The 57,671-nt window shown below is 63.5% G+C and carries 43 protein-coding genes (1 of these 43 cut by a window edge); 24 read left to right on the top strand and 19 right to left on the bottom strand.

What is annotated here, in order from left to right:
* Nucleotides 1-794, top strand: the 3' portion of a protein-coding gene (locus tag Q7V31_RS04295; RefSeq protein ID WP_304732605.1) for a transglutaminase family protein. Its footprint begins 25 nt before the window's first position; only the last 794 of its 819 coding nucleotides appear in the window; the start codon falls outside the window, past its left edge; it ends in the stop codon at nucleotides 792-794.
* Nucleotides 795-848: 54 nt separating this feature from the next.
* Complete coding sequence (locus Q7V31_RS04290) at nucleotides 849-1,592, top strand: peptidase (RefSeq protein WP_304732604.1); 744 nt, start codon at nucleotides 849-851, stop codon at nucleotides 1,590-1,592.
* Here Q7V31_RS04290 and Q7V31_RS04285 read toward each other — a convergent pair.
* From Q7V31_RS04285 to Q7V31_RS04275, 3 genes are read right to left on the bottom strand one after another with little or no spacing between them, the layout of a single operon-like run.
* A complete protein-coding gene (locus Q7V31_RS04285; protein ID WP_304732603.1) occupies nucleotides 1,589-2,290 on the bottom strand; it encodes a glutathione S-transferase N-terminal domain-containing protein in 702 nt (233 codons plus the stop codon). The two genes, Q7V31_RS04290 and Q7V31_RS04285, sit on opposite strands and share 4 nt — an antisense overlap.
* Before the next feature lie 14 nt (nucleotides 2,291-2,304).
* Nucleotides 2,305-2,673 carry a limonene-1,2-epoxide hydrolase family protein gene (locus tag Q7V31_RS04280; protein WP_304732602.1) on the bottom strand — a complete coding sequence of 123 codons (369 nt, stop codon included), beginning with the start codon at nucleotides 2,671-2,673 and terminating at the stop codon, nucleotides 2,305-2,307.
* A gap of 59 nt (nucleotides 2,674-2,732) precedes the next feature.
* The gene (locus tag Q7V31_RS04275; protein ID WP_370690628.1) at nucleotides 2,733-4,802 is read right to left on the bottom strand and encodes a 3-hydroxyacyl-CoA dehydrogenase NAD-binding domain-containing protein; all 2,070 of its coding nucleotides are present in this window, start codon (nucleotides 4,800-4,802) and stop codon (nucleotides 2,733-2,735) included.
* A gap of 203 nt (nucleotides 4,803-5,005) precedes the next feature.
* On the opposite strand from Q7V31_RS04275, the gene Q7V31_RS04270 reads away from it, so the two are divergent.
* Nucleotides 5,006-5,704, top strand: coding sequence for a TetR/AcrR family transcriptional regulator (locus tag Q7V31_RS04270; protein WP_304732600.1), 699 nt, complete (start codon nucleotides 5,006-5,008; stop codon nucleotides 5,702-5,704).
* Between the two features lie 128 nt (nucleotides 5,705-5,832).
* A complete protein-coding gene (locus Q7V31_RS04265) occupies nucleotides 5,833-7,095 on the top strand; it encodes a cytochrome P450 (protein ID WP_304732639.1) in 1,263 nt (420 codons plus the stop codon).
* Here Q7V31_RS04265 and Q7V31_RS04260 read toward each other — a convergent pair.
* From Q7V31_RS04260 to Q7V31_RS04250, 3 genes are read right to left on the bottom strand one after another with little or no spacing between them, the layout of a single operon-like run.
* On the bottom strand, nucleotides 7,064-12,346 hold the full coding sequence (locus Q7V31_RS04260; protein ID WP_304732599.1) for a hypothetical protein: 5,283 nt from the start codon (nucleotides 12,344-12,346) through the stop codon (nucleotides 7,064-7,066). The genes Q7V31_RS04265 and Q7V31_RS04260 overlap by 32 nt on opposite strands.
* Nucleotides 12,343-13,857: a hypothetical protein gene (locus Q7V31_RS04255; RefSeq protein ID WP_304732598.1), complete on the bottom strand. Its 1,515-nt coding sequence runs from the start codon at nucleotides 13,855-13,857 to the stop codon at nucleotides 12,343-12,345. The genes Q7V31_RS04260 and Q7V31_RS04255 overlap by 4 nt, the downstream gene beginning before the upstream one ends.
* Before the next feature lie 21 nt (nucleotides 13,858-13,878).
* Nucleotides 13,879-14,934, bottom strand: coding sequence for an OmpA family protein (locus Q7V31_RS04250; RefSeq protein WP_304732597.1), 1,056 nt, complete (start codon nucleotides 14,932-14,934; stop codon nucleotides 13,879-13,881).
* 140 nt (nucleotides 14,935-15,074) lie between these two features.
* On the opposite strand from Q7V31_RS04250, the gene Q7V31_RS04245 reads away from it, so the two are divergent.
* The 7 genes from Q7V31_RS04245 to Q7V31_RS04215 all read left to right on the top strand — a co-directional run bounded on the left by Q7V31_RS04245 (nucleotide 15,075) and on the right by Q7V31_RS04215 (nucleotide 23,773).
* Nucleotides 15,075-16,649 (top strand): alpha/beta hydrolase fold domain-containing protein, encoded by a 1,575-nt coding sequence (locus tag Q7V31_RS04245; RefSeq protein ID WP_304732596.1) that lies wholly within the window; start codon nucleotides 15,075-15,077, stop codon nucleotides 16,647-16,649.
* 158 nt (nucleotides 16,650-16,807) lie between these two features.
* Nucleotides 16,808-17,752, top strand: a complete 945-nt coding sequence (locus Q7V31_RS04240; protein ID WP_304732595.1) for a MoxR family ATPase — start codon at nucleotides 16,808-16,810, stop codon at nucleotides 17,750-17,752.
* Nucleotides 17,753-17,761: 9 nt separating this feature from the next.
* Nucleotides 17,762-19,210, top strand: coding sequence for a VWA domain-containing protein (locus tag Q7V31_RS04235; protein ID WP_304732594.1), 1,449 nt, complete (start codon nucleotides 17,762-17,764; stop codon nucleotides 19,208-19,210).
* 329 nt (nucleotides 19,211-19,539) lie between these two features.
* A complete protein-coding gene (locus Q7V31_RS04230) occupies nucleotides 19,540-20,544 on the top strand; it encodes a DUF459 domain-containing protein (RefSeq protein ID WP_304732593.1) in 1,005 nt (334 codons plus the stop codon).
* A 100-nt stretch (nucleotides 20,545-20,644) separates the two neighbouring features.
* A complete protein-coding gene (locus tag Q7V31_RS04225) occupies nucleotides 20,645-21,784 on the top strand; it encodes a hypothetical protein (RefSeq protein ID WP_304732592.1) in 1,140 nt (379 codons plus the stop codon).
* Nucleotides 21,785-21,904: 120 nt separating this feature from the next.
* Nucleotides 21,905-23,356, top strand: a complete 1,452-nt coding sequence (locus Q7V31_RS04220; protein WP_304732591.1) for an MBOAT family protein — start codon at nucleotides 21,905-21,907, stop codon at nucleotides 23,354-23,356.
* A gap of 9 nt (nucleotides 23,357-23,365) precedes the next feature.
* Nucleotides 23,366-23,773 (top strand): hypothetical protein, encoded by a 408-nt coding sequence (locus tag Q7V31_RS04215; protein ID WP_304732590.1) that lies wholly within the window; start codon nucleotides 23,366-23,368, stop codon nucleotides 23,771-23,773.
* Here the strand turns inward: Q7V31_RS04215 and Q7V31_RS04210 are convergent.
* The 4 genes from Q7V31_RS04210 to gltB form a co-directional block, all read right to left on the bottom strand.
* Nucleotides 23,770-24,096 carry an AzlD domain-containing protein gene (locus Q7V31_RS04210; RefSeq protein ID WP_304732589.1) on the bottom strand — a complete coding sequence of 109 codons (327 nt, stop codon included), beginning with the start codon at nucleotides 24,094-24,096 and terminating at the stop codon, nucleotides 23,770-23,772. The two genes, Q7V31_RS04215 and Q7V31_RS04210, sit on opposite strands and share 4 nt — an antisense overlap.
* A complete protein-coding gene (locus tag Q7V31_RS04205) occupies nucleotides 24,093-24,803 on the bottom strand; it encodes an AzlC family ABC transporter permease (protein WP_304732588.1) in 711 nt (236 codons plus the stop codon). The genes Q7V31_RS04210 and Q7V31_RS04205 overlap by 4 nt, the downstream gene beginning before the upstream one ends.
* Before the next feature lie 89 nt (nucleotides 24,804-24,892).
* Entirely contained in the window at nucleotides 24,893-26,311 is a 1,419-nt protein-coding gene (locus Q7V31_RS04200; protein WP_304732587.1) for a glutamate synthase subunit beta, read from the bottom strand.
* A 5-nt stretch (nucleotides 26,312-26,316) separates the two neighbouring features.
* Nucleotides 26,317-31,011: a glutamate synthase large subunit gene (gene gltB, locus Q7V31_RS04195; protein ID WP_304732586.1), complete on the bottom strand. Its 4,695-nt coding sequence runs from the start codon at nucleotides 31,009-31,011 to the stop codon at nucleotides 26,317-26,319.
* Nucleotides 31,012-31,611: 600 nt separating this feature from the next.
* Between gltB and Q7V31_RS04190 the strand changes: the two genes are divergently transcribed.
* Nucleotides 31,612-32,649 carry a low specificity L-threonine aldolase gene (locus Q7V31_RS04190; RefSeq protein ID WP_304732585.1) on the top strand — a complete coding sequence of 346 codons (1,038 nt, stop codon included), beginning with the start codon at nucleotides 31,612-31,614 and terminating at the stop codon, nucleotides 32,647-32,649.
* Between the two features lie 86 nt (nucleotides 32,650-32,735).
* Nucleotides 32,736-33,170 (top strand): Hpt domain-containing protein, encoded by a 435-nt coding sequence (locus Q7V31_RS04185; RefSeq protein WP_304732584.1) that lies wholly within the window; start codon nucleotides 32,736-32,738, stop codon nucleotides 33,168-33,170.
* Here Q7V31_RS04185 and Q7V31_RS04180 read toward each other — a convergent pair.
* Entirely contained in the window at nucleotides 33,167-35,707 is a 2,541-nt protein-coding gene (locus Q7V31_RS04180; RefSeq protein WP_304732583.1) for an ATP-binding protein, read from the bottom strand. The two genes, Q7V31_RS04185 and Q7V31_RS04180, sit on opposite strands and share 4 nt — an antisense overlap.
* Before the next feature lie 204 nt (nucleotides 35,708-35,911).
* Complete coding sequence (locus tag Q7V31_RS04175) at nucleotides 35,912-36,841, bottom strand: alpha/beta hydrolase (protein WP_304732582.1); 930 nt, start codon at nucleotides 36,839-36,841, stop codon at nucleotides 35,912-35,914.
* A gap of 131 nt (nucleotides 36,842-36,972) precedes the next feature.
* Here Q7V31_RS04175 and Q7V31_RS04170 point away from each other — a divergent pair, with 131 nt between their 5' ends.
* Nucleotides 36,973-39,657 (top strand): bifunctional acetate--CoA ligase family protein/GNAT family N-acetyltransferase, encoded by a 2,685-nt coding sequence (locus Q7V31_RS04170; protein ID WP_304732581.1) that lies wholly within the window; start codon nucleotides 36,973-36,975, stop codon nucleotides 39,655-39,657.
* A 56-nt stretch (nucleotides 39,658-39,713) separates the two neighbouring features.
* Here Q7V31_RS04170 and Q7V31_RS04165 read toward each other — a convergent pair whose 3' ends face one another.
* On the bottom strand, nucleotides 39,714-40,181 hold the full coding sequence (locus Q7V31_RS04165) for an Hsp20 family protein (RefSeq protein WP_304732580.1): 468 nt from the start codon (nucleotides 40,179-40,181) through the stop codon (nucleotides 39,714-39,716).
* A 192-nt stretch (nucleotides 40,182-40,373) separates the two neighbouring features.
* Between Q7V31_RS04165 and Q7V31_RS04160 the strand changes: the two genes are divergently transcribed.
* The 6 genes from Q7V31_RS04160 (at nucleotide 40,374) to Q7V31_RS04135 (ending at nucleotide 45,647) form a co-directional block, all read left to right on the top strand.
* Complete coding sequence (locus Q7V31_RS04160; protein WP_304732579.1) at nucleotides 40,374-41,585, top strand: amino acid ABC transporter substrate-binding protein; 1,212 nt, start codon at nucleotides 40,374-40,376, stop codon at nucleotides 41,583-41,585.
* 16 nt (nucleotides 41,586-41,601) lie between these two features.
* Nucleotides 41,602-42,504, top strand: coding sequence for a branched-chain amino acid ABC transporter permease (locus Q7V31_RS04155; protein ID WP_304732578.1), 903 nt, complete (start codon nucleotides 41,602-41,604; stop codon nucleotides 42,502-42,504).
* Nucleotides 42,501-43,457, top strand: coding sequence for a branched-chain amino acid ABC transporter permease (locus tag Q7V31_RS04150; RefSeq protein ID WP_304732577.1), 957 nt, complete (start codon nucleotides 42,501-42,503; stop codon nucleotides 43,455-43,457). The genes Q7V31_RS04155 and Q7V31_RS04150 overlap by 4 nt, the downstream gene beginning before the upstream one ends.
* Nucleotides 43,454-44,197, top strand: coding sequence for an ABC transporter ATP-binding protein (locus tag Q7V31_RS04145; RefSeq protein WP_304732576.1), 744 nt, complete (start codon nucleotides 43,454-43,456; stop codon nucleotides 44,195-44,197). Before Q7V31_RS04150 ends, Q7V31_RS04145 begins: the two co-directional genes overlap by 4 nt.
* The gene (locus Q7V31_RS04140; protein WP_304732575.1) at nucleotides 44,197-45,057 is read left to right on the top strand and encodes an ABC transporter ATP-binding protein; all 861 of its coding nucleotides are present in this window, start codon (nucleotides 44,197-44,199) and stop codon (nucleotides 45,055-45,057) included. Before Q7V31_RS04145 ends, Q7V31_RS04140 begins: the two co-directional genes overlap by 1 nt.
* Before the next feature lie 143 nt (nucleotides 45,058-45,200).
* Nucleotides 45,201-45,647 (top strand): hypothetical protein, encoded by a 447-nt coding sequence (locus tag Q7V31_RS04135; RefSeq protein WP_304732574.1) that lies wholly within the window; start codon nucleotides 45,201-45,203, stop codon nucleotides 45,645-45,647.
* Between the two features lie 49 nt (nucleotides 45,648-45,696).
* On the opposite strand, the gene Q7V31_RS04130 is transcribed toward Q7V31_RS04135, so the two are convergent.
* Nucleotides 45,697-47,253 (bottom strand): acyl-CoA carboxylase subunit beta, encoded by a 1,557-nt coding sequence (locus Q7V31_RS04130; RefSeq protein ID WP_304732573.1) that lies wholly within the window; start codon nucleotides 47,251-47,253, stop codon nucleotides 45,697-45,699.
* Between the two features lie 138 nt (nucleotides 47,254-47,391).
* On the opposite strand from Q7V31_RS04130, the gene Q7V31_RS04125 reads away from it, so the two are divergent.
* On the top strand, nucleotides 47,392-47,766 hold the full coding sequence (locus Q7V31_RS04125) for an SCP2 sterol-binding domain-containing protein (protein ID WP_304732572.1): 375 nt from the start codon (nucleotides 47,392-47,394) through the stop codon (nucleotides 47,764-47,766).
* Complete coding sequence (locus Q7V31_RS04120; RefSeq protein WP_304732571.1) at nucleotides 47,763-48,710, top strand: alpha/beta fold hydrolase; 948 nt, start codon at nucleotides 47,763-47,765, stop codon at nucleotides 48,708-48,710. Before Q7V31_RS04125 ends, Q7V31_RS04120 begins: the two co-directional genes overlap by 4 nt.
* Here Q7V31_RS04120 and hisN read toward each other — a convergent pair.
* From hisN to typA, 3 genes are all read right to left on the bottom strand, one after another.
* Nucleotides 48,707-49,516 (bottom strand): histidinol-phosphatase, encoded by an 810-nt coding sequence (gene hisN / locus Q7V31_RS04115; protein WP_304732570.1) that lies wholly within the window; start codon nucleotides 49,514-49,516, stop codon nucleotides 48,707-48,709. The genes Q7V31_RS04120 and hisN overlap by 4 nt on opposite strands.
* Before the next feature lie 47 nt (nucleotides 49,517-49,563).
* Nucleotides 49,564-50,568, bottom strand: coding sequence for an amidohydrolase (locus Q7V31_RS04110; protein ID WP_304732569.1), 1,005 nt, complete (start codon nucleotides 50,566-50,568; stop codon nucleotides 49,564-49,566).
* A gap of 151 nt (nucleotides 50,569-50,719) precedes the next feature.
* The gene (gene typA / locus Q7V31_RS04105; RefSeq protein ID WP_304732568.1) at nucleotides 50,720-52,576 is read right to left on the bottom strand and encodes a translational GTPase TypA; all 1,857 of its coding nucleotides are present in this window, start codon (nucleotides 52,574-52,576) and stop codon (nucleotides 50,720-50,722) included.
* Between the two features lie 239 nt (nucleotides 52,577-52,815).
* Between typA and Q7V31_RS04100 the strand changes: the two genes are divergently transcribed.
* Together Q7V31_RS04100 and Q7V31_RS04095 are read left to right on the top strand one after the other, a co-directional pair.
* The gene (locus Q7V31_RS04100; protein WP_304732567.1) at nucleotides 52,816-54,072 is read left to right on the top strand and encodes an MFS transporter; all 1,257 of its coding nucleotides are present in this window, start codon (nucleotides 52,816-52,818) and stop codon (nucleotides 54,070-54,072) included.
* A gap of 13 nt (nucleotides 54,073-54,085) precedes the next feature.
* Nucleotides 54,086-54,634: a pyridoxamine 5'-phosphate oxidase family protein gene (locus tag Q7V31_RS04095; protein ID WP_304732566.1), complete on the top strand. Its 549-nt coding sequence runs from the start codon at nucleotides 54,086-54,088 to the stop codon at nucleotides 54,632-54,634.
* A 9-nt stretch (nucleotides 54,635-54,643) separates the two neighbouring features.
* Here Q7V31_RS04095 and Q7V31_RS04090 read toward each other — a convergent pair whose 3' ends face one another.
* Both Q7V31_RS04090 and Q7V31_RS04085 read right to left on the bottom strand, forming a co-directional pair.
* On the bottom strand, nucleotides 54,644-55,555 hold the full coding sequence (locus Q7V31_RS04090) for a hypothetical protein (protein ID WP_304732565.1): 912 nt from the start codon (nucleotides 55,553-55,555) through the stop codon (nucleotides 54,644-54,646).
* A 1,502-nt stretch (nucleotides 55,556-57,057) separates the two neighbouring features.
* Nucleotides 57,058-57,594, bottom strand: a complete 537-nt coding sequence (locus Q7V31_RS04085; RefSeq protein ID WP_304732564.1) for a hypothetical protein — start codon at nucleotides 57,592-57,594, stop codon at nucleotides 57,058-57,060.
* Nucleotides 57,595-57,671: the final 77 nt, after the last annotated feature.

The raw sequence follows: 57,671 nt of genomic DNA, 5'->3' as shown, positions 1-57,671 counted from the left end.
CCACCTATCGCTACGAGGGCCCTGCCAATTATTCGGTGCAGGCGCTTCGGCTCGTGCCGCTCGGCCATGCCGGACAGAAGGTCCTGTCCTGGCGCGTCGTTGCCATGCCCGCCGGCCGGGTCCGTGAAAGCCGCGATGCCTATGGCAACGTTCTGCAGATGCTCTATCTCGACGGCCTGCACGAGGCGCTGACGATCAGCGTCGCCGGCGAGGTCGAGACGTCGGATACAGGCGGCATCATTGCCGACACGGCCGAGCCGCTGCCGCCGCTCTTTTTTTTGCGCCAGACCGAGCTGACGGCGCCCGATGCCGCGATCCGCGCGCTGGCGGCCGCCGCGCGGGCTGCCTCGGACGGCACACCCATCGACCTCGCTCACCGGCTGATGGATACGGTGCGCGATGCGGTCGACTACCGGATTGGCGAAACCCACGCGGCGACGACGGCGGCGGAAGCGCTGGCGCATGGCTATGGCGTCTGCCAGGACCATACCCATGTCTTCCTCTCGGCGGCGCGCGATCTCGGCCTGCCGGCGCGCTATGTCAGCGGCTATCTCTGGTTCGAGGGCGACAGCCAATATGAGGCTAGCCATGCCTGGGTCGAGGCCTATATTGAGCATCTCGGCTGGGTGGGATTCGATGTTGCCAACCGCATCTGTCCGACCTCGGCGCATGTCCGGGTCGCTTGCGGGCTCGACTATCTGGAGGCGTCGCCCGTCCGGGGGCGCCGGCGCGGCGGCGGCGAGGAAACGCTCGAAGTCCGCCTCAAGGTGGAAAGCGGCGCGGCGCAGCAGTAGCGACAAAAATCAACAGGGGGTCCGGCCGTTGCCGGACGAGACCGGGAGACTTCGATGACCTATTGCGTCGCGCTTCGGCTTGAAGGCGGCCTTGTGATGCTGGCGGACACCCGCACCAATGCGGGCGTCGACAATATCTCCACCTTTCGCAAACTGACCGTCATCGAGCATCCGGGCGATCGGGTGATCGGGCTGATGACGGCCGGCAATCTTGCGGTCAGCCAGGCCGCCATCAACCGGGCGGTCGAGCAGGGCGTGCGGCTCGGCGACAGCGAGGAACTTGAAACGCTGCACACGGTACCGACCATGGTGCGTGCCGCGCAGCTGATGGGGCAGGCGGTGCGCGATGTCTACCGCAACGATGGGCCCTCGCTCGAGGCACAGGCCGGCGACTTCAACGTCTCGATCCTGCTCGGCGGGCAGGTCGGCAATGGCGAGCTGCGGCTCTTCCAGATTTATTCGGCCGGCAATTACATCGAGGCGACCGAGGACACGCCCTATCTGCAGATCGGCGAGCACAAATACGGCAAGCCGATTATCGACCGGGCGCTCAACTACGACACCGATCTCGGCGACGGGCTGAAGCTCGCGCTGATCTCGATGGATTCGACCATGCGCTCGAACCTTTCGGTCGGCATGCCGATCGACCTGATGGTCTATCGCCGCAAGGCGCTGAAGGTCGCGCTGCAGCGGCGCATCAAGGACGACGACGCCTATTTCGCCGGGCTCAGGCGTTCATGGTCGGATGCGCTGACGCAGGCCTACCGGGCCATTCCAGGCCCCGGCTGGGATTTCTAGGCGGCCAGCGGGTCGGTCTTGGCGCTGCGGCCGAGGCCGCCATAAAGGTCGAAGCCGCGGGCGAGCCAGTCATGCAGCATGTCGTCTTTTTCGAGTGGCGGCAGGGTCGCCACCGATGCCGCCCAGAGGAAGCCGCCCAGCGCGATATAGTCCATATAGTTTGGCGTCGCGCCGCCAAGCCAGGGCTGCTTCGCCAGCACCATGCGCATCGGCCGCAAGGCGTCGCGGGTTTCCGGCAGCAGGGCCTCGCGGTTGGCAACGAAATCCTCGAGCTTGGTGCCGCCCAACCGTTTTTCGCGGCTTTCGCGCACATAGGGCTGGTCTTCGGGCCGGGCGCGGTTGTGGATGTCGAGCACATACATGCGAAACAGGCGCAGCATGATTTCCGGGCCGAACCAGTTGTCGAAAAATACCGCGCCCGCGCGCTCGCCGGGCGAGGCAAACAGCATCGGCCGCTCGGGATAGGTCCGGTCGAGATAATCGGCGATATCCCAGCTTTCGTTCATCGCCGTCGCCCCGTCTTCGATGATCGGAACGGTCTTGAACTTGCCGCCGCAGATGTTCGGGATTTCGCCGAAGCCCACCGGCACCGCCTCGAACTCGAGCCCCTTATGCGCCAGCGCATATTTGGTGCGCCAGCAGAAGGGGCTCAGGCGCCGGTCTTCGGTCGCGGCGAGATCGTAGAGGCGGATGGTCATGGGGCGCTCCGGTGTCAGCTGGCGGCCTTCGAGAAGGTCGCGAGATCGAAATAGTCGCGCCAGACCTTGATCTTGCCGCCTTCCATTTCGAAGACGCCGCAGCAGGGCAGGGCCACCGGCTTGCCGCCGGCCTTGGTGCGGTCGACGCGCTCGGCGATCACAATGTCGCCCTTCGAGAGAATGTTCAGGAGTTCCCACTCCGTGTCCGACCAGTTGGCAATGAAGGCGCCGATAAAGCCCTTCAGCGCCGCGCGGCCCTTCACCGGGTCGAGCATCATGTTGTGATAGACGCCGTCCTCGGCGAAGTAGCCCACGATCTCGTCCGCATCGAGGCGCGACCAGGCCTTCACGAAGTCGCGGATGATTTTTTCATTGTCGCTCATAGGCGTGTTCCTCCCGAAAACATGTCGGGGCGGCGTTGGCCGCCGCCCCTTTTTCCTTCTCAGAAATCCGAGAACTTCTTGCCCTCGGCGACGATCTTTTCCAGCAGCTTGGCGGGCTTGAAGTCGTCGCCCATCGTCGCCTGGAATTCCTTCATCTTGGCCAGCACCTTGGCGGCGCCCACCGTGTCGCCATAGAACATCGGGCCGCCGCGATAGACCGGGAAGCCGTAGCCGTTGATCCATACGATGTCGATGTCGGACGAACGGATGGCCTTGCCCTCCTCGAGGATTTTCGCGCCCTCGTTGATCATCGGATAGATGCAGCGCTCCAGAATCTCGTCGTCCGAAATCTTGCGGCGGTTGATGCCCTTCTTCTGGGCGAAGTCGAGGATGATCTTTTCGACGACCGGCGAGGGCTTCGCGTTGCGGTTCTCGTCGTAGTCGTAGAAGCCGGCGCCCGTCTTCTGGCCGCGGCGGTCCATCTCGCACAGCACGTCGCGGATGGTGGCGCCCTGCGACTTCTCCTTCGACCAGCCGATATCGAGGCCGGCGAGATCGGACATGGCGAAGGGGCCCATCGGCAGGCCGAAATCGTAGAGCACGCGATCGACATCCCAGGGCATCGCGCCTTCGAGGATCAGCTTCTGCGCCTCGCGCTGGCGCTGGGCCAGAATGCGGTTGCCGACGAAGCCGGGGCAGACGCCGACCAGCGCGGCGATCTTGCCGATCTTCTTGGCAAGCTGCATCGAGGTGGCGATGACGGGCTTCGAGGTCTTGTCGGCGCGCACCACTTCAAGGAGCCGCATCACATTGGCCGGCGAGAAGAAGTGCAGGCCGATCACCGCTTCCGGCCGCTTCACGGCGGTGGCGATCTCGTCGATGTTCAAGGCCGAGGTATTTGTTGCCAGGATCGCGCCCGGCTTGACGATGGCGTCGAGCTTCGTGAACACCTGTTTCTTGACATCCATGTTCTCGAACACGGCCTCGATCACGAGGTCGCTGTCGGCGAGATCGTTCATGTCGAGCGAGCCCTTGAGCAGGCCCATGCGCTTTTCGACTTCTTCCATGGAGAAGCGGCCCTTCTTGGCCGAGTTCTCGTAGTTCTTGCGGATGACGCCGAGGCCGCGGTCGAGCGCGTCCTGCTTGGTTTCGACGATCGTCACCGGCAAACCGACATTGAGGAAGTTCATGGCGATGCCGCCGCCCATGGTGCCGGCGCCGATGATGCCGACCTTGTTGACCGGGATCGTCGGCGTATCGGCCGGCACGTCCGGCAGCTTCCAGACCTGGCGTTCGGCGAAGAAGACATGGCGCTGCGCGGCCGACTGCGTGCCGGTTACCAGTTCGCGGAAGAGCTTCTGCTCGACCTTGATGCCTTCGTCGAAGGGCAGGTTCACCGCCGCCTCGATGCACTGGATGTTGTATTCGGGCGCCAGGAAGCCGCGGAACTTGCGCGCATTGGCCTTGCGGAATTCGGCGAAGATTTCCGGCTTGCCGCGGGCGGCTTCGACCTTGTCGTTGAGGTCGCGCACTTTCTTCAGCGGCCGCTTCTCGGCGACGATCTTTTTCGCGAAGGCCACCGCGCCCTCGCGCAGCTTGCCTTCCTCGGCCAGCTCGTCGACGAGGCCCATTTCGAGGCACTTCTTCGCGCCCACATGTTGCCCGCTCGTCACCATTTCGAGCGCCTTTTCAGGGCCGACGATGCGCGGCAGGCGCTGCGTGCCACCGGCGCCCGGCAGCAGGCCGAGATTGACTTCCGGCAGCCCGCATTTGGCCGACGGCACCGCCACGCGGTAATGGCAGGTCAGCGCCACTTCGAGGCCGCCGCCCAGTGCCGTGCCGTGGATCGCGGCGACAACCGGCTTCGGCCCGTGTTCGATCATGGCCAGCGCATCGAACAGGCTCGGGCCCGACGGCGCCTTGCCGAATTCGGTGATGTCGGCGCCGGCGATGAAGGTGCGGCCCTCGCAGATCAACACGATGGCCTTCACATCCGCGTCGTCGATCGCCTGTTTGATGCCGTTATTGATGCCCTCGCGCACCGGCCCGGACAGCGCGTTCACCGGCGGCGAATTCAGCGTCAGGACGGCGATCTCGCCGTCTTTTTCCAGCGTGGCGACATCGTTGATCTTGGTCATGGAGGGGCCTCCCTTGCGGCTTTTATGGCTATTGGTTGCGCGGGATTATAGCGACGGGGGCCGCCCGCGCCAGCGCCGGGGCAAGCGCACCCTGTGCAGGGTTGATGGAGGCCGGTCAGGTGCTGAACAGGCGCTGCCGCCTGTGCTATCTTGCGCCCCGCTTCGGCAGGCGGAAACCGACATGGAAATCGACGGTGGCAAAAAGCGATGACAAATCCGGGCCTGCGTCGCGGGGCCGCGCCGTCGGGCGTCCGCGTGCCAGCGCCGCGCCCGCTTCCGCCGATGCCCGCGCCGACATCATTGCGGCCGCCGCGAAGCTTTTCCGCCTGCATGGCATTGCCGGCGCCTCGGTGCGCGAAATCGCCGCCGATGCGGGGCTGAAAAAGGCCTCGCTCTACTATTACTTCACGTCCAAGGACGAGATCGTCTATGCGATGATCGAGGACGTGCTCGGTCCGGCGCTGGCGACACAGAAGAAGCTCGGCATGGCGCCGCTTTCGGAAGCGGCGCGGCTCTTTCTCTATCTGCGCGCCGACATCGAGCTGCTCTGCGCGGCGTCCTACGACTGCACCTGGCTTCTCAATCACGGCGATCTCGGCGATGCGCGGATGAAAGCCTATGCGCGGCAGCGCAAGAAGCTCGTGTCCTGGCTCGTGGCGCGGCTGAAAGAGGGCATGGCAAAGGGCGAGTTCGCGCCTTGCGACGCCACCACCGCCGCGCAGGCGCTGCTGGCCGCCACCGAATATTCGGTCACTTGGGCCGAACGCCACGACCGCGGCCGTATTGCCGCGACTGCCGCAGAAGTCGCAACCCTGCTCACGCGCGGCGTTCTGGCGGGTGGACGCAGCGTCGAGGCCGTGAAAGCGGAAGTGGCGGCTTTCCCCCGATCCTGACGTCGGGGCTCGATTCCCCTTTTCCGCGCACTAGATGTAAAAGAAAGGCGGAAAATTCAGGGAGAGAGCCCATGAGCGAAGCGGATGCAGGAACCACCGGCCGGGACTACACGCGCAAGAACGCCGACATGGCGGCCAAATGGAAGATCGATGTCGAACGCGATCCCTGGTCGATCCCGCTCGCCGAGCTCGATCCCGCCCATGACGATCTCTTTGCCGCCAACAAGACCTTGCCTTATTTCGAACGGCTGCGGCAGGAAGACCCCGTTCATCTGAACGAGACCGGGCCTTACGGCCGCTACTGGTCGGTGACGAAATACGAAGACATCATGCATGTCGACACCAACCACAAGATTTTCTCCTCCGACATCCGCAATGGCGGCATCCGCCTTGGCGGCCTGCGCGTCGAGGGCGAGCCCGATCCCTTGACCCATCTGCCGATGTTCATCATGGAAGATCCGCCCAAGCATGATGAGCAGCGCAAGGTCGTGCAGCCGATGTTCACGCCACAGAACCTCGCCGCTCTCGAACCGCTGATCCGCGAACGCGCCGGGCTCATTCTCGACGAGCTGCCGCGCGGCGAGGAATTCAACTGGGTGCGCCAGGTCTCGGTCGAGCTGACCGGCCGCACGCTGGCGACGCTTTTCAACGTGCCGCAGGAAGACCGCCACAAACTCATCCACTGGTCCGACACGGTCGAGCGGATCGGCGACCCCGAATATTTCGAGACGCCGGAAGATGCCTTCAAGGAGCTGTGGAGCTGCTGGGAATATTTCGACGGCGTCTGGAAGGACCGGCTGGCCAATCCGGGCTCGGACCTGATTTCGCTGCTGGCGCATGGCGAGTCGACCAAGAACATGTCGCCCAACGAATATCTCGGCAACATGCTGCTGCTGATCGTCGGCGGCAACGACACGACGCGCAATTCGATCACCGGCGGCGTGCTGGCGCTCAATCAGTTTCCGGATGAATACCGCAAGCTGCAGCAGGACCCGGACATCATCCCCAACATGGTCTCCGAAATCATCCGCTGGCAGAGCCCGGTCGCCCATATGTGCCGCACGGCGCTGGAAGATACCGAGCTCGGCGGCAAGCAGATCAAGAAATGGGACAAGGTCGCCATGTGGTATGTCTCGGGCAACCGCGACGACAGCAAGATCGAGCGCGCCAACGAGTTCCTGATCGACCGCGAAGGCGCGCGGCACCATCTTTCCTTCGGTTTCGGCATTCACCGCTGCATCGGCAATCGTGTCGGCGAAATGCAGCTGCGCGTGCTCTGGGAAGAGATCCTGAAGCGCTTCAAGAAAGTCGAAGTTGTCGGCGAACCGAAATATCTGCGCTCCAACTTCATTCGCGGCATCACCGAGCTGCCTGTGATCGTCCGGGCATAGCGTCAGCGGCCCTGACCGGTCCCCGGCGGCGCGCCGGGCGCCAGCCGGACAGGGCCCGCCGCTTCCGGCGCAAGGGTGCGGCCGATGCGGAGCGCGGCGCCGCGGCGCCGAAGGGCTCGACGACGATATAGATATCGTGGCCGGTCTCGATCGCCTCATTGGGCGAGACGCCATAGCGGGCGAGGAACTCCATCGGCGATTCCTTGGCCTTGAAGAAATTGCCTTCCACCATGCCGCGCGCATTCATCCGCAGCGGCCGTTCGCCGCCCAGCCTCACTTCCTTGATGCGGAAGCCGGCCTGGTTGAGCGCCGACTCGGCATAGCGCACCGAATGGGTGTTGGGCAGATATTTGGTCCAGTCGGCGCCATAGACGCGTTTCATCCAGGCGATCTGAACGCTGGTATTGGCATTCTCGACATTCGACATCTTGATCAGCTTCAGCGACGGGTCGCCATAGGGGATGTCGAGATTGTGGAAGGCGCGCATGTTGAGCATCGCCGCCGAACTTGTTCCGCGCTCGCCGATCATCGGCACTTTGACATTGTCGAAGAAGTCCGGCAGCAGCTTGGCTTCCATATAGGACCAGGTCATCTGTTTCGAACCGGCAAATTCCGGCAGCTCGGCAAGGCCGAGCTCGCGCTCGACGACGGCGACGTCGTCGCCGCCATTGAGGAACTTGTCGGTGCTGAATTTCTTGCCGTCGCCTTCCAGGACTTCATGCCTGAAGGCGACCGGTTGCTCCTTGCCGTCCTTCATCACCTGTTTGGGCAGCCAGTGGTCCTCGGCCGCCTCGTCGAAGGCGCCGGGCAGCGGGCGCTTGACGCGTTTGCGTTCGTTGGCCAGCGCCTTCTGGAATTCGGCCGGATCGCGATAGGGCTGCAATTCGATCACCGCGCGAACATCGGGGTCGGCAGCGGCCTGGCGCAGGATCGACGGATCGGCTTCGATCAGTTTCTGAAAATCCGCCCGGCCGCCCAGATGCGCGATCTTTTCGTAGGACGTCCTGTCGAGGCCGCGTGCCCAGGCCGGCACACCGCCGGCATCGCCGACGACCCCGTCGGCGATGCGCAGCGCCGCTTTCTCGGTCGCGTCAAGCGCCTTGAGGCCCGCCTCGGCGGCGAGGCGGCGCGCATCGAAGATCGCGTTGGCCACGTCGACGCGCTGCGGCTCGGGCAGGTTGCGGACCTTGCCGATCGAGCTTTCGGCCAGCCGCTCGCTCGCCGTCAGCGCCTGGGTTTCGAGCAGGCCCATCGGCAGCAGGTCGTTGTCGGCGGCGAGCTTCCGCAAGCTGGCAATGCCGTCGGCATCGGCAAGATGCTCGAAGCCGTCGAGATCGGTATAGGTGCCCTGCCGCTGAAGACGCGAGAAGAAATCCTCGCCGGCATCGGCGGCGCGGTCGATCCAGACTTTCAGCCGCGCGAGATCCGCCGGTGTCGCTGCGCCGGTATAGCTCCGCGTTACCAGCTCCATCACGTCCAGCGCGTAGAATTCGTCGACCAGTTCATAACCGAGACGCTGGACGGACACGCGCTGCAACTCGTCGACCAGCGCAAAGCGCATCAGGTCGCCGCGCCCGCTCGTCACATCGTATTTTGAAATGATCGCGTGAATTTCGGATTCGGTCAGGCCGGCGCGGCGCGCCTGATCGACCGCGGTTTCCACAACCTCCTGTGCCGCCGCCGTGTGGGCACCCTTCAGAAGTTCGTTGCCTTCCGCGGCATCGATCGCGCGGTTCTGCGCGAAAGCTTCCTGCGCAAGCTGCTGCGAGCGTTCATAGGCGGCGTCGGCATCGCGGCGCAGACGGTCGAGTTGATCGGCGTTGGCGCTGGCGGCCTCGGCTTCTGGAAGCCGCTGAGGCTCGGCGCCCGTGGCCGGCGATGCGCCATCGCCGGGCTGGCCGACGCGGATCGTGTCGTCGGCGCTGGTGCTGCGCGGCGCGGGCGTGGCCGGTGTGCCCAGTCGAACTGTGTCGTCGCCGCTGCCGGTCGCAGGGTCCGGCGGCCCGCGCGGCTGCGATGGCGGCGTGGCCTGCGTCTTGGTCAGGTCTTCGATATCCGGCAGCTTGCCGGGATTGGCCGGATCGATCAGATCGTCGAGTTCAAGGTTCGAGGCGCGCTGCACATCCTTGCCGTCGGGAAAGTTCTTCGCAAAATCCTCGGCCGGAACTTTCGGTGGTTCGAGCTGCACCAGTTTCGGCGGCGCGGCCTGGCCGACGCCGGTGCCGATGCTCACTTCGCCCAGCAGTTTGCGCCCGCGTTCGATGGAGCGTGCCTGCGAGACAAGGCGCTTGCCGCCGCGATAGACGGCCGCCGAAGTCCCGCCAATATCCTTCAACCCCTTGAGGAAATCGGCGCCCGAGTTGAAAGCGACGCTCGGCAGCACGTCGAGATAGAGCCCGGCCGAAATTTCCGCCCAATGGCGGTCTTCGGCGAGCGCCTGTTCGAGACGCGCATCGCCGAGTACGGCATGGGCGCCGCGCGCGAAGCGGACTTCCGCCGTGGTGTTCAGCTTGTGGCCGATCTCGGTGTAGAGCACATGGGCGGCATTGGCGACATCGGCCATCGTCGCCACGGTGCTGAAGAAAAGCGCTTCGTAAGCGACTGCCCAGCCGAGGAGACCGCCGCCCGCCGCCGCGGCCGATGTGCCGATGGTCACGGCAATAACGAGGACTTTCGTGTCCTGCGCCGAAAGCGATTGCTGATCGGCCAGCGCCTCGGCAAAGACCGGCACGCCCGCCATCCAGGCCCGCGCCACGCGGTCGGCCTTCCAGGCATCGTCGCGTTCGCCGCGAATGGATTGCGCGGTCATCAACCGGCTGCGCGCATAGCGATTGACGGCGGCAAAGCCGCGCCCGGTCAGCTCGACCAGTTTCTGGTGCTCGCCGCAGGTCTTGATCCCCTGCGCCACGCCAAGCGCGGCGCGCAGCGAGGCCAGATATTCGCGCAGCATCTGCCGCGTCGCGTCGAGGCGCCATGCCTCGGCGGCGGCCGCGTCGAGGCCGAGTTCCTGTTTCAGCAGATCGTCGCTTGCATAGCTGAAGCTGAAGGAGACGGTCTTGCCGTTCGGCGCTTTGACGTCGATCGTCGAGAAGGGATGGTTCGGCGCATAGGACGAGGGGATTTCGGCGCTGGCGCGGAACCCGTATATGGCGGCGTCCGAGCGGATTGCGCTGACTTCCTCGATCTGGCGCGTCATCATTTCGATGAAGGCTTCGCGCAGGATCAGCATGGCGGCGTGATCGCCGACCAGCATGTCGAGCGAATAGGTTTCGCCGCCGCTGAAGGCGGTCGGGCTCTGGATGACGCCGGCGGCGGCGTCGCGGCCGAGCCGGGCGCTGCCCTCAAGCCACCCCTCACCGGGGATCGCGCCAAGAAGCTCCTTGCCCGTGGCGCGCTTTGCCGCGTCTGCGAGATAGACCTTGCTTTTGAATGTTGTCGCCTTGCGCCGGGCCAGCGCATCGAAATCGACAGGCGTGTCGATCGGCGCTCCGGTGCAACGTGCCGCTTCCATCACGGCGCGCGTCCATGTCAGGTTCTGCGCCGCGCCGAGGCCCGGCGTCGTGTGCCGCACAATCTCGGCCGGCGAATTGACGACCATTGCCTGGGCGTGGAACGGCTCGGTGCGCAAAATGTCGGTGGCGATGCTGACGCCGCGGATCGTGTCGCCGTCCTTCACCGTCACGCGCCAATCGTCGCCGACCTCCGGCAGGTCCATGGCGCCGCCGGACGCCTCCTGTCCCTTGTCGACAAGGCCGATGGGCGGCGTCCGGTAAATATGGATCGGCTTGACGTTTTCGACATCGCCGCCGGCGAAGCGCACAGCCTCGCGCAGTTCGGCCAGCGCCTCGTCGTCTTCCTTCGTGCGCGGCAACCGCTTGGCCATGATCGTGCGGTTGCCGGCAAAGACATGCACGTCGTCATTGACCCAGAGCTGAACCGGCAACTCATCGGCAAGCAGCGGCGCCGCCGTGCGAAACTCTAGATAGATTTTCTCAGGCATCAGCACATGGTCGGTGCCTTCGGTCTCGCCGCCGACCGGCCGCGTCACCGCGAAATCGGCGACGAAGTCGCCATAGCGCAACACCCAGCTTCCCTCGGCGCCGTTCAGCGTGAAGCCCTTGCGGCCCGGCTCGGCCGGGCGCTTCAGCTCGGCGCGGATCAGGATCCAGTCCTTCTCGTAGATCGCATCCATCGTCGCTTGAAGGAGCGCCTCGTTGCCGAAGCCCTCGGCCAGCATCTGCTGCTTCAGGTTCCGCCGGATATGTGTGAATGCGTTGTCGAGGATCAGCTGCGCCGTCGGGCGGTCGCCATATTGCGAGCGTTTGGCCTCGACGAAATATTCGACATCCGCATCGAGCGACTTCAGTTCGGCCGTTTCGCCGGGCTCGGTCGGCAGCTCGTCGCCGACGACCAGCAGGTAGCGGCGATCGATCAGAATGCCGGCCGATGAACCATCCGCCTTCCAGGGATAGGGAAACTTTGCGCCGAGATATTCGCGGATGGCGAGCTGGTCCTCGCTCGGCGCCACGATGTGAATGACCGGGCGCGGGCGATACCAGGTTTCGATGCCGGTCTGGTAGGCGCGGCCGGTGCCGTCGCCCGCAAAGCGGAAATCGGCGATGCGGCCGCCTTCGGCCTCGTCGCGGCCCGTGACCGCGTTCGCCCATTGCTTCCAGGCGCCGGTCATCGCCTCGTCGCCGATGTAAAGCTCCAGTTCGACCTTGTGCTTGCCGACGGGCTCGTCCTTCAGAACCTTGAATGTCTCTTCGGAATCGCCATGGGCCAGCGTGATCTTTGCCGGCCCTTGCCATTCATAGGGCGAGCCTGCGCCGACGGATTGCTCCTCGCCGAGTGGCGGCTCGACATATCCTTCCGCGCCCGGCCATTGGCCTTCGAGCGTCACATTCAGCGTATCGCCCGAACGGGCGAAGCGGGTTGAACGCAGCGTGTATTCCTGTTTGGTCTTCGGATGCGTCAGCACGACTTCGGCGCTGCCTTCGCCGTCCGCCACCGTCGCTTTGCCCCGCACCCGGCCGAGAATGCGGTCGTGATAGGCGACCTCCCATTTCCCGGCGAGTTCGACCGGCGGCGGGTCATCGTCGCCGAAAGCCCCCATCGCCAGCATGGCCGCCCCGGCCAGCGCCGCCGCGCCGCCGACACGGGCCACGGCCATGCCCGCCGGCGTGCCGAGCGCCGACAGCTTCAAGGCACCGAGATCGGGCAGCGGAATGTCGAAGCCGAAAAGTTTCATCGCCCGCCTCCATAGGTGACGCCGGCATGGGTCAGGACCAGCGTGGCGCTGCGATAGAGTCTCGGATTTTCCTCGGTCCGCTGAACGATGGCCGAATATGTGCCGTTGATGCGCACACTGTAGGTGTCGCCCGGACGATCCTCCTCGAACAGCGCCTCGACATGGAAGGGATGACCGAAATGAATGCCGTCCACGGGCTCGAAGACATATTTCGGCATCGCCGCCGCGAGATCGTCCTCGTCGAGCCGTTCGGGCGGCTCGGGCGCGTCGAAGCGCGGCACAACGAGTGAAAGCCGCGCCGGAATTTCATCGGGCGGTGTCGCCGTGCCGCATGGATCGTCGATCTTTAGATGTTCGTTCAGATCCGGCATCATTGCATCCGTCTCGTAAGCGCGAAAGAAAGCGCGCCCGCCGAGATGGGTGACGGCGTGTTGTGGTGCGTAGTAAATCGAAACGGGCGGCGATACGCGCGGCCTTCCTGCCAGTTCGTTGCTCCAGGTGCCGAGCGACAGAGAGCAGTTGTAAAATCGCTCGGCGTCGTTTGCCTCGTTCATCGCAGCGGCTTTGATGCGCTCGTTGAGAACTTCCATCTCGGCTTCGAGTTCGCGTATGCGTGCGATATTGTCGTTTCCCAGACCGCTGCCGGGCGGATAGCTTTCCAGAATCGCGACCTGACGCTCACGCTCGGCGTGGGTGGCGACGAAATCCACTTCCAGGTCGTAAATGGCGTTCTCACGCCTGTCGATCAGCTCCGCGAAGCGCTGGGTGTAGCTTGCGTGGCGCCCGAGAACGTCGAGAAGACGCTTCTGGTATTGCGGCAGAAATGTTTCCCTCAGTTCCGCTTCGGCGCTCTTCCAGAGGTCATGTCCGCCCTGCAGATATTTCAGGTCGGCTTCGAGGCCGTCCCGGACTTTCCCGGTCATCGACGGCGGCGTCACGCCGATCTGCTGGGCGATCGTTGCCGGCCGCGCGGCGAGGCCGTCCTTTGTTTCGTTCAGTCTTGCGATGTACCGGTCGTAGAAAACTTCCGCGATATTCCGCACCATTTCGTCATTGAGCCTTTCGGCGCCCGGACCGTAGTCGATGCTTCGGGACAGTCGAGGCGGGCGCGCCACCTGCCATGCATCGGAAGCCCGCAGGTGGTTCAGAGCGGCGGAATCATCGATGCTTTTCACCGGACCGACGATGCGCGCATTTTCCCGCTTGAAAGATTCCGCAATCGCGGTCTGCGCGCCGCCATCCGCGAATGCCGCCATCGTCCGCGCGCGGGCTTCGCCGACCTCCGCGATCATGCGGTCGATTTTTTCGCTCAGCTCGGCGAGAAGGCGGCGATCGTTCTGGCTCAGGGTAAGCGCCGGCGCCGGCGCGGCGCTGGGCACACCCGTCACCGGTCCCGGCATCACGGGGACCGGCAACGCCGGCTGCTGGAAGGTCTGCGCCAGCGCCGGTCCGCACAGCATCGCCGTCAGGGTCAGTCCCGCCGTCAGCGATCGTGCGACTGAGTGGTTCATGCCGACCTCCGGGCCGTGAGCCTATTGCCGCACCAGTTCCACGCGCCGGTTGAGCGCGCGGCCGTCTTCGCTTTCATTTGTCGCAACCGGCGCCAGCAAGCCGACGCCGGCCGCTTTCAGCCGCGCCGCCGCGATGCCGTGTTTTCCGGTCAATGCCGCAACGACGCTTTCGGCGCGGCGTGCCGAGAGCGACATGTTGTGGTCGTAAGCGCCCTTGCTGTCGGTATGGCCGACGACATAGAGCTTCAGGCTCCCGTCATCCGTCAGCAGCTTGGCGATCTCTTCAAGCGTTGCGCCGGATTCCGGTTTGATGGTCGCGCTGTCGGTGTCGAAATAGACGCCGTAAAGCGCGATGCGGCCGGTCTCGGCAATGGCCTTGGCCATGGCGGCCGCCTCGACCAGCACCATGCGCTGTTCCATTTCGCCGGTCTCGATCACATCGAGCAACACCAGCGGTTTCTTCGCCGTCATCCGGAACTGGTCGAAACCTTCGATGGCGATGGCGAGCGACACATAGATCGCGCCTTCGGGCCGGTCGAGCTTTGCCGTCAGCGCGCGCACATCGTTCGGCTGCGAAAATGCATATTGCGTCACCTGACCCATATTGTTCAGCGGCACGCGCTTCAGCAGGGCGCTGGTAATCAGATAGGAGCCGGCGCGGGGCGCATCGGGACCGTTTCCGCATTCCGCGCCGCCGCATTCGAAGATGGTTTCAAAGCCGGCGTCGGCCAGTTCCTTCCGGTAGTTGCGCATCACCTCAAGCGTCGAACGTCCCTCCGGCGCCACATAGAGAATGCGGGTATGCGCGCCTTCGACGGTCTGGGCCTCGGTGAGTTTCGGGGCGAAACTCCGGTGGGGGCCGGTTGCAATGTCGAATTCGTCATAGGCGCGCGTGTGGTAGCCGATGATGACGGAGTCTTCGTAGCGCTTGAGCAGCGGGTGGTCGCTGGCGCCGTCGACATCGTTGGCCGCTGCGGTGCCGGCCAGCGCCAGGCCGATAATGACCGCCAGAGCTGCGCTGCGATGCCAGACCCCTGCGCGCCGCGCCCGGGTGTTTTCCTCGCTCCGCAATGTCATCGGTCTGCCCTCCCTGCTGCGCCGGTGGCGAAACCGCCCCTTTTCACAAGGGGTAAGGCCGGTTTGCCTGTTCTGTCCTCATCAAAAGTGATGATAGGGTAGGGCCGCGGGACAACGGGTCCCTGCTGGCCGGGGCGCCGATGGAAAACGCAGTCGAGACCATTCCTCTTGCCGAGGCGGCGGGCTTCCCGCGGCCGGCTGTCTGGTGCGGCGAGGCGGAAGCCGAGGGCCCGACGGTCCTGTATGTCTATGGCGGCACCTTCGCGATGAACCGGGGGCCGATGCACAGCGTCGTTGCCGATCAGATCGCCCGCAATGCGCGCGGCCGGGTGCTGATGGTCGATTACAGGCTGGCGCCCGAACATCCCTTTCCGCTTGCCATCGAGGATGTGGTTGCGACCTACAAGGCGCTGCTGGCACGCGGCGTTGCGCCTTCGAAACTCGTCGTGATGGGCGACACCGCCGGCGCCGGTATCGCGCTGGCCGCTCTCATCGCGCTGCGCGGCGAGGGTGCGCCGCTGCCGGCGGGCTTTGTCGCGCTCTCGCCCTGGGTCGATCTCACAATGTCGGGCGGTTCCTATGTCGAGAACATCCGCACCGGTCGCTTTGCCTCCGACGTCGAGGTTCTGGCCATGCTGACGATCGACTATCTGCAGGGCGCCGATCCGCGCCATCCGCTGGCCTCGCCGGTCTTTGGCGAGCTAACGGGCCTGCCCGAAACGCTGATCCATGCCGGTGCCGACGACATTCTGCTCGACGATGCGCGGCTGCTTGTCGAGGGGCTGCGCCGCGTCGGCGGGCGGGCGCATCTCCATGTCTGGCAGGGACTTCCCGACACCTGGCAGCGCCTCCAGCCGCTTTCGCCGCAGGCCGCGGCGGCGCTTGCCAGCATTGGCCAGTTCGTGCGCCGGCGCACCGGCGCGACGGTTCGCAGCGCGGCCGAAAAGCAGCAGCTCAGCGACGCCTATGCGCGCGGGATGTCGGAATTCGTGCAGCCGCACATGGAGGAACGCTTCGACCAGCTCTTCGAATGGGCGCGCGACCACGATCCCGACTGGGTCTGGCATTTCATGGAACGGCGGCTCGAATTCGGCGCGCTGGTCACGCAGGAGCAGATCGAGCATGACTGGCTGGCGCTTCTCTTTGCCGACGCGCCGGAGGCGATGCTGCTGCTGAGCGCCAGCCGCCATGTCATTCTCGCCAATCGCCGGGCGCGCCGGGTGCTGGAGAGCGGCGACGTCTTCATCCACAAGAACGGACGGCTCACCGGGGCCGACGCGCAGAGCGAGGCGGCGCTTGCGATCCTGATGGATCAGGCCTTCGGACTGGTCAGTACAGGGAGTAATTTCGGACCCGCCGACCGCTACGGGCGCGCCGTCAGCGGCAAGGGCGAGGTCTTTCTGCTGCGCTGCGAGCGCATCCAGCCGCCGGCCGACGGCTCCGGCGCGCCGCCGATCGCGCTTGTCCGGATTTTCGAGGAAGGGCGCCGCCGCCGGGTCGACCGCGATGCGCTTTCGGCCTGGTACGGCCTTTCGCCGCGCGAGGCGGAGCTTGCGGCCGCCTTTGCCGAAGGCGCGAGCCTGGCCGACTTCGCGCGCGCGCAGGGCCTTTCGATGGCGACCGTCCGCACGCATTTCGCGCATATCAAGTCGAAACTCGGCGCGGCGGATCAGGCCGCCGTCGTCGGCAAGGTCATGCGCGCGGCCTTTGGGTGAGCCGCGGGGCGTGTGCAGGCCCGTTCGACGCCGCTCGCGCGGTGAACAGGGCGTCACCTCTTTGGCATTGCCCGTGTCTCGCGCGCCTGTGCTACGCTTGTGGTAATCGCAACAGGTTAACGCAGGGAAGGGGTGGCTTTCCGCCCCCCGCAATTCGCTTGAGCACAGAGAAAAAAAACGCCGTCGCCGAAATCGAAGCCGTCCGCAAGGGCTTCGAGACACGCGGCTATATCTGCAACGCCCATATCGCCACCTCGATCTTCCTCGCCGAGCAGCTGCAAAAGCCGCTGCTGGTCGAAGGTCCGCCCGGCGTCGGCAAGACCGAACTGGCCAAGGCCACCGCCGAGCTTGTCGGCAAGCCGCTGATCCGCCTGCAATGCTATGAGGGCCTCGACGAGGCCAAGGCGCTTTACGAGTGGAAATACGGCAAGCAGCTTCTCTACACCCAGGTGCTGAAGGAAAAGCTCGGCGATCTGATGGCCGGCGCGAACGGTCTCAAGGAGTCCATGACGCGGCTGCATGATTTCGACGACACGTTTTTCTCGGAAGAATTTCTCGAGCCGCGGCCGCTGCTGAAAGCGCTGTGGCAGCCGGGCGGGGCGGTGCTGCTGATCGACGAAATCGACAAGTCGGACGATGAATTCGAGGCCTTCCTGCTCGAGCTTCTTTCCGACTATCAGATTTCGGTGCCCGAGCTCGGCACCATCAAGGCGCGCACCACGCCCATCGTCTTTCTGACGTCGAACAATACGCGCGAAATTGGCGACGCCCTGAAGCGCCGTTGCCTGCATCTCTATATCCCCTTCCCCGACACCGATCTCGAGCAGCGCATCATCCGCTCGCGCGTACCGGAAGTCGAAGAGGAGCTGCGGCGTCAACTCGTCGCCTTCGTGCAGGGCTTGCGCAAGCTCGACCTGAAAAAGCTTCCGGCGGTCAGCGAAACCATCGACTGGGCGCGCACGCTGGTGCTGCTGCATGCCCGCGAACTCGACGCCGATCTCGTCCGCAACACGCTTAACGTGCTGCTGAAATTCCAGGACGATATCGACAATGTCGATGGCGAGATCAATGCACTGGTGTCGAAGGCCGTGCAGGCGGGGTAGGGGGCGCCCATGACCGAAGTCCTCGGCGATTTCATCCGCGCGCTGCGCTCGGCCGATGTCCGTGTCTCGACCTCGGAATCGATCGATGCCGGCCGCGTTGTCGGTCTTGTCGGCCTCGACGACCGGCGGACGCTGCGGGATGCACTGGCGCAGGTGCTGGCCAAAAGCGAAGACGAAAAAGCCGCCTTCGAGGAAACCTTCGACGCCTTCTTCGCCTTCGACCAGTTCAAGAGCCGTCCGCCCGCTGCCAATGACGACCGCGCGGACGCCGCCGACAGCGCCGAGGCCGATGGTGGCGAAGGCGATGACGGCGAGGGCGAAGACGGCGCGCCGCAGCAATCGGGCAGTCCGTCGGCGCCGGGTTCGGGCGGCATGGGCGGCGAGCCGCAGGGCGAGGCGACGCCTGCCACCGATCTGGCCTCGCTGCTTGAACGCGGCGATCAGGCCGAACTGCAGATGGCGCTGGCCGAGGGCGCGCGCCGGGCGCAGCTCAATCGCATCCGCCTCTTCACCCAGCGCGGCATGTTCACGCGCCGCATCATGGAGCTGATGGGGCTCGACGGCCTCAACGACGAGATCGAACGGCGCGAGCGCGATGGCAATGCGCCGGGCGCTGAACGTCTCGCGGAGTTGCGTGAAGACCTGCGCGGTCAGGTCCGCGACTATGTCGAAAAGCAGCTTGAAATCTTTACCGCTAATTCGGGCCGTCAGTTGCGCGAGGAGGTGCTGGCCAAGGTCCGCCTGTCCAATATCGATCGCAGCGACATGCGCTTCATGCGCGAGCTGGTGCGCAAGATGGCCAAGCGTCTGATCGCGCTGCATTCGCGCCGCAAGAAAGTGTCGCGGCGCGGCCAGCTCGATATTCGCCGTACCATCCGCGCCAATATCGAATTTGACGGGCTGATGTTCCACACGGTCTGGAAGCGGACGAAAATCGACCGCCCCAAGGTGATGGCGATCTGCGACGTTTCGGGCTCGGTGGCACAGGTCGCGCGCTTCCTGCTGATGTTTCTCTATTCGCTGCAGGAAGTGCTGCCGGGTGTGCGCAGCTTCGCCTTTTCGGGCCGGCTCGGCGAGACGACCGATCTCTTCGATCGCGAGAAACTCGAAGATGCCCTTGTCGACGTGTTACGCGATTTCGGCGGCGGCTCGACCGATTACGGTCAGGCCTTCATGGATTTCGAGGAGATCGCGCTCGACGATGTCGATCATCGCACCACCGTTCTGATCCTCGGCGATGCGCGCTCCAACTATGGCGATCCGGGCGGCGACATTCTGAAAAAGATCCATGCCCGCGCGCGCCGCGTCGTCTGGCTCAATCCCGAACCGCGCACGATGTGGAATTCGGGCGACAGCGAGATGCGGAGGCTCCAGCCCTATTGCGACAAGGCGGTCACCTGCGCCTCGCTGAAAGACCTCGAGCGTGTCGTCTCGGAGCTCTTGCGCAGCGCCGTTTGAGGCCCGCCGATCGGCGTCAGATCGCAAACCGGGGATAAAATATTTTTTGTGGCACTTGTCCCCGGGGGATAAGTGTCGGCCGCGCGGCCCCGTCGCGCATATGTGACAGTTTCTTGACAGTTTTGTGACAGAGGGGGGGTCTTTGCTCTTTTCGCGCTGTCGCATCGCTGTGCCGCGCTCTAGGCAATGGTGCCCCCGGCGACTAGACTTTGTCCCGTTTTGAGGCGCGGATCGGGGCACGAGCTCTGCACGACAAGAGGCGAAGCGCCGCCGCTCGGTGGCGCAAAATGGCTTGTTCCGGGACGTTTTCGGGGTTTTCGGGGAATTGGATGCAAGCGCGCGCCGCAAAAGCGCAGGAAAATCAGACTTGGCGCCTCGTGCGGCTGACGGCGCTCGTGCTGCCGCTGGTGCTGTTCTGGTGGGTGTCGGCTGCCGCCGAACCGCTGCAGCTGACGCCCGTCCGCGTCGAGAGCGCGGCCCTGATCGAAAGCGAGACGCCGGCGCCGGTCGCTGAAAAGCCCGCTGAATCAAGGCGTTACAACGTCGTCGTCATGGGCGACTCGCTGGGTGACGGGACCTGGGCCGGGCTCTATCACGTGCTGCGCCAGGACAAGCGGTTCACCGTCATCAAGAAATCGCGCGTCGCCACCGGCTTCTCGCGCGCGGATTATTACGACTGGAACGCGGCCGTGCGCGACATCGCGGCCGAGACGCGGATCGACGTCGCCGTCGTCGTGATGGGTACCAACGATCGTCAGCCGATCGTCGAAAACGGCAGGCGCCATGCGCTTTTCGATGCGGGCTGGCGCGAGATTTACGAACGCCGCGTCGACGCGTTCACGGCGACGCTGCAAGCAACGGGTGCCCGTATTTACTGGCTCGAATTGCCGGTGATGCGCAGCCCGCGCTTCGGCGGCGACATGGCGCAGTTCAATGAAATCTTCGAAAACCGCGCCCGCATGAACGGCGTCGCCTTCGTCCGCACCGCAGGGCTCGCCACCGACGAGAACGGCGATTACACGGCCTATGGTGCCGATCGCTTCGGCCGCACGCGGCTGTTGCGTGCCGAGGACGGCATTCATTTCACGATGCCGGGCTACGAATTGCTGGGCGAGCGCATGGCAAACGCCATCGTCGCCGACATCGAAAGTGGTGGCATGGCGGTCCGTGTTGCCGAGGCGGTGCCGCAATTGCGCGCCGGAATCACGGCGCCCTCCGAGCCGGAAGTGCCTGCGGCCGTTCGATCCGCCGCGCAGGAGCCCTTTGTCTATGACACCTCCGGCAGACGTCCCGGCAGATCCGATGACTGGCGCTGGACCGGCCCCGTCAACTGACGCGCCCCGCCTTCATGCCCTTCGCCTTGCGGCGGCGGTTCTTGTCGGTGCTTGCCTCTTGCCGCTCCCGCTCCGTGCCGATGATTGTCCGCCCGCGCCCGTGGGCCTTGAATCCTTTCACGCAGCGCTCGATGCCGTCGAAGCCGGAACCCGTACGCGTCCACTGACGGTGCTTCATCTCGGCGACAGTCATATTTCCCTCGATCATTTGCCGCGTGCGCTTCGTCAGCGCTGGCAGGCGCGTTTTGACGATGCGGGCCGCGGGCTGATGCCCGGCGTGCCTTTCCGTTACTACGCGCCGGACGGCTTTGCGCTTTCGATGCGCGGGCCCTGGTCCGTCGTCTCAAGCCTGCCGCAGACGACCGAAGGACCTTTCGGGTTGCAGGGATTCCGGGCCACGGCCGACGGGCATGATGCCGTGATGACACTCGCGGCGGACGCACCCTTTGCCGCCGTGACGCTGGAAGTTGCCGGCGGTCCCGATACCGGCGCCGTCATGCTGAAGCTCGGCGATGCGGCGCCCTTCCGCCTGTCGACGCGCCGCGCCGCGCCGGGCCTCGTGCGGCTGACGGTTCCGGCCGCCGCCAGCCGCGCCGCGCTCTGGCCGGCCGGCAACGGGCCCGTTCATCTGCTCGGCTGGTCGGTGGCCTTTGCGCCGCACAAGGGCCGTCCGGGCGTTCGCTATGACAGCCACGGCATTGTCGCGGCGACGGCCGCTATTACCGCGCGCTGGGACGAAGGCATCGTCGCGGCGCAGCTTGCGGCGTTGCAGCCCGATCTCGTCATTCTCGGCTATGGCACCAATGAGGGCTTCAACGACGGCCTCGACAGGGCCGCCTACAAGGCGCTCGTGGCCGGTTTGATGGATCGCATAGGCACAGCCGCCCCGGAGGCCTCCTTCGCGCTTCTGGGGCCTTTTGACGGCGCCCGGAAGGGCACCGGTGAGGCTTGCGGCGACGGTTGGGCGACACCGCCAAAGCTCGCGGTTCTGCGCGCGGTCATGGGGGAACTCGCTGCCGAGAAGGGTGCCTTTTTCTGGGATGGCTCGGCGGCGATGGGCGGGCGCTGCAGCGTGCATCGCTGGGCCATCGCGAAGGTGCCTCTTGCGTATGCCGACCGGGTACATTTGCGGTCTGCCGGCGCCGCACATCTTGGTGAGGCGCTCTGGACCGCGCTGATGGACGGTCGTGCCGCGGCGGAGCGACCTGCCTGCCGGCCGTCCGCCCGTCCACGTGGTTAACCATAAGTTAAGGCAATCATTGAGCTTTTCGGCTCGGACAGGGATGATGCATCTGGTTCCGTCATGCCCCCCTGATGGTTGGCTGGGCGAGATGTATTCGGGCGTAAGCGACGGGGCGGCATGTTATTTCCGACCATAGAGTTCGGGATCTTCTTCCTGATCGCCTTCACGGTCAGCTGGGCTGCGCGCTGGACGCCGCACTGGCGCAAGCTGGTGCTGCTTGCCGCCAGCTATTTCTTCTATGGCTGGTGGGACTGGCGGTTCATGGGGCTGCTGCTGGTCTCCACCCTGATCAATTATGCGGCAGGCCGCGCACTGGCGCGCACCGCGCATCCGGTGCTGCGCAAGCTCGTGGTCACCTGTGCCGTTGCGGGCGGTCTTTCGATCCTCGGATTCTTCAAATACTACGGCTTCTTTCTCACCTCTCTCGCGACGCTGCTCGAAATGGCCGGGCTCGAGCGCGATCTGCCTTTCATGCAGGTAATCCTGCCTGTCGGCATTTCCTTTTTTACCTTTCAGGGCATTTCCTACGTCGTCGATGTCTATCGCGGTCATGTGCGGCCGGAGCGCTCGCTTGCCAATCTGATGCTCTACATCTCCTTCTTTCCGCAGCTGGTGGCAGGTCCGATTGTGCGCGCGGCCGATTTCCTGCCGCAACTGCACCGCGCGCCGGTCTTGACGCGCGCCCATGTCGGCGTCGGTACGGTGCTGATCCTGTCGGGTCTTGCCAAGAAAATGCTGATTGCCAATTACCTGGCGACCGAGCTTGTCGACCCGGTCTTCTTCGACCCGACGGCCGTCGGCGCGCTTGATCTCCTGATCGGCGTCTATGGCTATGCGATCCAGATCTATTGCGACTTTTCGGGCTATAGCGACATTGCCATCGGCGTTGCGGCGCTGCTCGGCTATCGCTTTCTCGAAAATTTCAATCAGCCCTACCGCGCCTCAAGCCTGCAGGATTTCTGGCGGCGCTGGCACATTTCGCTGTCGACCTGGCTGCGCGACTATCTCTACAAGCCGCTGGGCGGCAGCCGGCATGGCGAGGCCAGGACCTATCGCAATCTTTTCCTGACCATGTTCCTTGGCGGTATCTGGCACGGCGCGGCCTGGACCTTTGTTTTCTGGGGTGCCTTTCACGGCACGATGCTGGCCGTCGAGCGCTATGCGCGGCGCAAACTCGACGAGTTCGCGCCGCCGAACAGCGATCCCGGCGGCTTGTTCAGCGTCATCGGCCACGGCGCGCAGCATGTTGTGGGCGTCATCTGGACGTTTCATCTGGTCTGCTTCGCCTGGATTTTCTTCCGGGCCGACAGTTTCTCGACGGCCGGCAGCTATCTCGCCGGCTTCGCACGCTGGTCCGAACCGAGCCTCCATGCGACCCCATTTCTTGTCGGATTGATTGCGGTTGCCATGGTTTTCCAGTTCACGCCGCGCGATCTCGGGCGCTGGTTGGCGCAGGGGCTTCAATGGCTGCCGTCGCCGGCGCTCGGGCTTATTCTTGGCGGCGGCGTCTGGCTGATCTGGGCGATTGCGCCCGAAGGCGTTGCGCCTTTCATCTATTTCCAGTTCTGAGGCCGAAACATGTTGGACCTCATTCGCGAAATCGAAACGGATCTGGAAGATGGCTGGGAAGCGGCCTCGCGCGTCGAATTGCAGACGGCCGAACACACGCGCCGTGCGGTGGCGCGCTTCGCTCGCGCGCTCTGGATTGCGACGGCGCTACTTCTGGTTCTCAACAGCGAGCGCCTCGTCACATGGACCAATGGCTTCGGTGTCGGACCGGTGCAGAATGCCGTTGTTGCGCTGTCTGCGGCCTGGGACGAGCAGATGCAGCAGACAGGGTTCGGGGCGTTCTCCGCAGCGGCCCGCGACCGGATCGATGAATGGCGGATGAAGCGCTGGAGCGATGTCGAGATCAGGCTCGACAAGCAGGATGTGCGTGATGGCGCGAGACTGCTGCGGGGCATGCTCGGCGAGGAGACCGGCTAGAGCAGGGCCTGCAACAGCCACAGCGTTCCCATGCCGACAGCCAGGGTCGCCAGCACGCTTTTGGTCATCCAGGCGATGCCGGCTGCCACGAGGCAGGCGATCAAGCGCGGATTGTCGAGGGAAGGATCAATGCCCCCGCCCGGCATGCGCAGCGCCGCCGGCAGGATGATGGCGCTCAGGACGGCGGCCGGCACGAAACGCAAGGCGCGCGTCATGGCAACGGGCAGCGCCATGCGGCCCGATAGGCCGATGAAGGAAAACCGGAGGACGAAGGTGCCAATGCCGATGGCGACGATCGTCAACCAGAGCGCTGCCGTGCTCATCGGGCATCCTCCTTTTTCTTGCACCACGTTTCAGCAAGGTAACCGGCGGCGATGCCACATGCAGCGGCAACAAAGAGCCCCAGATTGAAGGCGAGGCTTGTGGCGACAACGGCGATGATCGCGCCTGTCGCAGCGGCGGTGGCGGTGGCGCGGTCACGAATTCCGGGCACCAGCAGCGCCAGAAAACTCAGCGGCACGAAGAAGTCGAGCGACCAGCTCGGCGGGACGCGGCTTCCAAGCATGAAGCCGGCGGCTGTCGCTCCCAGCCAGACAATCCACATGGCGATGCCACCGCCCAGGTAGAAGCGGGCCTTCGTGGCCGCGTCCGCTGTTCCATCCGCGCCATATCGTGAGACCGTCAGCGCATAGGACTGGTCGGTCATCAGATAGGCCAGCAAGGCGCGCCGGCGCAATGTGAGACCGGCAAAGTGCGGAGCGAGCGAGGCGCTATACATCGCAAAGCGCAAATTGATGACGAGGCCGGTCAAGACAATGATCAAGGCCGGGGCGGCTTCGGCAACCAACTGCGTTGCTGCAAGTTGGGAGGCGCCGGCATAGATCAACACGGATTGGCCGATACCGGCAGCGGCGCCGAATTTGGCTTCGGCCGCAACCGCGCCCGCGATCATGCCGAAGGGCACGGCACCTGGCAGCAGCGGCAGCATGGCGCGAAGGCCATCGATATAGTCGCCGATTGCGGGTTTCATGTTCTCCGGCTCCCATTCCGGCATCGGATATCGAAAGGCCCCTGTGAGAATGCTCACAGGGGCCTTTCCGTTTTGAACTGCGCTCGCTATCAGCGCGGCAATACGGTTTCCCCCATAAGGAAAAGGTCTACTTCGCGTGCAGCCTGGCGACCCTCGCGGATGGCCCAGACGACAAGCGACTGGCCGCGGCGCATGTCGCCGGCGGCAAAGACCTTGTCGAGCGAGGCTTTATAGGTCGCTGTATCGGCGGCCACGTTGCCGCGCTGGTCGAGGGCGACGCCCAGTTCCTTCAGCATGCCTTCATGCACCGGATGCACAAAGCCCATGGCCAGCAAGACCAGATCGGCCTTGATTTCGAATTCGGAGCCGGCGATGGCTTGCATCTTCTCGTCGACGCGGGTGCATTCGATGGCACGGACATGACCGTCCTTGCCGAGGATGCGCCGCGTCATCACCGCAAAGTCGCGCACCGCGCCTTCAGCCTGACTCGACGATGTCCGCATTTTCATCGGCCAATCCGGCCAGGTCAGAAGCTTGTTTTCCTTCTCCGGCGGCGCGGGCATGATTTCGAGTTGCGTCACCGACACGGCACCCTGACGGAACGAGGTGCCGATGCAGTCGGAACCTGTGTCGCCGCCGCCAATGACAACGACATGCTTGCCGCCCGCAAGGATCGGCTCCACCTGACCGATAGGTTCATCGGAGACGCGGCGGTTCTGCTGCGGCAGGAATTCCATTGCGAAGTGAACGCCGGAGAGTTCGCGTCCCTCGACATCGAGGTCGCGCGGCTTTTCCGCGCCACCCGTCAGCAGTATGGCGTCGAATTCACGATCGATATCCGTCACGCTCTTGTTGACGCCGATATGAACGCCGTAGTGGAAGATCGTGCCTTCAGCTTCCATCTGCCCGATACGGCGATCGATATGGTGCTTTTCCATTTTGAAGTCGGGGATGCCGTAGCGCAGGAGGCCGCCGGCCTTTGCCTGCCGTTCGAACACATGCACCTCGTGACCCCGGCGCGAAAGCTGTTGTGCCGCAGCGAGGCCGGCCGGGCCCGCCCCGACAATGGCGATCTTCTTGCCCGTCTTCGATGCCGGCATTTGAGGCTTTAACCAGCCTTCCTTCCAGCCGCGGTCGACAATGGCGCATTCGATCGTCTTGATCGTCACCGGTGCTTCGCTGAGGTTCAGCGTGCAGCTCGCCTCGCAGGGCGCGGGGCAGATGCGACCGGTGAATTCGGGGAAGTTGTTGGTCGAATGAAGGTTGCGGCAGGCTTCTTCCCAATCGGCGTGATAGACGAGGTCGTTCCAGTCCGGAATCTGGTTGTTGACCGGACAGCCATTGTGACAATAGGGGATGCCGCAATCCATGCAGCGCGCCGCCTGGTCGCGCACGGCCTCTTCGGCCAGCGGGATGACGAATTCGCTGTAATTTCTGACGCGGTCGGCGGCCGGCAGGTACTTTCGGTCCTGCCGGTCGATTTCCAGGAAACCGGTGATCTTGCCCACGACTCTTACTCTCCTGCTGCGGCCATTGCCTGCGCGGTGTCCTGTGCCTGCTGCATTTCCCTGAGTGCGCGGCGATATTCGACCGGCATCACCTTGCGGAACCTGGGCAGCATGGCCTCCCAATCGTTCAGAATTTCGCGCGCGCGCGACGAATTGGTGTAGCGCGCATGGTTCTCGATCAACTGACGCAGACGTTCGGCGTCGAAGCGGGTCATGTCGCTCATCACGTCGACGCGGCCGTGGCTTTCGAGATCGCCGGTCTGGTGGCGGCGGCGCTCCATGATGTCGTGCTCTTCCTTCACCGGTTCGAGATCGACCATGGCAAGGTTGCAGCGCCGCTCGAACATGCCATGCTCGTCCAGCACATAGGCGATGCCGCCCGACATGCCGGCCGCGAAGTTGCGTCCCGTTTCACCGAGCACGACAACGATTCCGCCGGTCATGTATTCGCAGCCATGGTCGCCGGTACCCTCGACAACAGCGATGGCGCCCGAATTGCGCACGGCGAAACGTTCGCCGGCGACACCGCGAAAGTAGCATTCGCCTGCAATTGCGCCGTAGAGAACGGTGTTGCCGACAATGATGCTCTTTTCCGGCACGATGCGCGCATTGGCCGGCGGATAGACGATCAGACGTCCGCCCGACAGACCTTTGCCGACATAGTCGTTGGCCTCGCCCTCAAGCTCGAGTGTCACACCGGCCGCGACCCAGGCGCCGAAGCTCTGACCGGCCGTGCCCGTGAACTTCACATGGATGGTGTCGTCGGGCAGGCCGGCATGGCCGTGACGCTTTGCGATCTCGCCGGAAAGCATGGCGCCGGTCGTGCGGTCGGTGTTGCGGATCGGCATCTCGATCTGCACGGGCTTATGCGCTTCGATCGCATCCTTCGCCGCTGCGATCAGCTGGCGATCCAGAACATCGGCGACCTTGTGGTCCTGCGCCTCGCAATGGTGGATTGCGACGCCCGCCGGTGCTTCGGGCTTGTGGAAGAGCTTCGAGAAGTCGAGCCCTTTGGCCTTCCAGTGCTCGACGATCTTGCGCTTGTCGAGCATCTGCATCTGCCCGATCATTTCTTCGAACCGGCGGTAGCCCATCTCCGCCATCAGCTCCCGGACTTCCTCCGCGACGAAGAAGAAGTAATTGATGACATGCTCGGGCGTGCCGACGAAACGCTTGCGCAGTTCCGGATCCTGCGTGGCGACCCCGACGGGGCAGGTGTTGAGGTGGCACTTGCGCATCATGATACAGCCGGCCGCGATCAGCGGCGCGGTTGCGAAGCCGAATTCGTCGGCGCCGAGAAGAGCGGCGATGACGACGTCGCGGCCGGTGCGCAACCCACCATCGGCCTGCACCGCAATGCGGCCGCGCAGATGGTTCATCACCAGCGTCTGGTGCGTTTCGGCGAGGCCGATTTCCCAAGGGGAGCCGGCATGCTTGATCGAGGTCAGCGGCGAGGCGCCCGTGCCGCCCTCGAAGCCCGAAATCGTCACGTGATCGGCGCGCGCCTTCGACACGCCGGCGGCGACCGTGCCGACACCGACTTCCGAAACCAGTTTCACCGAAATGAGTGCGGCGGGATTGGTGTTCTTCAGGTCGAAGATGAGCTGCGCCAGATCCTCGATCGAATAGATGTCATGGTGCGGCGGCGGTGAGATCAGGCCGACGCCGGGCGTCGAATGACGGACCTTGGCAATCACCGCGTCGACCTTGTGGCCGGGCAGCTGGCCGCCTTCGCCGGGCTTCGCGCCCTGCGCCATCTTGATCTGGATCATGTCGGAATTGACCAGATACTCGGTCGTCACGCCGAAGCGGCCGGAGGCCACCTGCTTGATGGCCGAGCGCATGCTGTCGCCATTGGCGAGCGGCGTGAAACGATCGACCTCTTCGCCGCCCTCGCCGGTGTTCGACTTGCCGCCGATGCGGTTCATGGCGAGCGCCAGCGTTGTGTGGGCCTCGCGGCTGATCGATCCATATGACATGGCGCCGGTCGCAAAACGCTTCACGATGTCGGCGGCGGGTTCCACATCGTCCAGCGACACGGGATCGCGCCCTGCCTCCTCGGCCTTTTTGATCTCGAACAGGCCACGGATCGTCAACAGGCGTTCGTTCTGCTCATTGATCTGCCGGGCGAAGGCGCGGTATTTGTCCTGACTGTTGCCGCGCACCGCATGTTGCAGGTCGCGCACGCTGTCGGACGTCCATGCGTGGTCCTCGCCGCGCACGCGATAGGCATACTCGCCCCCGACTTCGAGCGCGTTTCGCAGAACCGGCGCATCCGAGAAGGCCAGCTTGTGCCGACGGTGGGTCTCTTCGGAAATTTCCTCGATACCGACGCCCTCGATCATCGAGATCGTGCCGGTGAAATACTTCTGCGCGAAGTCCGACTTCAGGCCGATGGCGTCGAAAATCTGTGCGCCGCAATAGGACTGATAGGTCGAAATGCCCATCTTCGACATGACCTTCAGCAGGCCCTTGTCGACAGCCTTGATGTATCGCTTCTCGGCGTCCTGGCGGGTCAGCCCTTCGTCGAGATGAGGCAGCATATCGGCCAGCGTCTCGAAGGCGAGGTAGGGATTGATCGCTTCGGCGCCGTAGCCGGCAAGGCAAGCGAAATGATGTACCTCACGCGCCTCGCCGGTCTCAACGACAAGGCCGACCGACGTGCGAAGGCCATGTCGGATCAGATGGTGATGCACAGCCGAGGTTGCGAGCAACGCCGGAATGGCGACGCGTTCGGCGGAAACCAGCCTGTCCGACAGGATGACGATGTTGTAGCCCTGTGCGACCGCCTCTTCGGCACGCGCGCAAAGCCGGTCCAGCATGTCGATCATTTCGCCGGCGCCACGGTTCACGTCGTATGTGATGTCGAGCGTCTGGGTGCGGAAGTGATTGTCGGCAACTTCGCCGATCATGCGGATCTTTTCGAGGTCTTCATTGGTCAGGATTGGCTGGCGCACTTCGAGACGCTTCACCCGCGACATGCCCTTGAGATCGAGCAGGTTCGGGCGCGGTCCGATGAAAGACACGAGCGACATGACCAGTTCCTCGCGGATCGGGTCGATCGGAGGGTTGGTCACTTGCGCGAAGTTCTGCTTGAAATAGGTGTAGAGCAGCTTCGACCTGGAGGAGAGGGCCGAAATCGGCGTGTCCGTGCCCATGGAGCCGACAGCTTCCTGTCCTTCCGTCGCCATCGGCGCCATCAGGAACTTCAGGTCTTCCTGGGTGTAGCCGAAAGCCTGCTGCCTATCGAGCAGCGAGGCGTAGCTCGGCTGCTTTGCCGGATGCAGCGGTGCCGGCATGTCCTCGATCTGGATTTGCGTTGCATTCAGCCACTGCTGATAGGGGTGCAATTTCGCCAGCTGCGCCTTGATCTCGTCGTCGGAAATGATGCGGCCCTGTTCAAGGTCGATGAGCAGCATGCGGCCCGGCTGCAGGCGCCACTTCTCGATGATCTTCTCCTCCGGCGCAGGCAGGACGCCCATTTCGGAAGCCATCATCACCAGCCCGTCGTCGGTGACGTAGTAACGCGCGGGCCGCAGACCATTGCGGTCGAGCGTTGCGCCGATCTGGCGTCCGTCGGTGAAGGCAACGGCGGCCGGACCGTCCCACGGTTCCATCAGCGCGGCGTGATATTCGTAGAAAGCGCGACGGTCGGCATCCATCAGCGGATTGCCGGCCCATGCTTCCGGAATGAGCATCATCATCGCATGGGCCAGCGAGTAGCCGCCCATGACCAGAAGTTCGAGCGCATTGTCGAAACAGGCCGTGTCCGACTGTCCTTCGACAGCGATCGGCCACAGCTTCTTCAGGTCGTCGCCGAGCAGGTCCGACTGCATCGACGAGTAACGGGCCTGAATCCAGTTGACGTTGCCGCGCTTGGTGTTGATTTCGCCATTGTGGCAGATCATCCGGAATGGATGCGCGAGGCTCCATGTCGGGAAGGTGTTGGTGGAGAAGCGTTGATGCACAAGCGTCAGTGCCGTCACCATCTCGGGGTCCGAGAGGTCCTTGTAGTACCGTCCGACCTGCGCGGCGAGCAGCATGCCCTTGTAGACGAGCGTGCGCGAGGACAGGGACGCAATGTAGAGCCCCTTGGGGATCGCCTTCATCTCGTGAAACAAGGTGTTGAAGATGCGCTTGCGGATAACGAAAAGCTTGCGTTCGAACGCATCCTGATCGGCGCAAGCCGGTCCGCGTCCGACAAAAATATGACGATGGAAGGGTTCGGTCGGCTTCACCGAGTAGCCAAGATCGGAATTGTCGACCGGTACGTCGCGCCAGCCGAGGAAAACCTGTCCCTCTTCGGCAATGACCTTCTCGGTCAAAGCGCAGATCTTGGCGCGCTCGCTATCGTCCCTCGGCAGGAACATGTGGCCGACGGCGTAGTGTCCCTCGGCCGGCAATTCGAAGCCGAGCTTCTTCGCTTCGCGACGGAAGAAGGCGTCGGGAATCTGGATCAGGATACCGGCGCCGTCGCCGGCCTTCGGATCGGCACCGACCGCGCCGCGATGCTCGAGGTTTTCGAGAATCCGGAGGCCATCCTCGACCATCTTGTGTGATTTGAGGTTGTGGATGTTCGCAACGAATCCGATGCCGCAGGCATCGTGTTCGTTGCGGGGATCATAGAGCCCTTGCGCGGCCGGAAGCCCGGCATGCGTTGCCGCAGCCCGTCCGTCCATCTGTTCCCGCTCCTGCGTCATACCCGTCCACCCTTCACCCGGACCCGCCGCCCGGGGACCACGTCCCGGCTCCGAGGCGGGTCGCCTCGATCGTCGTCAATTCTTCGGTCGCGCACTGTGCCTTGCCCCCCGGCGCCCGTTTCAGGCCGGAGCCCCGGTTTGCCGGGGCGGGGGACGCTAGCGGATCGCACGCGCTATCGCAAAAAGCCCAACCGAACCCGGCGAGGCACATCATTGCCGGATCGCTCCTCGCGATCCGATGTCCGGTGCGCGCCGGGGTTCGGCTCAAGGCCAACACACTCCCATCGCGTACCCTTGCAGTGCCGCCATCTCTGACGGAGCTTTCTGCTGGGTGCTCCCTATTGCCTGGAGCGGAGGCTACTGACCGGCGTGCCGCATCTGTTTCGGTCAACCGATTGGGCCAGAAAAGCAGAGCTTTCCCAGCAGCGGGATCATGCCAGACGGGGATGCGTGAATCAAGCAAATAAGACAGGGATGCTGACCTATAACTTATCTTGTGGAATCAATATGTTAGTGCCGAAATCGTCCGGCGGGGCGGTTCCGGCGGTTCCTTTTGATCTGCCGGCGGCTACGATCCGGTGCTGATCGGACGAGAGGAACATGGACTTCACGAGTGACAATGCAGCGGGCGCCGCGCCGGAAATTCTGGAAGCGGTGGCGCGGGCCAATAGCGGAACGGCCGCTTCCTACGGCGCCGACGCGGTGACGGCGCGGCTGGTCCGGCGGCTTTCGGAGGTATTCGAACGCGACGTTGCGGTCTTTCCGGTCGTCACCGGCACGGCCGCCAATGCATTGGCGCTGGCGACGCTGACGCCGCCGCATGGTGCGGTGATGTGTCATGAGCTGGCGCATGTGCATGTCGATGAATGCGGCGCGCCGGAAATGTTTTCCGGCGGTGCGAAGCTGGTGCCGCTCTCGGGATCTGCTGCGAAGATCGATCCGGCCGCGCTCGCAGCCGCGCTGGCATCACTTCCGGCCGGCATCGTGCATCACGTGCAGCCTGCTGTGCTGACAGTTACGCAATCGACCGAACTTGGCGCTGTCTATACGTCTGAAGAGCTTGGCGCGCTTGTCGACGTTGCGCGCGGGCGTGGCTTGCGTGTTCACATGGATGGTGCGCGATTTGCCAATGCGCTGGTGGCACTCGGATGTTCGCCGGCCGAGGCGACCTGGAAAGCAGGCGTCGACATCATGTCCTTCGGTGCGACCAAGAACGGCGCGCTGGCGGCCGAGGCCGTCATCGTCTTCGATCCGGAACTGGTGCGCGATCTTGCGTTCCGACGCAAGCGGGCGGGACATCTGCTCTCGAAGATGCGTTTTCTGTCGGCGCAACTGGAGGCCTATATCGAAGACGGATTGTGGCTCAGGCTGGCTGCCCACGCCAATGAGATGGCGATCCGGCTCGGCGCGGGTCTTTCGGCGGTGCCGGATGCGGCGCTTCATTTTGAACCCCAGGCGAACGAATTGTTCGTCCGATTGCCGAACACCACCATCGCCCGTCTCAAGGCCGGCGGGGCGCGCTTCCACCCCTGGCCGATGCCAGGCGATGACGCACAGGCCCGTACCGTCCGCCTCGTCACGTCTTTTCAATCACAACCGTCCGAAATAGACGCATTTCTGGTTTTGGCGGCCGGCTGATGTCGCCTCCCGCAAGATTTCCTTAACGCTCCGCCGTTACTTTTTACATCAGGCCGCGATCCTTTCCGGCAGGCGTGGGTGGAGCAATGGGATTTTCCAAGGATGAGGCGACAGGCGACTATGAGTCGCTGATCGCGCAGGCCGAGGCCGCGGTCGAGGCGCTGCGCGACACCTATCGCGAGCAGCTTGCCCATGATGTTGCTGCGCTTGAGGAGGTCTGGGCCCGCTTCGAAGGCGGCGCGCCGGCCGATGAATCGCTCCGGGAGCTGCACGGCATTGCCCATAACATCAAAGGGCAAGGTGGGTCGTTCGGTTACGACCTCGTCACAGACATTGGTGCTTCCTTCTGCGACTATCTGCGCAGCGGCTCGCGGGTTTTGCCCGACGAGCGCAATATCGTCCACATGCATATCCGTATGCTGAAGACGGTTTCGGAGAACAACATCTCCGGCGATGGTGGTGAGACTGGCCGCCGCATTGCCGAGAAGCTTGACGCGCTGACGGGTCGAAGCGCGACCTAGCCGGTCATCCGTTCCAGTTCATTCAGCATATCCGCCAAGGGATCCGGCACGTCGGCTGCGGCCTGCGGCACGGGCGCGGCCGGTGTTTTTTCATTGCTCGGCGGTACAGCCCCGCGACGTTGCGTTGCGCGCTCCATTTCCGCCACCAGCAGATCGATCTTGAAGGGTTTCGACACAAATCCGTTCATGCCGGCCGCCATGTAAACCTCGCGATGACCGTCCATGGCATGCGCGGTGACCGCGACGATCGGAATGTCATGCCAGGGTTCGTCAAAACTGCGGATGACTTTCGTGGCCTGAATGCCGTCCATCAGCGGCATCTGGATGTCCATCAGGATCAGGTCGAAGCGGCCCTCGCGCAATCGGCGAATGGCTTCGACGCCATTCTCCGCAATGGTCAGATCGTGCCCAAGGCGCTCCATCACGGCCATCATCAACTTCTGATTGACCGGCTGGTCTTCGGCAAGGAGAACCTTCAGGTGGCGCTGTTCGCCGGGTGCGGGCGCCGGCAGTTGTGGCTGCGGCCGGGCTGCTGCCGTTGTGCCTTCTACAATCTGAACCGGCAGGCGCACACGGAATGTGCTGCCCTGACCTTCCTTGCTTTCGACGGCGATTGTGCCGTTCATCAGCGTTGCGAGCTCGCGCGCGATCGCAAGACCGAGGCCGGTGCCGCCATAGGTACGGGAGATCGACGAGTCGGCTTGCTGAAAGCGCGTGAACAGGCGGGGCAACATCGCGTCGGGAATGCCGATACCGGTGTCACTTATCGTGAAAAGCAGTTCCACTGTATTGGCTTCGCCGTCGGGTGTTGCGTCGAGGATCACATCGATGCTGCCATCGGGTGTAAACTTGATCGCGTTGCCGATCAGATTGAACAAAATCTGGCGCAGCCGTGTGGCGTCCCCGACGATGCGCGCAGGCACGTTGTTGCTGATCTCGACGTTCAGCGACAGGTGCTTTTCCCCGGCGTTGGGGCGCATCACTTCGACCACCGTTTCGACGATCTCGCGCGTTTCCACCGGTTCGCGCTCAAGGATCATTCGGCCGGCCTCGAGCTTCGACAGATCGAGAATGTCGTTGAGAATCGTGAGCAGGCATTCGCCCGACTCGCGGATCATTTCAATCCGCTCGCGCTGCGTGGATGGCAGCTCGCCGGACAAGAGAAGTTCCGCCAGACCGATAACGCCGTTCATCGGCGTCCTCAGCTCATGACTCATCGTGGCGAGAAACGCCGACTTGGCACGGTTGGCGTTTTCGGCCGCTTCTTTGGCGCTGGAGAGATCGTGTGCGGAACGCGTCAGATTGGCGCGCTCCTGCTCGAGCTGTTCAGAAGTGACCTGAAGATCGAGCACGCGGTCTTGCAGTTCCTGGCGGCTACGCTTCAGTGCGATCTCGGTTTCCTTGGCCGCCGTGATGTCATTTTCGATGACAATGAAGTTGCGGATCTCGCCAAGGGGATCGCGAATAGGGCGTACTTCGATGGCAGCCCAGTACTGCCTGCCGTCACGCTTCAGGCAGGTCGCTTCGACGTTGCGTGCTTCGCCGCTGCCAACGCTTTCGGCAAGGACCATCGGGGCGCCGGCACAGGCATGTTCTGTCAGAATGTCCTGTGGCGTCCGGTTTTCAAGTTCGCTTTGTGAAAAACCGGTCATGCGGGTATAGCCGGTATTGACCCAGACAATGCGTCCGTCCTTGCCGGCGATCAGAACGCCGGCGTCGGTGCCGTTGGCGACCAATGCCAATTGCTCATTCTCGCGGCGGCTCATTTGCAGGTGTCCAAAGACGTGAGCAAAGAGATCGGCGAAGTCGCCCAACTCGCCTTTCGGGATATCGGCGGGCGGCTCGAAGTGACCTGTCGCGCTGCTGGCGCGAACGGCGCCGGCGAGCCGGGCGATCGGGCCGATGACGGCGCGGTGCAGCAGGACGAAGAGTGCGATGGTAATGAGGGCGGCGGTGACGGCGCGCCGCAGAGTGGCGTCGATGATCGAGGCGGCAAGCTTGGCCCGGGCCGGCCGCAAGTCGACAACGGTGACCGTGCCGATGCCTTCCTCGGGCAATGCCGCGACATGCCCCCAGCCGTCGATGCCGCCGGTCGTCACCTCGAAGCTGGAGGCGCGGCCTTCGGCGAAGCTCAGGCGGACGGCCTCGCGAATGGCCGGATCGGCAAGGAAGGCGGCTGTATCCTCGATGCGTGCAACGCTCTGGCCTGCAAGCGGAAGGGCGGCCGGATCGACCAGATAGACGGCCAGCAGATCGGAATGCCAGCGCACTTCCCGCGTGACGGCCTGGCTTGCTTCGGCGATGCCAAAGTCGTGATCCAGGATCGACCGCATCGCAAGGTGATCGCTCACCGAGGATGCGCGCTGCGAGACATGGTCGAACATCATGTCGCGGAGATGGCGGTAGTCGAGGATCGACTGCACCGCGCTGATCAGCACCAGCAACAAGAACATCTTCAGCGCCAGGTCGCGCGCCGTCGGCCCGATCAACGAGCGAAGCGAAGTGGCTCCAATGGCGGGATTAATGCGGTCGCCCATGTCCCCATCGGTATTCGTGCTTGCCGAGAACGCATCGGCACAGTTGATCGACGGGCCATACCGCCCGCTCCGCATCCGTCGGATACGGTAGAATGTTCATAGCAGGGAGTGGGTTAAGACAGCGCTAAAACCGCGCCCGTTCCGGCTTGAATGCGGAACTATTTTCCTTTTAATTTTCAATAACTTACAGATATTCAGCCTGGCCTATTCAGCGGCGTTCCGGGTTGGGCGTCCTGCATGCATCCGCAGATTGAGAAATGCGCCGAGCTCGGCCATCGAGGCGCGCGCTTCGGGCAGTTGCGGAAAGGCCTGGAACACGTGCGGGACGCCCGGCCAGACGCGCAGGTCCACCTTGACGCCGGCAGCAAGCGCCTTCGCGGCAACGCGGCGGCTGTCGTCGAGCAGAATTTCGTTGGCACCGACATGGATCAGCAGGGGCGACAGATGCTCGAACGTACCGTAAAGCGGCGAAGCAAGCGGCTCGGTTGGCGCAGTGTCTTGCAGATAGTGCCGGGCGGCCATCAACGCGCCCTCGACGCTCAGCATTGGATCGAGCCTGCCATGCGTTACATGCGACCAGCCGGACATCGCCAGATCGGTCCACGGCGAGAGCAGCGCCGCGCCGGCGGGAAGGGGATCGCCCCCATCGCGCAATTTCATCAGCAGCGCCAGCGCGAGGCCGCCACCGGCCGAATCGCCCGCCAGTGTCAGTCTGGATGGATCGACGTTTTCCGCCAGCAGCCACTTGTAGGCCGCATATGCGTCTTCGACCGCGGCCGGGAACGGGTGTTCGGGCGCCAGGCGATAGTCGAGCAGCAGCGCTCGCGACTTCGCGGCGCCAGCGAGCCGCGCCACCAGTCCGCGATGCGTGTCCGGCCCGCAAATCGCATAACCGCCACCGTGCAGATAGAGGAGCGTATTTCCTTCTTCCAGTACTTGTGGATGAACCCACTCTGCCGGAATGCCGGCGACGTCCACCTGCTCGATCCGCACGCCCGCCGGCGTGGCGCCGAAACGTTGCGCAAGCCTTGTCGTGCGGGCGCGGATCGCCTTTGGATCGGCTTTGGGATCGAAGCGGCTTTTGACGAGAAGGCGGAGCATCCGGTCTGTCAACCGAGCCTGCAAACTGGCCATGATGTTGTCTCTTCCTGGAGGTGCGGACGCGGCGAAATGCGATCCTGCGCCGAATTCGCAATTGCGCCATACTTTACGTACATCATTACCGCACCGCCAGACGCTCAATCTTCACCGGGAAAGCAGGCATTATGTCGATCCGCAATCTCGATTGCATGTTCGCGCCACGCTCGGTTGCCCTTGTCGGCGCCAGCGCCCGGAAGGGATCGGTCGGGTATGTGCTTCTCGACAATCTCGTGGGCGCTCGTCTTGAGGGCCCCATCTGGGCGGTCAATCCGCGTGGTGGGCACATTGGCGGGGTCGAACTCTTCCGCGATGTCGCCAGTCTGCCGGAGGCGCCCGACCTCGCCGTCATTGCGACGCCGCCGCAAACGGTGCCGGGCCTCATCGCCGAACTTGGCGCGCGCGGCACGAAAGCGGCGGTCGTCATCACCGCCGGGTTCGGTGAGCTGGGCGACGAAGGACGGGCGCTGCAACAGAAGATGCTCGAGGCGGCGCGGCCATATCTGCTGCGCATTGCGGGCCCGAACTGTCTCGGCCTGATGGCGCCCGGTAACGGTCTTAATGCGTCGTTCGGTCATGTGCAGCCGCTGAAAGGCAATGTTGCCTTTGTCTCGCAGTCCGGCGCCGTCGTCACCGCCGTGCTCGATTGGGCGACGAGCCGCGGCATCGGCTTTTCATCCATTGCCTCGCTTGGCGGTATGTCGGATGTCGATTTCGGCGACATGCTCGACTATCTCGCGGCCGATCCGCAGACGAAAAGCATCCTGCTCTATATCGAATCCATCACCGACGCGCGCAAGTTCATGTCGGCCGGGCGGCAGGCGTCGCGGTTGAAGCCCGTCATCGTCATCAAATCGGGCCGGCATGAAGCCGGTGCCCGGGCGGCGGCGTCCCATACGGGCGCTTTGGCGGGTTCCGATGCTGTCTATCACGCCGCCTTCCGCCGCGCTGGCATGTTGCGCGAGCTTGGCATCGAAGACCTGTTCGAGGCGGTCGAGACCCTGTCGACACGCTCCGAGCGGCGGCCCATTCTCGGCGACCGCCTCGGCATTCTGACCAATGGCGGCGGTGTCGGCGTTCTTGCGACCGATTTCGTCATCGATCAGGGCGGCCGCCTTGCCGAGATTTCGCCGGAGACGGTTGCCGCCCTCGACAAGGTGTTGCCGCGCACCTGGAGCCGCGCCAATCCGGTCGACATCATCGGCGATGCTGACGCTGCGCGTTATACGCATGCGATGGCGGCCCTTCTGGAGGACCCCGGCACCGATGCGCTGCTTGTGATGAATTGTCCGACCGCCGTCGTCAACAACCTCTCGGCGGCACAGGCGGTGATCGCCGCAGCGGAGGCGAGCAGCAAGCCCGTCTTCACCAACTGGCTCGGCGACAAGGGCGCGCAGGCGGCGCGTGAGGCCTTCATGGCCAGCAAGATTCCAACCTATGACACGCCAACAGGTGCGGTGCGCGCTTTCATGCTGCATGTCCGGCACAACCGAAACCAGCGCCTGTTGATGGAGATCCCGCCGGCGGGTCCGGCGATGCCGCAACGTGATCTCGATGCGGCGCGCAAGCTCGTCGAGGCCGCCCTTGCCGCCGGCCGCGAATGGCTGAGCGAGGTGGAGGCAAAGTCGTTGCTTGCCGCCTATGGCATTCCGGTGGTCGAGACAAGGATTGCGCGTTCGGCGTCGGAGGCGGCGCGGATTGCCAATGAACTCGGCTATCCGGCGGCCCTCAAAATTCTTTCGCCCGACATCACGCACAAGTCCGATGTCGGCGGTGTTGCGCTGGCGCTTGAGGATGCGGCGGCGGTCGAGGAGGCCGCGTCGCGCATGCTGGCGCGCGTGGCACATCTTCGTCCCGGTGCCGAGATCGACGGTTTCACAGTGCAGCGCATGGCGTCGAAACCGGATGCATTCGAGCTCATTCTGGGTCTTGTCGACGACGCCACTTTCGGTCCGGTTATCCTGTTTGGGCAGGGCGGTACGGCGGTCGAGGTGGTGCGTGACAAGGCGATGGCGCTGCCGCCGCTCAATCCTGTGTTGGCCGATGACCTCATTTCGCGCACCCGCATCTCACGGCTGCTCGACGGCTATCGCGGCCGGCCGCCGGCCGACCGAGCGGCGATAGCAGGTGTTCTGATGGCGCTGGGCGATCTTGCCGCCGACAATCCTGAAGTTGCCGAACTCGATATCAACCCGCTCTGGGCCGATCATGAGGGCGTTATTGCGCTCGATGCGCGCGTGCGCATTCAACCGGCCAAGGGCCGGGGGACGTCGCGCTTTGCCATCCGACCCTATCCCTCGGCGCTTGAAAGCACACTGGCCGGACGCGAGGGGCAGGTTTTTCCCTTGCGCCCGGTACGCCCGGAGGATGCACCGCTGATTGACGATCTCCTTGTGCACACTGACCCTGAGGATTTGCGTCTGCGCTTTCTGTCGCCCCTGAAACGCCTTCCGCGCCAGCTCGCGGCGCGACTGACGCAGATCGACTACGATCGCGAGATGGCCTTCGTCGTCTTTACCGATGAGACGTGCGCGCATCTTGCGGCGGTCGGGCGTCTCTCCGAAGACCCCAATCGGGAGCGCGCTGAGTACGCGATCCTCGTGCGCAGTGACATGCAGGGCCACGGGCTTGGCTATGCGCTGATGCAGCACCTCATTGCCTATGCACGGACGCGCGGTATCGGCGAGATATTCGGTCATGTGCTGCGCGAGAACCGCGGCATGCTCGATATGTGCGACGATCTCGGTTTCACGCGCCAGCGCATGGAGGGCGACCCCAGTCTTGTCGAGACACGGCTTACCTTCGAGAGCTGACCAACAAAAAGGGACGCCCTTTCGGGGCGTCCCTCGCATTTCAAACGGCGCAGACCTTAGTCGGCGGCCGCCGCCAGGTTGCCCTCGATCGTCTTGCGGCTTGCAGGCGCGCTCGAGATCTCGATCCGGCGCGGTTTCAGCTCCTCGGGTACGCGGCGCACGAGATCGACATGCAGCAATCCGTTTTCGAGGTGGGCGCCTTTCACTTCCACATGGTCGGCAAGCTGAAAGCGGCGCTCGAAGCTGCGACCGGCAATGCCTTGATAGAGATAACTTGCCTGTTCGGGCTCGGCGCGTTGGCCGGCAATGGTGAGCACGTTCTGCTTCACCTCAATCGACAGGTCGCTCTCGGCAAAGCCTGCGACCGCCATGCTGATGCGGTACTCGTGTTCGCCGGTGCGTTCGATGTTGTAGGGGGGATAGCTCGGCTGGCTGGCTTCGCGGGTCACCGAATCGAGCAGCGACTGAAGCTGGTCGAAGCCGACGGTCGAGCGGTAGAGCGGGGAAAAATCGTAGCTGCGCATAGGTACATCCTTATTCAAGCGATGTTGTCGATGAAGGAAAACGCTCTGCCGCCGCCATCATGGCCGGTGGCCGTTTTCCCGGCCGGACCCGCGATCCGCGGCGTCCGGTGTTGTTTATTTGGGAATTTCACATGCGGGCGTCAAGACGGGTATAAGGGTCCCGGTTCGGTTGGTTCGCGGGGGGAGAGGGCGATGCGGAAGGGGCTGTTTTCCGGGATTTTTCTGGGTCTGACGTTGCTTGTGGCGCCCGCGGTGGCCGAAGAGCCCGGCGTCATCCGTCTCGGCGCTGCCGTTTCGCTTACGGGAAAATATTCGTCGAACGGCGCCTTCACCCGCAAGGGCTACGACCTCGCCGTCAACAAGATCAACGCGGCGGGCGGCGTCACCGTGGCCGGCAAGCCCTACCGGCTTGAAGTCATCTATTACGACGACGAGTCGACGCCGGCGCGCGGCGCGCAGCTTGTCGAGCGGCTGATCCAGCAGGACAAGGTGCAATATGTGCTCGGGCCCTATTCCTCGGGGCTGACGGAAGCCATCGCGCCGGTGACCGAGAAATACGGCATCCCGATGGTCGAGGCGAACGGCGCGGCCATATCGCTCTTCCGCAAGGGCTATCGCTACCTCTTCGCAGTGCTGTCGACCACCGACGAATATCTGCGCGGCGCCGTCGACATCGCGGCACGGCTCTCGGACGATCCGTCGAAGCTGCGCGTTGCGATGGCGTTCGAGAACGATCCCTTCTCACAGGATGTGCGCGAGGGTGTTCTGGCCGACATGAAGCGGCACGGCATGAAAGTGGTCGTCGACGACAAGCTGCCGCCGGAGCTTAACGACATGTCGGCGACGCTGTCGAAGGTCAAGGCGCTCCGACCTGACCTGATGCTGATTTCCGGTCACGACAAGGGCGCCTCGCTCGCCATCCGGCAGTTCGCCGATCAGCGCGTCAATGTGCCGATGCTGGCGCTGACGCATTGCGATTCGGCGCGCATCGCCGAAAATTTCGGGCTGGCGGCCGAATATGCGCTCTGCGCCGCGCAATGGGCTTCGACGCTGACCTATGCCGACGCGCTCTTCGGCAGCGCGTCGGACTATGCCCGCCTCTATGAGGAGACCTATGGCGAGGTCGCGCCCTATCAGGCGGCCGAATCGAGTGCCGCGGTGCAGGTCTATGCCGATGCTTTCGAACGTACGAAATCGCTCGATCCCGAAGATGTGCGCGATGCGCTGGCCGAAACGCGGATGATGACGTTCTACGGCAAGATCGAATTCGACGAGACCGGCAAGAACATCGCCAAGCCGACCGTGCTGTTCCAGGTGCAGGACGGCAAATATGTCGTCGTCTATCCGGAGGAGTTCGCCGAGGCGAAAATCCGCTGGCCGACGCCGCCCTGGTCCGAACGCTGAGAGCGGAAGAGGTCTCGTGCTCGACAATCTTGCGCTGCTTGTCCAGTTTCCGGCCGTCACCGTCGATGTTGTCGTCAACGGGTTGCTGATCGGTGCGATCTTCGCGCTCGCGGCCTATGGCATGGCACTCGTTTGGGGCGTGCTCAACATCGTCAATGTGGTGCAGGGCGAGCTTGTCGTGCTCGGCGGCTATGTGACCTTTCTGCTGGTGCAGGCCGGTATGCCGCCGCTCATCGGTGTGCCGGTGTCGGCGATCGTCATGTTCGGCGTGGGCTGGGTGCTCTACCGCGCCATTGTCTTTCGCGTCGTTGACAAGGACATCTTCATTTCGATCCTTGCGACCTTCGGTCTCGCCATCCTGATCCAGCAGCTTGCCAATCTCTCCTTCGGGGCCGATGTGCGCTCGGTCGATGCCGGGCTCGGCTCGCTGCATTTTCTCGACGGGATGGTGACGGTCGCCTGGGTCAAGATGATCGCCTTCGTGCTGGCGCTCGCCGCCGGCGCGTCGCTCTGGCTGTTCCTGCGCCATGCGCGGCTCGGGCAGGCGATCCGCGCCACGGCGCAAAATCCGCGCGCGGCACGCATCCTCGGCATCGACACGGGCCGCGTCTATGCGGCGACCTATGCGCTCAACGCGGCGCTGTGCGGCGCGGCCGGCAGTCTCGCGGTCATGGCCTGGACCATCCATCCCTATATGGGCCTGCCTTATACGGTCCGTTCTTTCATGGTCGTCGTCGTCGCCGGTGTCGGCAATGTCGGCGCGGTGGTTGCCGCCGGTCTCGGTCTCGGTGCGCTTGAAAATCTTGCCGGTTTCGTCCTCGGCACCGAATTCCAGATCGCCTTCGTCTTCGCGCTGATGGTTGCAATTCTTGTCTGGCGTCATTGGCGCGCCGCCCGGCGCCGGGAGCACCTCAAATGAACCGGCTTTCCGACTGGCACATCATGGGCGCGCTTGTCGTGCTTGGTCTCGGCCTGCCCTTCGTTGCACCGAGCCTGATCACGCAGCTCTCCTTTCTCTGGCTGATGGTCGTCTTTGCAATGACCTGGGACATGCTGGGCGGACGGATGGGCTACAATTCCTTCGGTAACATCGTCTTCTTCGGCATCGGCTGCTATGCGGCGGCCGTTGTGCAGCGCGATGCGGGGTTGCCTTATTTCGAGGCGCTGGCGCTTGGTCTGGCACTCGGTGCGGTGCTTGCCGTTGCAGCGGCGCTGCTGTTCGGCGCGGCGCTGCTCGGCATTCGCGGTCACTATTTTGCTATCGGCACGCTCGGCCTCGGTATCACGGCGGCCGAGATCGCCGCCGGCTGGGACTATGTCGGCGCCGGCTCCGGCATGGCGCTGCCGCTCTATCCCGGCGCGCTCGGGGCGCGCGAGTTCTTTTTCTGCTTCTCGCTGTTCGCCGTCGCCGTCGTCTGCTTCCTGTGTCTGCGCTGGCTCTATGGCACGCGTTTCGGCCTCGCGCTCAACGCCATTCGCGACGATCAGGACAAGGCCGATGCGATGGGCCTGCGCACGACCCGGATCAAGGTCTTCGCCTGGTGCATCTCGGCCTTCTTCCTGGCGATCTCGGGTGGGCTCGCGGCCAACATGATCGGCTTCATCGATCCGCGCGATGTTGCCTTTGCCGGCGCCACCTTCGGTGTCTGGATGGTGCTGATGGCGATACTCGGCGGCAAGGGCACGCTATGGGGGCCGGTGCTCGGCGCCATTGTTTTCCACGTCACGCAGGAACTTTTCTGGACCTATCTGCTCGGCTGGCAACGTGTCGCGCTCGGGCTTCTGATTGTCGTCATCGTCGTCTTCTTCCCGCAAGGCATCATGGGCTGGATCGCCGAGCGCCGCGCGGCGCGTGAAGGAGCCGCCCCATGACAGCGATGCTCGAAGTGCGCGATGTCACCAAGCGCTTTGGCGGCGTCGTCGCCAATGACCGCATTTCGCTCACGGTGAAACAAGGCGAGATCGCCGGGTTGATCGGCCCCAATGGTTCGGGCAAGACGACGCTGTTCGGCTGCATCACTGGAACGCTACCGGTCGATGGCGGCGAGGTTTATTTCGAAGGCCAGCCGATTTCGCATCTCCGCGCGGGCCCCATCGCGCGGCTCGGGTTGTTGCGCACCTGGCAGCAGACGCGCATCTATGGCGAGATGAGCTGCGCCGAGAACATGGCGATCAGCGCCCGCGAGGCGCATGGCGGCCTGCTGTCGCTGCTGAAGCCGGTGCCGGTTGCGACGCGCGTTCGCGCGAACGACCTGCTGGCTTTTGTCGGCCTGCATGAAAAGCGCGACGAGCGCGGGGGACGCCTGAGCTTCGGCCAGCAGAAGCTGCTCGAATTCGCGATGGCGCTGATGAACGAACCGAAGCTTCTTCTGCTCGACGAGCCGACCGCCGGCATCAATCCGACGCTGATCAATGGGCTGATCGACCGCTTGCGCCGCGCCAATGCCGAGTTGGGTGTGACGCTGCTTGTCATCGAACACAATATGCGCGTCATCATGAATCTCGCGCATCGTATCACCTGTCTGGCGCATGGCGAGGTGCTGGCCGAGGGCACGCCGGCCGAAATCCGCGACGATGCCCGCGTGCTCGACGCCTATCTCGGGGTGGCGTGATGGCGGAGAACGACAAGACGCTGGCGGGCGGTTACGGGCAGGGCGGCGTCGACACGGTGCTGTCGGTTGGCGATGTCGCGCGCGAGGCCGAAGCAATGGCGCGTGCCGTGCCGCGCGAGGAGATCCTTTCGCTGGTCGCGGGCGCGCCGTTGCTGACGCTCGAAGGCTTGCATGCCGGCTACGGCACCATGGAAATCCTGCACGGCATCGACCTCGCGGTCGGCAAAGGACAGAGCCTTTGTCTGGTCGGCCCCAATGGCGCCGGCAAGTCGACCGTGCTGCATTCGATTTTCGGCTTCACCAAAATCACCGCCGGCCGCATCGCCTCCGGTGCGCGCGACATCACGCGGCTCACGCCGAGCGAGAAGCTGAAAGACGCCGGCATCGCCTATATCCTGCAGGACAATTCGGTCTTTCCGGACATGACGGTCGAGGAAAACCTGCTGATGGGCGGTTATCTGCTGGCCGACCGCACGAAGGCGCAAGCGGCGGCCGAACGCGTGTTCGCGCATTACGACCGTCTCGCCAAGCGCCGCAACGAACGGGCGGGCGTTTTGTCGGGCGGCGAGCGGCGGTTGCTCGAAATCAGCCGCGCGCTGATCATGGACCCGCAGGTGCTGCTGGTGGATGAGCCCTCCATCGGTCTCGAACCGCGCATGATCGACATGGTGTTCGAGATTCTCGGCGAGTTGCAGCGCGGGCAGGGCAAGACCATCATCATGGTCGAGCAGAATGCCCGGCGCGGGCTCGATTTCTGCGATATCGGCTATGTGCTGGTCGCTGGCCGCGTCGCGCTTGCGGGCGAGGGCCGCCATCTTCTGGAGAATCCGGATGTCGGCCGCCTCTTCCTCGGCGGCTGAGCCGTTTTACAACGCGAAATTTCCGCGGAAAACCGTGTGCTTGGTTGAAATCGCCGTGGCAGTGCCGTTCATCTGCCGTTCAGGCGCGCCCGTTCATTCTTGTCTGCGTACGGGGTACGAACGGATTATGAAAGGACAGGGAGATGAGAAAAACTCTCGCTCTTGCCGGTCTCGCCGTCGCACTCGGTTTCGGCGCACCGGCCATGGCTCAGGCGGCGGTGACGTTGCCGGCCTCCGTCGCGCTGCAGGGCGATGCGACGCTGCATCTCGTAGGCGGCAACAAGCATCATCAGAGCTATCGCGGGCGCGGCGATCATCGCGGCTATCACGACGACGACCGTCACGACGGTCATGCGTATCATCACCGGCCGCCCAAAGTGGTTCATCGTCACCACCACAGGCCATGGTCCCACTGGCAGCCGCATGTGGTGCATACCTATCACTACCACTCGTTCGGCGCGCCGGTTTACTACCAGGCCCATCCGCAATATGGCGCCTACTATCATGTGCGCGCGCGCGACCGGAACAATGTGGCCCTTTGGCTCGGCATCAGCGCCATCACCGGCGCGATCCTCTTTTCGTCCTATTGATCGCCCGGCGACGGCAATGAAAAGGCCCCGTCACCGGGGCCTTTTTTCGTCAGGGTCGCATCGTCGTCAGATAAGGCCCGAGCGCCAGCGCGCGGCGCGGTTCCACCCAGTCGAGCCAATCGCAGAGCCTTGCCCGCGTCTCGCGCGGGTCGATCAGCTCATGCACCGAAAAGCCCTCGGCGCGCGGGAAGGGCGACTGGCCGGCGGCGAGTTTCGCTTCCAGTTCGGCGCGTAGCGCTTCGGGGTCTGCGGCCTCGGCGATCTGGCGCGCGAATGCGACCGCGACGCCGCCTTCGACCGGCAGCGCGCCGGTCGCGGCGCTCGGCCATGAGAGCACGAAGCCGTCGGGGCCGAAATGCGCCGCGCCGGCCACGCCGAAAACCTTGTGGACGATGATGCTGGCCCAGGGCACGCGGCTCTGCATCACCGCCGCAATCGCCGCGGTGCCGTGGCGGATGGTGGCGGCCTTTTCCGAAGCCGAGCCGATCATGAAGCCCGGCTCGTCGACGAAGGAAACGATCGGCAAATGGAAGGTGTTGCACATGTCGGCGAAGCGCCGAAGTTTCTGCGCCGCCGCCGCCGTCATCGCGCCGGCATAGAAATGGCAATCATTGGCGATCACGCCAACGCTCGCGCCGTTGAGCCGCGCCAGACCGGTGATCAGCGAAGGCCCGAAGCGCTTCGTCATTTCGAAGAAGCTTCCCTCGTCCATCACCGCCTTGACGATCTTGCGCATGTTGAACGGCTTGCGGCGATCCTTCGGCACGATCGAGAGCAGGCTTTCCTCGGCGCGGTCGCGCGGGTCGCTGCAATCCATGCGCGGCGGCAATTGCCAGACATTGTCGGGCAGATAGGCGAGGAAACGGGCGATCTCGGCCAGCGCTTCCTCTTCCGTCTTCGTTACATTGTCGATCACGCCCGAACGCGCATGCACGTCCGGGCCGCCCAGTTCTTCCTTGGTCAGATCCTCGTTGAGCGCGCGTGCGACCACCTTCGGCCCGGCGATCAGCACCTGCGCATTCTCGACCATCACCGAAAAATGCGAAGCGACGAGGCGGGCGGCCGGCATGCCGGCCACGGGGCCCAGCGCGGCGGCTGCCACCGGCACTTCGCCCAGCACCTGCGCAATCGAGCGGAAGCGCGGATTGGCGAAGACCGGCTCGCCCAGCGGCCGGGCATTGCCCTTGCCCGCCGAGCCGGCCACGCTGCCGCCGCCACCCTCATGCAGGCGGATCAGCGGTACCTTGTAGGTCAGCGCCAGTTCCTCGGCATAGACGCTTTTCCTGAGGCCCGCCGGATTGGGCGAGCCGCCTTTCAGCGTGAAATCCTCGCCGCCGATGACGACGCGGCGTCCGCCCACGGTTGCGAAGCCCAGCACATAGTTTGCCGGCTCGAAATCGACGAGGTTTCCCTCGGCGTCGAATTGGGGAACGCCGGCGCCTTCGCCGAGCTCGCGGAAGCTGTCGCCGTCGGCGAGGCCGGCGATCCGCTCGCGCAGCGTCAACCGGCCCTTGGCGTGCTGGCGGGCGACGGCCTCGGCGCCGCCCTGGCGTTTGGCCAGCGCCCGGCGGCGTCTGATTTCGTCGCTTTCCTTTTCCCAGCTCATGCGTCCCGCCGCCTTCCCGTTTGCGAAGCTCGCAAACCCTAATGTATATCGGCGGCACCGCCAAAATCGGCAATGCGCCGTTGTGCGGGCGGGCGCGGCCGGTGATAGGATGCGGCGGGGAAAGCGGATGGACGCGTGATGATCGAAACGACGAAATTGTCCGCCGGGCGTTTGGCGGAAGCCGCGGCCCAGGCGGTCGACGAGATCGAGGCCCTGTTGCGGGCCTCGCTGACCGGCGATGTGTCGCTCGGCGCGACGCTCAAATTTGTGCATCCGGGCGCCGATGCGCTGGTGATCGACGGTCGGAAGACGCCCAACGAGGTGCATCGCCGCGACGTCCCGGCCGATTGCACGGTGCATATCGATCCCGTGCTCAATCTCGACATCCTGCAGGGCCATGTCGACCAGAATGTCGCCTTCCGTCAGGGCCGGATCCGGATCGTCGGCGATCTTTCGGTGGTGACCCGGTTGCGGCCGATCATGGCGCGGCGGAGCGGCGCGGTGAACGAGTGAGCGCGCCGGTCGTTCTGATCCCGGAAAATCCGATGCCCGAAGGTGGGCAGGTGCGCTGGATGACGATGCCCGACGGTGCGCGGCTGCGCGTCTTCACCTGGGCAGGCGGCCACCGCGGCACCGTGTTCCTGTTCAACGGCCGCACCGAATTCGTCGAGAAATATTTCGAGGTCGTCGGTGAACTTCGCGCGCGCGGTTTCGCCGTCGTCTCGCTCGACTGGCGGGGCCAGGGCCTGTCGACACGCCTGCTTGCCGATCCGCGCAAGGGCCATATCGATGATTTCTCGACCTTCGACCGCGACCTCGCGCAAGTCATGGCCGAAGTCGCACCGGGTTTCCCGAAGCCCTGGTTTGCGCTGGCGCATTCGATGGGCGGCAACATCCTGATGCGCGCCGCGCATGACCATCCCGACTGGTTTGCGGGCGTCGTGCTGTCGGCGCCGATGCTGGGGCTGAATTTTCCGGGCAAGGCCATGGCGCTGGCGGTGCGCGGGCTTGCGGTCGGGCTCGACCGCCTCGGTCTCGGCGCGCGCTATCTGCCGGGCGGAACGCCGAAGGCCAATGACGAGACGCCCTTTGCCGAAAACATCCTGACCCATGACGAACGGCGCTATGCGCTGCTGCAGGCGCTGACCCGCGCGGAGCCGGGGCTTGGTCTCGGTTCGGCGACCGTCGGCTGGCTTCATGCCGCCTTCCGCTCCGTCGACACGGTCTCGGCGCCCGGCTGGCTTGCGGAAGTGGAAACCCCGGTCCTGATCTGTCTGGCCGCGCAGGACAGCCTGATCGACGGCGCAGCGTTGCGCCATGCAGCGGTCCACCTGCCGGGGGGCGAACTTGTCGAGATCGCCGGTGCGCGACACGAAATCCTGATTGAGATTGATGCCTGCCGCGCCGCCTTCTGGGGCGCATTCGACGCCTTCACCGGCAAGCTCGAAAAGAGCTAGGCGTTTGCCGCCGGCGACAGGATTTCGAGCGCCGCTGCGTGCAGTTCGGCGTTTGCGGCGGCCACAACCTGTCCGCCCTGTTGCGCATCGCCGCCCTTCCAGTCGGTCACGACGCCGCCGGCATTCTCGATGATCGGCATCAGCGCCTGGATGTCATAGGGCTGAAGCGAACTTTCGACCACGAGGTCGAGCGTGCCGGCCGCCAGCAGGCAATAGAAATAGCAATCGCCGCCGAAGCGCCGCAGCTTGACCTTCGAGGTCAGTTCGCGAAAGGCCGCTTTCTCGTCGTCGCGGCGGAACATGCCGGGATCGGTATTGCCGAGCAGCGCGTCCTCGAGCTTCGTGCAGGCGCTGGTCTTCAGCGGCGTTGTGCCCTGCGGGCCGATCAGGACGCTGCTGCCCGGACGGCCCAGAAACTTCTCGCCGATATAGGGCTGTTCCATCAACCCGATCACCGGCCGCGTGCCGTCATTGAGCGCGATCAGCGTTCCCCACAAGGGCACGCCCGCAATGAACGAGCGCGTGCCGTCGATCGGGTCGATCACCCAGGTCAGGCCGCTGGTGCCGTCATGATTGTCATGTTCCTCGCCCAGAACCCCGTGATCGGGATAGCGTTCGCCGATCAGGCGGCGGATTGCCGTCTCGGCGTCGCGGTCGGCCGCCGTGACGGGATCGAAGGCGAAGTTGCCGCGCTTGTTGTCCACGCTCAGGCCCGAGCGGAAATGCGGCAGCGTCACCCTGGCCGCCGCATCGCCCAGTTCGAGCGCGAAGGCGGCGAGTTCGTCGATTTGCTGCGGAGAAAGCATGAAGGGCCCCGGGTTGGAAGGCCCGCATCATGGAGCGGGCCTCGGCGCTAGTCCAGTCGGTAAACCCGTGCCGCCGTGTCATGGAACAGCCAGGTCTTCTCGGCGGCGCTCATGCCGCCGGCGATCTTCTTGAAGGCGTTCCACAAGACGCCGTAGGAGCAGGAAAGTTTGTCGACCGGGAAATTGCTTTCGAACATGCAACGTTCGGGACCGAAGACGTCGATCGAATGCAGATACCAGTCGCGTGTCGCGGCCACCAACTCGTCCGAGGTCGGCGGCTTGGTGCGCTTGTGCCAGCCAAAGCCGTTGACGGCCATGTTGATGCCACCGATCTTGGCGACGACATTCGGGCAGGCGGCCAGGTCCGCCACATCTTTCTTCCATTGCGCGAAAATTTCGGCGCGCTTGCCTTCATAGGGGCCGATGCCGATCGGTCCGCCGAAATGATCGAAGATGATCGTCGTTTCGGGATGCGCGCGGGCCAGTGCCGTCAGTTCCGGGATCTGGTGGTGATAGTGCCAGGCGTCGAAACTGAGGCCATATTTCTTCAGCCGCGCAAAACCTTCGCGAAACGTCTCGAGGCCGAGCAGCCCCTTGGGCGGCAGCGTGTGCGAGGCGCGCACATCGGGGCTCGGATCGAAGGCGGACGCATGGCGGATGCCGCGAAAGCGCTCGGGCGCGCGGGCGAGATGCGCTTCCAGCACGTCGTCCACCTTGCCGCCGAGCCGCAAATCGGCAAAGCCGACAATGCCGGCGCAGGCGCGCATCGGTCCATATTGCCCGCTCGCCGACTTGGCGGCGATGCCGTTGACATATTCGGTCTCGCCGACGGGCTTCAGGTTTTCCGGGCCCTCGGCGCGATACATCGCCTTGCATTCGACGAAAACCGTGGCGCGGATATTGTGGCCCTGGCCGGTGTCGGCCAACAGTTCATCGAGCTCGTAGCGCGAGCCCGGATGGTCCCAGAGATGATGGTGCGGGTCGATGATCGGCAGCGCAGGCTCGAGCGCCGCTTCCGTCACCTGCGCCAGCCATTCGGCGTTGCCTGCCATGATCGCCTCCCGTCATTTCTTTCGGGGAAGAGTGGCATTGGGGAGGGGGCGAGGCAAACGGGATGGTGCATCGCCGCTCAAACCAAACCGTCATGGCCCGTTTTAGGCGGGCCATGACGTATTTAATTCGAGAGTCTCAACTTTCCGCGCCTCACCCCGCCCGGGCGAACTTCTTGCGTTCGTTGGGGTCGAGCCAGCGCTTGCGCAGGCGGATCGACTTCGGGGTCACTTCCACCAGCTCGTCGGCCTCGATATAGGCGATTGCCTGTTCGAGCGTCAGCGGCCGCGGCGGCGTCAAGCGCACCGCCTCGTCCTTCGAGGTGGTGCGGATGTTGGTCAGCTGCTTGGCCTTCAGCGGATTGACGATCAGGTCGTCGGGGCGGGCGTTCTCGCCGATGATCATGCCCTCATAGACCTTGACGCCCGGCTGGACGAAGAGCGTACCGCGCTCCTCGATATACCAGAGCGCGTAAGGCACGGCGTCGCCGGCGCCGTTGGAGATCAGCACGCCGTTGCGCCGGCCTTCGATTTCGCCGCGATAGGGCTCATAGGCGTGGAACATGCGGTTCATCACGCCGGTGCCGCGCGTATCGGTCAGGAATTCGCCGTGATAGCCGATCAGCCCGCGCGACGGGCAATGGAAGATGATGCGGGTCTTGCCGGCGCCGGTCGGACGCATGTCGATCATCTCGCCCTTGCGGTTCGAGACCTTCTCGATCACGACGCCGGTATATTCGTCGTCGACGTCGATGGTCGCTTCCTCGATCGGCTCGAGGCGGCCGCCCTTGTCGTCCTCGCGATAAAGCACGCGCGGGCGCGAAATCGAAACCTCGAAGCCTTCGCGGCGCATGTTCTCGATCAGCACGCCAAGCTGCAATTCGCCGCGCCCGGCCACTTCGAAGGCGTCGCGGTTTTCGCTGTCCGACACGCGGATCGCGACATTGCTTTCGGCTTCCTTCATCAGCCGCTCGCGGATGACGCGCGACTGCACCTTGGTGCCTTCGCGGCCGGCCAGCGGGCTGTCATTGATCGAAACGGTGATCGACAGCGTCGGCGGATCGATCGGCAGCGCGTCGATGGCGTCGGTGACGACCGGATCGCAGATCGTATCGGCGACGGTGCCTTCCTGCAGACCGGCAATGGCGACGATGTCGCCGGCTTTCGCCTCGTCGACCGGAATGCGCTGGATGCCGCGGAACGCCATCACGCGGGTGATGCGGCCCTTTTCGACGGTTGCCGCTTCACCGCCCTTGGGCTTGCGCAACACCTGCACCGGCAGGTTCGGCTTCACGATGCCCTTTTCGATGCGGCCGGTCAGGATGCGGCCCAGATAAGGGTCGCTTTCGATGGTCGTCACCAGCATCGCAAAGGGTTCCTGCTGCGAACCGTCGGTCAGCGCAGCGGGAGCGTGGAAATGGGTCAGGACCTTGGCGAAGAGCGGCGCCATGCCGTGTTCCTTCGCGTCGGGCGCGTTGAGGTCTTCGGTCGCCCAGCCTTCCTTGGCGGAGGCGAAGATGGTCGGGAAGTCGAGCTGCTCGTCGGTCGCGCCCAGCGCGGCGAAAAGATCGAAGGCCTCGATATGCACTTCGTCGGCGCGCGCATCGGGGCGGTCGACCTTGTTGATCAGCACGATGGGGCGCAGGCCCAGCGCCAGCGCCTTCGAGGTCACGAACTTGGTCTGCGGCAGCGGGCCTTCGGCCGCGTCCACCAGCAGTACCACGCCGTCGACCATCGACAGGATGCGTTCCACCTCGCCGCCGAAATCGGCATGGCCCGGCGTGTCGATGATGTTGATGCGGGTGTGGACGCCATCCTGCTCCCAGTCGACGCTGGTGCATTTGGCGAGAATGGTGATGCCACGCTCTTTTTCGATGTCGTTTGAATCCATCACCCGCTCGGCAACCTGCTGGTTGTCGCGGAAGGTGCCGGACTGGCGAAGCAACTGATCGACCAGCGTCGTCTTCCCATGGTCAACATGGGCGATGATCGCGATATTCCGAATGGACATGTAACCGCCGGGTAAAAAGGCGGCCTGCCGCACGAAACCAAAGCGTGCGGGGGCGGCCGAAATGTGCCGCCTTATATAACGGGGAGGGGGGTCGCCACAAGGCTTGCTTCGCATGTGCGAAAAAGGGCGGGTTGCCTTGCTTTTTCGGCGGTTTGACAGCGCCCGGTCGGGCCGTGCTAGCACTTGGCGCCATTCAACCGCGCCGGGGGCCTGCTCCGGCCTTCAGGGAGAGCCGCCCAATGTCCGCCCCGCGCGCCTCCCGCCTTTATGTCGTGGGCCTCGTCACCATTCTCTGCCTCGTCTACACGGTGAGCCAGTTCCTGCGCTCCTCGACCGGCGTCATCGCGCCCAACCTGACCGCCGATCTCGGGCTCCGTCCGGAAGAACTCGGTATTCTTTCCGGCGCCTTCTTCCTCTCCTTTGCGCTGATGCAGATCCCGGTCGGCATCCTGCTCGACCGCTATGGCGCGCGCCTGACCATGATCGGCTCGGTCGGCGTCGCCGTTCTCGGCTGCCTGGTCTTTGCCATGGCGGAAGGTCGCATGGGCCTCACCGTCGCCCGCATCCTGATGGGCATCGGTTGCTCCGTCATGCTGATGGGCCCCTTGATGATCTATCGCCGCTGGTTTCCGGCCGACCGTTTCGCGGCGCTGACGGGGTTGCAGATTTCGATCGGCACGCTCGGCGCGCTGATGGCGACCGCGCCGCTCGCCTTCGCGGTGGAGGCGATCGGCTGGCGCGCCAGCTTCGTTCTCGCCGCCGTCTTCACCGGCGTCCTCGCGATCATCATGGGCGTCATCGTGCGCGATGCGCCGGCAGGGCATCCTGCGGCATCGGGTCCGCGCGAAACGCTGGGCCAGAGCCTTCGGGGCCTCGGCGAGGTTGTCCGCCATCCGGCGGTGCCGCCGCTCTTCGTGATGATCTCGACCGGCTATGCGGTCTTTGCCGCCGTGCAGACGCTCTGGGCCTCGCCCTATCTGGCCGATGTGCACGGCCTCGATCTGACCGGCCGCGGCAATGTGCTGCTGCTGCTGACGGCCGGCCAGGTTGTCGGCCTGCTCGTCTGGGGCTATGCCGAGCGCGTTTTCGGCAGCATCAAGAAACCGATCATGGCCGGTGCCGCCTTGTCGGCGGCCATCCTCGCGCTCCTCGCCGCGCTCGATGCGCCGCCGCTCTGGCTCGTGACCGCGCTCTTCGTGATTTTCGGCCTCAATGCCGGCTACACGCCGCTGCTGCTCGCGCATGGAAGGCTGATCTTCCCGGACCGTCTTGCCGGGCGCGGTATCACCATTCTCAATTTCGGCAACATGGCCGGCGTCTTCGTGCTGAGCGCGCTGTCGGGCGTGCTGATCGGCCAGTTACTGCGGATGGATTTCGGTTTCGACATCACCTACCGCGCCACCTTCGGCTTCCTCGCCGCGGTGCTGGTCGCGGCGGCGGCCTATTATTCGACGATCCCCGACACCAGTTCCCGCGCGCTTGTCGAGGGCGATTGAGAAGGAGAGAAATATGGCCAAACAGTTCCCGAGCCTCACACCGGAGCTCAAATCCTTCATCGAGCGCCAGCACATCTTCTTCACCGCCAGCGCCACGGCCGAGAGCCGCATCAACCTCTCGCCCAAGGGGCTCGACGGTTTCCGCGTCACCGGCGACAACGAGGTCTGCTATCTCGATCACACCGGCAGCGGCAACGAGGCGGCGGCGCATCTCAAGGCCGATGGCCGCATGACCATCATGTTCTGCGCCTTTGACGGTCCGCCGATGATCCTGCGGCTCTACGGCCGCGGCCGCGTCGCGCGCAAGGGCACGGCGGACTATGCGCGTTATCTCGAAAGTTTCTTCGACGGCAACGAGCCTGCCGGCGCACGTCAGATCGTCGTCCTCGATGTCGAACTGGTGCAGACAAGCTGCGGCTTCGGCGTGCCGCTCTACGGCTACAAGGAAGAGCGCCCCTCGCTTGTCCGCTGGGCCGAAGCGAAAGGCGAGGCCGGCATCGCCGATTACTGGCAGGAAAAGAACCGCGTCAGCATCGACGGGTTGCCGACGGGGGTGGAGTAGAGCGAACTCTCAACTCCCCCGGACCTTCGGTCGGTACTCCGTATCATCTGCTATTAAGCCCCAGTTTAAAAGATATTCGCTGTATGGCCTTGCCTCGTCGTGTGATCTTATAAGCCAGAATCCAGGGGCATGCATTGCGAGCTCAGCTTCCCACAACACTGACGCAGTCGCATCTATAACAACGTGTGCAGATATGCGTTGCTGCGACTTGTCGAGATGATTTTGCGACGAGAATTCTCCGAATTCTGTTACCCAAACGTATCTCGGAAGATTTGCTTGGATGACCTCGTTCTTGAACGTTGATGATATGCTGTTTCTGATTATCCGTTCTTTGTAGCGATACCCAAACGTGAGGTATGTTCGAGCGATCAGCTTCGAATTATTCTTTGAATCAATGAACCGCGCCGCGGCGTCAATGGACGTGCCCAGTCCGGGCTGATTCTGTAATTGGGTCCAATGACGTTCGTAGTTGTCCAGTGAGTTACGGGCAAGAAGCTCCGCCTGTTCTGCCGACATGTAGACTTTGTCGGGCAGAGGTATAATAAGATACTGAAGCCTGTCTTCAATGGACCAGCCAACCTCTCCGTAGACAGAGTTTTTATCGATCGAGGCTTTGAGATTTGCACCGCCTTGGTCGTCGTTGATGAGAATTGAATCGACGAAGACAGAGCGTGTTGGCTGTATCGGAAGATGATAGTTCTGCGGACGTTGTACGTTGATGATGCCTGTCGCCACGACCGCATGGCCAATAGCACCCATATTAGGCCCCAGCCCTAAAATAACTGGAATACCCGAATCCACATAGCGGTGAATCACATCTGCTGGTTTGAGATTCTGTGACCAGACTTTCGGTGTAGCTTTCGGATCGTCAGCTACATAGAAGAATGCTTGGCGTCCCATCTTTCTCAGCGCTATCGTCATATGCGAGGGCGTCAAGAATGCGGAGCCGGCGGGCAACTGTCTTGCCAGTTCGAGATCGTGTGACGTCGAAGCAGACTCCGTAATAGAGACAGTGGATATCCATGGTCCTCTATGACGCATGTGCATGTGGCGCCCCACTGTCCAGAGGGACGCTTGAGCGCAAGCGCCCACGCGAGAGTCCTGCTGGGTCAGCGGGGTTCCGGATATCCGCAGATTTGCTCCCAGAAGATGAACGTCATAGTCGGCATGAACCAGCAGGTCAGTTTGGTAGCCCGGCTCGCTAGGTATAGGTTTAATCACTGCATGGCTTAGCGGGGCGTGAGGCACAGGCCTAGCTACGACAAATCCAAGATAGTTGTCTGCGGCGTCGTTGACGGCCTTTGATCTAGTCTGAGCGTCTAATGATGTTGCAAGGGCATCTAGGCCGCAGTTAAAAAAATGGAACCTCCGACATGTGCGGTTGTGTCGCCGATAAACCTTTGAATAGAAGGCGGAATACGAATCTGAATAATCCCTATCAAGGTACTCGGACTCGATGAGGACGACCTTAGCATTGAGAATTTTCAGTTGTAGAATCAATTTGTCGGCAACTGGATGAGAGTGAGGGAATATCTGTTTGTGCAGAGAATCCCACTCGGCGTCAGTGTCGAGAGATTGGTAAGTAATCATCCTAAAAGAAAAGCAGCCTTTCGGCTGCTCGTCTAGTTAGTTCAAAGCTTTTTTCTCAGCACTCGGATTAATCCAAGAGCGCGAACCCCATCGACACTTCGGGTATGCGGGCCTGTCGCTCGATTTCGCGCACAGCCTGAAGGGTCTGCTCCGAAACTTCCCAGCTAAGCTTGGGAGCGTTGCTCGATCTGCTATCGAATACGGAATCACGAGCCTCCAGCCTTGGAAGGCTGCGTCCAAACTCTTCCGCCATATGAACCTCCTGCCACTGCCCCAGAGATCGGCCGAACCTCTCCGATCCGACCCTGCCTGCGTTACAGGCAGAGAATTAGGGCATACCTAGCCACAGTTAAAGCGTTCCAGTCACTAATATTCTTTTAACTCGGGTCCATGAGTGCGGCCTTTCGGCGCGGGGTCCGGTGCATGGATTGCGTCATTCCAAATAGGAGAGTCGGATCAATGCGTTAGATGAGCGGGCAAGATCAACCCATAGTGGGGTCGATATCTCAGTAGCACCACTTCTTGTAGTTGAAATGAGACTTTCGAATCGCTGGCGAGCACTAAGGCTGATTCGGTGCATGGTGATTCGTTAACATATGGACCATTTTTGGCTCGGACACCTTTGCGTCTCAATCGCCGACGGGGACATTGGGAGAATGCGATGGTTTTTGTACTGAGCAATTTTCTCAGGGCATAACAATGGCGCAAGCATCGACGGTCTGCCGACGGGGGTTGAGTAGGGCGTAGTGGTGGAAATGGTCCTTATATGGGGATCAAGCGCCGCGCTGACAATTGGGGATATCTTTTCGGGTGTTTTCATCCACCCCAAGCGATCACGGACCACCTGTCTCCCAGTGAGGCTTATTTGCTTCTTCTTGAAGCTTCGGGAGAATCCGTTGGGCTTCGTTTATAATGTTTTTAATGTTGAAGTCCTCGCTCCAGAACGTCACCTCCGCGGTTTGGGGGTCGAAATTTCGGAACCAGCCCAAGCTCTCGATGCCCGAGATGCTTTGACGCGAGGCAATGTTCATGTCGCAGATGTTGTGCGATTGAGATTCGCTCCACCAGCGCTCAAGGCGCTCATCCAAGTGCTCAAAATTGTTGCGCATGGCCACTTCGCAAAAGGGGCTGTTGTCATCAACGCCGACGCTATCCCGGAGGGGCTTTCTGTTTGCGGCCTTTTTAGCCCCTGAGCCATAGAGTGCCTTGGAGACGTTAGCGGCAGCATTCAATAGGTTCTGGATGCCGTAGAATGTTTGCTGGACGTTGTGTTTCTGTAGACCGGCATCGATATCGGTCGCTGCTGCAAGAAGGAACTGGCACTGTAGCTCGACCTGTCGTTGAAATGCGCGCAGTAACATCAGATCCATAAGCCCTCCAATTTCCTCTTTCGAAGGAGAAGGAGCTTACGGATTTTCCGCTTCAGAGTCTTCGCTCTAGTGAGCGC

The sequence above is a fragment of the Parvibaculum sp. genome (assembly GCF_030651915.1).
Taxonomy (GTDB): Bacteria; Pseudomonadota; Alphaproteobacteria; order Parvibaculales; family Parvibaculaceae; genus Parvibaculum.
Note: the sequence above shows the minus strand (reverse complement) of the source record. Positions and strands in the feature narration are given on the sequence as shown.

What these genes read in the sequence shown, in the direction of transcription:
- Q7V31_RS04290 (WP_304732604.1), top strand. Translation starts at nt 849, where the DNA reads ATGACCTATTGCGTCGCGCTTCGGCTTGAAGGCGGCCTTGTGATGCTG.
- Q7V31_RS04125 (WP_304732572.1), top strand. Translation starts at nt 47,392, where the DNA reads ATGATCGAAACGACGAAATTGTCCGCCGGGCGTTTGGCGGAAGCCGCG.
- Q7V31_RS04280 (WP_304732602.1), bottom strand. Translation starts at nt 2,673, where the DNA reads ATGAGCGACAATGAAAAAATCATCCGCGACTTCGTGAAGGCCTGGTCG.
- Q7V31_RS04210 (WP_304732589.1), bottom strand. Translation starts at nt 24,096, where the DNA reads ATGAGCACGGCAGCGCTCTGGTTGACGATCGTCGCCATCGGCATTGGC.
- Q7V31_RS04145 (WP_304732576.1), top strand. Translation starts at nt 43,454, where the DNA reads ATGACAGCGATGCTCGAAGTGCGCGATGTCACCAAGCGCTTTGGCGGC.
- Q7V31_RS04205 (WP_304732588.1), bottom strand. Translation starts at nt 24,803, where the DNA reads ATGAAACCCGCAATCGGCGACTATATCGATGGCCTTCGCGCCATGCTG.
- Q7V31_RS04260 (WP_304732599.1), bottom strand. Translation starts at nt 12,346, where the DNA reads ATGAAACTTTTCGGCTTCGACATTCCGCTGCCCGATCTCGGTGCCTTG.
- Q7V31_RS04185 (WP_304732584.1), top strand. Translation starts at nt 32,736, where the DNA reads ATGGGATTTTCCAAGGATGAGGCGACAGGCGACTATGAGTCGCTGATC.
- Q7V31_RS04170 (WP_304732581.1), top strand. Translation starts at nt 36,973, where the DNA reads ATGTCGATCCGCAATCTCGATTGCATGTTCGCGCCACGCTCGGTTGCC.
- Q7V31_RS04245 (WP_304732596.1), top strand. Translation starts at nt 15,075, where the DNA reads ATGGAAAACGCAGTCGAGACCATTCCTCTTGCCGAGGCGGCGGGCTTC.
- Q7V31_RS04150 (WP_304732577.1), top strand. Translation starts at nt 42,501, where the DNA reads ATGAACCGGCTTTCCGACTGGCACATCATGGGCGCGCTTGTCGTGCTT.
- Q7V31_RS04085 (WP_304732564.1), bottom strand. Translation starts at nt 57,594, where the DNA reads ATGGATCTGATGTTACTGCGCGCATTTCAACGACAGGTCGAGCTACAG.
- Q7V31_RS04110 (WP_304732569.1), bottom strand. Translation starts at nt 50,568, where the DNA reads ATGGCAGGCAACGCCGAATGGCTGGCGCAGGTGACGGAAGCGGCGCTC.
- Q7V31_RS04180 (WP_304732583.1), bottom strand. Translation starts at nt 35,707, where the DNA reads ATGGGCGACCGCATTAATCCCGCCATTGGAGCCACTTCGCTTCGCTCG.
- Q7V31_RS04230 (WP_304732593.1), top strand. Translation starts at nt 19,540, where the DNA reads ATGCAAGCGCGCGCCGCAAAAGCGCAGGAAAATCAGACTTGGCGCCTC.
- Q7V31_RS04220 (WP_304732591.1), top strand. Translation starts at nt 21,905, where the DNA reads ATGTTATTTCCGACCATAGAGTTCGGGATCTTCTTCCTGATCGCCTTC.
- Q7V31_RS04090 (WP_304732565.1), bottom strand. Translation starts at nt 55,555, where the DNA reads ATGACGATAGCGCTGAGAAAGATGGGACGCCAAGCATTCTTCTATGTA.
- Q7V31_RS04135 (WP_304732574.1), top strand. Translation starts at nt 45,201, where the DNA reads ATGAGAAAAACTCTCGCTCTTGCCGGTCTCGCCGTCGCACTCGGTTTC.
- gltB (WP_304732586.1), bottom strand. Translation starts at nt 31,011, where the DNA reads ATGACGCAGGAGCGGGAACAGATGGACGGACGGGCTGCGGCAACGCAT.
- Q7V31_RS04165 (WP_304732580.1), bottom strand. Translation starts at nt 40,181, where the DNA reads ATGCGCAGCTACGATTTTTCCCCGCTCTACCGCTCGACCGTCGGCTTC.
- Q7V31_RS04100 (WP_304732567.1), top strand. Translation starts at nt 52,816, where the DNA reads ATGTCCGCCCCGCGCGCCTCCCGCCTTTATGTCGTGGGCCTCGTCACC.
- Q7V31_RS04285 (WP_304732603.1), bottom strand. Translation starts at nt 2,290, where the DNA reads ATGACCATCCGCCTCTACGATCTCGCCGCGACCGAAGACCGGCGCCTG.
- Q7V31_RS04215 (WP_304732590.1), top strand. Translation starts at nt 23,366, where the DNA reads ATGTTGGACCTCATTCGCGAAATCGAAACGGATCTGGAAGATGGCTGG.
- Q7V31_RS04140 (WP_304732575.1), top strand. Translation starts at nt 44,197, where the DNA reads ATGGCGGAGAACGACAAGACGCTGGCGGGCGGTTACGGGCAGGGCGGC.
- Q7V31_RS04175 (WP_304732582.1), bottom strand. Translation starts at nt 36,841, where the DNA reads ATGGCCAGTTTGCAGGCTCGGTTGACAGACCGGATGCTCCGCCTTCTC.
- Q7V31_RS04190 (WP_304732585.1), top strand. Translation starts at nt 31,612, where the DNA reads ATGGACTTCACGAGTGACAATGCAGCGGGCGCCGCGCCGGAAATTCTG.
- Q7V31_RS04235 (WP_304732594.1), top strand. Translation starts at nt 17,762, where the DNA reads ATGACCGAAGTCCTCGGCGATTTCATCCGCGCGCTGCGCTCGGCCGAT.
- Q7V31_RS04160 (WP_304732579.1), top strand. Translation starts at nt 40,374, where the DNA reads ATGCGGAAGGGGCTGTTTTCCGGGATTTTTCTGGGTCTGACGTTGCTT.
- Q7V31_RS04250 (WP_304732597.1), bottom strand. Translation starts at nt 14,934, where the DNA reads ATGACATTGCGGAGCGAGGAAAACACCCGGGCGCGGCGCGCAGGGGTC.
- Q7V31_RS04095 (WP_304732566.1), top strand. Translation starts at nt 54,086, where the DNA reads ATGGCCAAACAGTTCCCGAGCCTCACACCGGAGCTCAAATCCTTCATC.
- hisN (WP_304732570.1), bottom strand. Translation starts at nt 49,516, where the DNA reads ATGCTTTCTCCGCAGCAAATCGACGAACTCGCCGCCTTCGCGCTCGAA.
- Q7V31_RS04255 (WP_304732598.1), bottom strand. Translation starts at nt 13,857, where the DNA reads ATGAACCACTCAGTCGCACGATCGCTGACGGCGGGACTGACCCTGACG.
- Q7V31_RS04130 (WP_304732573.1), bottom strand. Translation starts at nt 47,253, where the DNA reads ATGAGCTGGGAAAAGGAAAGCGACGAAATCAGACGCCGCCGGGCGCTG.
- typA (WP_304732568.1), bottom strand. Translation starts at nt 52,576, where the DNA reads ATGTCCATTCGGAATATCGCGATCATCGCCCATGTTGACCATGGGAAG.
- Q7V31_RS04265 (WP_304732639.1), top strand. Translation starts at nt 5,833, where the DNA reads ATGGCGGCCAAATGGAAGATCGATGTCGAACGCGATCCCTGGTCGATC.